This window comes from Phyllobacterium sp. SB3, assembly GCF_040009165.1.
Classification (GTDB): Bacteria; Pseudomonadota; Alphaproteobacteria; order Rhizobiales; family Rhizobiaceae; genus Phyllobacterium.
Map to the genome: position 1 here is coordinate 115344 of NZ_JBDYKI010000006.1, position 57490 is coordinate 172833.

A 57490-nucleotide genomic window follows, 5' to 3' on the forward strand; every position below is an offset into this window, starting at 1 on the left:
TTTACGATGCCCTATAGCACGTTCCAGCTCGTGGTCCTTGCCCCCAAGGATAGCACCCTCGGCAAACTGGAAGATCTGTCTGGAAAGAAGATCGGTGTTTCGCGAGGCACTCCCCAGGAGGCAGCTCTAGATCGGCTTGCTCCCAAAGATGCTGCAATCACCCGTTTTGAGGATGATGCCACGACCATGCAGTCGCTGATTTCTCAGCAGGTCGATGCTATCGCCATTCCTGATACGGTTTATGGAGAGCTGAAGAAGGCTCGCCCGGATGTGCCATTCGAGCCGAAATTCACCCTCTTTAACCAGTTCATGTCAATTGCAGTGCGCAAAGACGCTTTCGAACTGAAGCAATGGCTTAACACCACTTTGTCTTTCATCAAGCAAAGCGGCGAACTTGACGATATATCTACCAAATGGACCGGAAAGAAGCTTCCTGCCATGCCTGTCTTCTAAAGAACAAGCGAGCAGCACGGGCCGCTCGCTTTTCCTCGCCTGGGAGGGCCAATCATTGTTTGATCTGCAATTCGCACCCGTTATCGCCAGCTTGCCGGCGCTTCTCCAGGGTCTTTGGCTTACTGTCAAGCTGTCCTTCATAGCCATTGTTTGCGGCGCTTCCCTTGGCCTTATAGTCGCGATGCTCCGCAGCATGGCGCCACCGAAATTGCGCTGGCCAGCCAATATCTATGTCGAACTGATCCGCAACACACCGTTTCTCGTGCAGCTCTACATCATATTCTTCGGGTTGCCCTCTTTCGGCGTAAAAGTCACCGCCGTGGAAGCTGGCCTTCTTGCGATGACAATCAATCTTGGAGCATATTCGACCGAGATTTTCCGTGCCGGCATCGATTCCATCCATCGCTCACAGATCGAGGCAGCGCAGGCACTTGCTTTGACCCCGCTGCAAATCTTCCGGCATATTGTTCTGAAACCCGCCGTGCAAAAAGTCTGGCCATCGCTGGTCAGTCAATTTGTTCTGATCATGCTCACCTCCAGCGTATGCTCTTTTATTTCGGTTGAAGAGTTGAGCGGCGCGGCCAATACCATTCAGTCGGCCACCTTCCGCAGTTTCGAGACCTATATCATTGCCGGTCTCATGTACCTCGCACTCGCTATCGTATTGAAAGTGGGACTTTTTGCAGCTGGCTCTTACATTTTCGGGCGAAGAACCCGAAAGCCGCTATTGCCTGCCAGCGCCATGACAAGTCCAATTCTGAAGGACGCACAATCATGATACGTGATTTCGGATTGCAGGAGTTCTGGTTCCTGATAACCGCGACCCGTTGGACTTTGGTGCTGACAATAGCTGCCAGCATCCTCGGCGGCATCCTCGGCTTGATCGTTGCTCTGGCAAGAGTTTCGGTGTTTCCATGGCTGCGAGCGACTGCCGCAGCCTATATCACTGTGGTGCAGGGGATCCCCGCGCTCATCCTGTTGTTCCTGTCATATTATGGGCTTTCAAAGGCCGGATATGATCTGAGCCCTATCGTGGCGGCGTCGATTTCGCTTTCGATCTATGCAAGCGGTTATCTCGGCGATATCTGGCGCGGCGCGATCCAATCGGTTCCTCTGCAGCAATGGGAGGCCTCGACGTCGCTTGCTCTAACGCGGGGTCAACAATATCGCCATATTATCCTGCCGCAATCCATCCGAATTGCTCTGCCGCCCACCGTGGGATTTCTGGTCCAGCTGGTGAAGAATACCTCGGTTGTGTCGATCGTCGGCGTTGTCGAACTCGCTCGGTCAGGCCAGCTTATCAACAATGCAACATTCCAGCCGTTTCGTGTCTTCATCGTCGTTGCGACGATTTATTTTGCCATTTGTTATCCGCTCTCGGTTGCAAGCAAACATTTTGAGGTCAAGTTCAATGCCTATCGTGCAAGTTGAAGATTTAAGAAAGAGTTTTGGCCCACTTGAGGTTTTGAAGGGTGTCTCTCTGACGGTTGAGCGCGGTCAGGTCGTCGCGCTACTTGGTCGAAGCGGCTCAGGCAAAAGCACGCTTTTGCGGTGCCTGAACGGCTTGGAGCAGATCAAAAGCGGACGAATAGAGATTGCCGGACACAAGATGAGTTACAGCGCCGCTGCCCTGCGCGATCTGCGCAAGGATGTCGGTATTGTATTTCAAAGTTTCAATCTGTTTCCGCACATGTCGGTTCTTCAGAATGTTGCGCTCGCGCCCAGACTATCGAAGGGACTACAAAAATCCGAAGCTGAAGGCATTGCCTTGGAAATGCTTAGCAAGGTTGGACTGCTGGAAAAGCAGGGCGCTTATCCCGATCAGCTTTCGGGCGGACAACAACAGCGTGTAGCCATTGCCCGCTCATTGGCAATGCAGCCCAAGGTCATGCTCTTCGACGAGGTCACGTCATCGCTTGATCCTGAATTGACCCAGGAAGTGCTTGTCGTCATGGAAAGACTTGCAGCTGATGGCATGACAATGCTGCTCGTAACCCATGAAATGGAATTTGCCCGTAAGGTGGCCACAACGACTGTCTTCATGCATCAGGGACTTGTCCATGAAGCGGGTTCGTCGAATGCTATTTTCGCCGAACCTCAAACCAAGGAATTCCGCCAGTTCCTGGGCAACGCTGCCTAGCTAGTCCATGCTCTGGTTCAAACTGGTTGGCGCACTGCGCTAGCCAAGCAAACTTCGAGAGAACTGAATGCATTGCCGTGGATCGGCAACGCAGCCGTTGGATAATGCGCAAAATTGCCCCGCTCTCGGAACGAATAAACGATACGCAGACAGCTTGGTCCCGCAAGTTTTTATCAAATGGATGGCACTTTTTCTCTTTATTCTTGACAGGTAATTCGATAAATGTAATCCATTACATATTGAAGCGGCAAAGTTGACAATTGACGCACAACTAGGAAGGGGACGGCGATGGAACGCAGAGATTTTATGAAAGCGATGGCTTGCCTGGGCCTGGCGCCCTTGGCCGGCACGTTGGGTTCGGTGCCAGCGTCGGCGGCCGAAACGAAGATGTGGTTCAACACATTGTTTCACGGTGGCGATGCCGATGCGATGGAAACGATCGTAAAGAACATCCATGCCAGTAACCCGGACCTGAACATCGATCTTACCCAAGGCGCATGGACGGAATATTACGCACAGCTCTATAATTCTGTCGTTGCAGAGTCCGCGCCGCAGATCGGTATTGTTGATGACTTTCGCTACGAGTCCGTTGCGGAGGTCCTATACGATGTTCAAGACACTCCTGCCGGAAATATTCTCGAGTTGATGGGTGCCAAAACCGACGATTTTGCACAGTGGGATATCTCATTGGTCGGTGGCAAGGCACTTGGCATTCCGCTCGATCAGAACGGTTTCGGTATTTATTACAACAAGGATATCTTCCGGAAGGCCGGCCTCGATCCTGAAAAATTCCCGCAGACGCGCGAAGAGTTTGAAAGCGCCTGCGAGGCAATCAAGAAAATTGGCAAGCTTCCCTATCATCCGGCCTTGAGCGGAGAACCTCGCTATATTCGCCGGGCTTGGCTCGCTCTGCTTTGGAGCTTGAACGAGGATTATATCAAGGGCGACAAGGCGGCGTTTAATACTGACAAGGGCCGCCAGAGTCTGCAATATCTTGTCGATATGGTCCAGAAGCAGGGCTGGAACAGGCCAGGGACAAATGGCACCAACCAGTTTCTATCGGGCGAACTGGGCATGCTGCAAAACGGCACATGGTTCTATCTGACCGTCGAGAAGGCAAAGCTGGATTATGGTTGTTCTATGCCTCCAAAGTTCTTTGATCGTCAGGTATCCTGGGGTGGTTATCATCTGATCGTCCTGCCCAAGCAGCCGGATAGCGATGAAACAGTGGCCAAATTGCAGGCCACGGCTAAATTCCTCAAGGCTTTCCTGCCGTACTATTCCCTATGGGGCGAAATGGGCGGCGCAGTACCTCTCTTCAAGGCTGCGATCAACGATCCCAAGCTCAAAGAAACTCAAACCTGGAAGAAGACCCTGGGCATGTTCTCCCAAGCAGCCGCCAGTGGTCTTATGCAGGCAGAGCCGCGGCATCCGAAGATTACGGATGTCGATCTGGCGGTCGAGCCGCATGTGCAGGAGGCCTATAACGGGACAATCACGGTCGCGGAAGCTTTGAACAGGGCAGAGGCGGATGTGAACAAGGTTCTGGCCGGCGCTTAAGTCGCAATCCACAGCGTAACAGGGGTCGGAGATCGACGGTGAACAGGCATGACATCAAAAAATGAAAACACCAAAGCCGACACAATAATCGGCTTGTTATTCCTGCTACCGTATTTGATATTGTGGCTCCTGTTTGCCATCGCTCCTGTAGGCTACGGCTTTTATATCAGCCTGCATAAATGGAATCCTATCGGGCAATCTCCGTTCGTAGGCTTTGATAATTATACGCAGCTTTTCAGCAATGACCGGTTCTGGAACGCTCTGGAAAACACCTTTATCTACGCGGCCTGGGCGATCCCGCTTATTCTTGCCCTGGGACTTGCTTTTGCCCTTCTTTTGAAAAGTGCGAAGATGAGCACAGTCGCCATTATCGAAGGAGCGCTGTTCTTTCCGTATCTCCTGAACGTGTCGGTCGTTGGTATTCTCTGGGCGTTTCTGCTCGATCCCAATGTCGGTATTCTACCCTACTATATCAGGGCGATAGGGTTTTCGCCGCCCGATTTCCTCAATAGCCCCGCCTACGTTCTGCCGACGATTGCCTTTGTTTCGGCGTGGTGGCTGTGCGGTTATCGCATGATCGTGTTTCGTGCCGGCCTCAATGCAATTCCCGACGAGCTTTATGAAAGCTCTGCCTTGGATGGCGCCGGACCCATTAGGCAGTTTTTCTCGATAACCTTGCCCTTGATGAAGCCCTCAATCCTCTTTGCCGCCATCCTCACTTTGGTTGCGGGACTCTGCACGCTCGGCCAGGTTCTGATCATGACCAATGGTGGCCCCGGCACGTCATCGGAGGTTCTGGCACTGTTCATGTACCGTACAGCCTTTGAATCTTTCAACTTCGGCCAAGCCGCCGCAATCGGGTTCATGCTTTTCGCAATTGTGTTTGTCATCAGTATTGCGCTGGTGAAATTCCTCGGTCTCAAGTCGGAGTTGGGTTGATGAGTACGGCGTCTGGACCGATCAAGAGTATCCTTAAATACACGTTCTACTACGGGCTGGCTCTGATCTGGATCATCCCCATTATCTGGATGGCGATCACAGCCGTAAAGCCAACGCCTGAGGTCATGAGCTTCACGCCAAATTGGTTGCCATCGGCGATCACGTTCGAGCATTTCAGAGATCTGCTGGACAAGCGCCCGTTCTTTCTCTGGCTTGCCAATTCGTTTCAGGTCTCGCTGCTGGCAACGGTAATCACCATTGTTGTGACGACGTTCGCAGCCTATTCGCTGGCCCGCATGAAATGGCGGGGACGTAATGTTGTCTTCGCGATCCTGCTATCAGCGATGTTCATTCCCTGGGAGATCAATTCCATCCCGTTGTTCTTCATTGTAAAGGATCTGGGATTGCTGAATACCTTCTGGGCAGTTGCTTTGCCGCTTTCAGCCTTGCCGGTCAGCCTGTTTCTGTTGCGCCAGTTCTTCATCAACATCCCAACGGAACTGGAAGACGCGGCGCGAATCGATGGCTGCGGACATCTTCGCATACTCTGGCACATCATCATTCCCGTCTCGCTTCCGGCATACGGTGCGCTGGCGATCTTTATCTTTGTCTTCTCGTGGAATGAATTCTTCTGGTCTCTCGTCGCACTTCAACGTTCCGGCGTGCGCACGATGCCGATCGGATTGAAGACCTTGGTGGCTGCATCGGACATTCAATACGATCTCATGATGGCTGGATCGTTCATGGCCACGCTTCCGGCACTCATCATCTTCCTAGTTCTCAGACGTCACGTCATCAGCGGCATTTCGATGGCCGGTGTCCAGCGTTGATACAATTGAAAGGACCTCATCATGGTTGAAACTTCTCGCTTCGTTGCCCGCGGCGTCATGCCTGCGTGCCTCACGCCCTTCAATGAAGATCTCTCGATCAATGAAGCTTCGTTCCGCAGTCATCTCACGGATATTGCATCGGTTGCCGGGGTCAGCGCGATCTGCGCGAACGGTCACGCCGGCGAAGTAGCCTCGTTGACCTTCGATGAACAGCGCCGGGTTGCTGCCGTCGCCAAGGAGACACTTGGAACGACCGTCCCGCTCATCGTCGGTGTGTTTACGAATTCGAGCATGGAAGCGGCCCGGCTCGCCCGCGTGGCGCAGGATGAAGGTGCCGACGCGCTACTTGTCTTTCCGCCGGATATTCTCGCGCTTGAAGGTCACATGCGTCCGGAAAGCATTGTCGAGCACTTCCGTTGGATCACCGAAGCATGCAGCTTGCCGATCATTGTTTTCCAGTTTCCGGCTACCTCACGACTGGCCTATCCGCTTGAGACGCTTCTGGATCTTTGCCATCGCTATCCGCAAATCCGCGCGATCAAGGACCAATATGGTGATGGCAAGATCCATGAGCGGCATATTCGCGAACTTGGCGCTCTCGATAATCCTGTGAGCGTTCTGACGACGCACAGCACGTGGCTGATGGGTTCGCTGGCAATGGGGTGCCAGGGGGTTTTGTCGGGTGCCGGCAGCGTTATCGCCAACCTTCAGGTCGCTCTCTTCACTGCGATAAAGTCCGGGGACTTGGCAAAGGCAAGCGTGATCAATGACAGGATCTATCCAACTGTTCGGGCCTTTTATGACTCGCCCATGCTCGATCAATTTACGCGCATGAAAAATGCGCTTGTCATGCTTGGCCGAATGGAACGTGCGGTGGTTCGCCCACCTCTGGCAAAGCTCGATGCGGAAGAAATTGCGAGGATCAGCCAATTCCTGAAAGAGGCGCGCCTCACGCCGGAAACCGCTTACGCCAAAGTTGCCTAACAGGAGAATTTCATACCGTGGCTACCGATTTTTACGTCCAACTTGGTGATTCTGCTGAATTCAGCAAGACGATTGGCGAATCCGACATCTATCTCTATGCGGGTCTGACCGGGGATTTTTCCCCGAACCATATGAACGAAGCCGAAATGCGGAAAACTGTCTATGGCCGCCGAATGGCCCATGGCTCAATGCTTATAGGGTTCATGTCCACAACCTCGACCATGGTTGCAGAACGCGCTGGCCGCGACGACGCTCCCGAAACGCCGGTCTCTCTCGGATACGACAGAATACGATTTATCGCGCCGGTCTTTATCGGGGATACCATAACCGTCACCTACAAGATTGCCGTGATCGATCTGGAAAAACGCCGTGCTGTTGCCGACGTGACCGTGGTCAATGATGACGGAAAGACAATGGCTGTAGGCCAGCACATTTTGAAATGGGTTCCCAGAAGTTAACCCAGGACGCAAGTTTTCCGTGCCCAGCACGGTTTGAGATAATGAAAAGCCGGGATCAGGTTTCATCGGGGCAAGAGCGCTCCATGGAGAAGTTGGCTGCCGCGGTTTGGTGACAAGCAGTTCAGGGAGAGCGTCAGATGGCGAGTGTCAGTATCAGGAATATCGTTAAATCCTACGGGTCCATGGATGTAATCCATGATGTCGACATTGAAATCCTGGACGGCGAATTCGTGACCTTGGTAGGCCCCTCGGGTTGTGGCAAGTCGACCTTGCTCCGCATGATTGCCGGCCTTGAAAGCATTACCTCCGGCGAGGTAAGAATTGGCGATACCGTCGTCAATGATGCTCCGCCCAAGGGCCGCGACATTGCGATGGTGTTCCAGAACTATGCGCTCTATCCGCATATGACGGTTGCCAACAACATGGCATTCTCGCTCAAGCTGAAGCGATCGTCGAAAGCCGATATTGCTGCACGGGTTGCCAAGGCCGCTGGTATCCTTGGGCTGCAGGATTATCTTGATCGATACCCGCGCCAGCTATCGGGTGGGCAGCGGCAGCGCGTCGCCATGGGTCGTGCTATCGTTCGTGACCCAAGGGTATTTCTGTTCGACGAGCCGCTATCAAACCTCGATGCCAAGCTGCGGGTGGCAATGCGCGCGGAAATCAAGGATTTGCACCAGCGCCTCAAGACAACCATGATCTATGTTACGCATGACCAGATCGAAGCGATGACGATGGCCGACAAGATCGTTGTGCTGAATGGCGGAAATGTCGAACAGATCGGGGCGCCGCTGGATCTCTACGACAATCCCGCAAATCTCTTTGTTGCCGGTTTCATCGGTTCACCGGCAATGAACTTCTTGAAAGGCATTGTGGTCGAAGGTGAAAACCCGCACTTCAAGTCTGAAGATGGAACGAAAATGCCCTTGCCAAAAGCTTTCCATGGTGCAGCGGGAAGGTCTGCGGTTTACGGGTTCCGTCCAGAACACCTCCGGCCTGATGAGAACGGTACCGAAGCACGGATTCAGGTTATTGAGCCTACCGGTTCGGAGACGCAGATCATGATGAAATTTGCCGAGGCCGATATAGTGGCAGTGCTTCGCGACCGTATCTCTGCCAAGGCCGGTGATATCATCAGGGTCTCACCTGATGTCGAAAAAGTGCACCTCTTTGATGGGGAGACCGGTAAGCGTTTGGAGAAGCACTGAGAGCTTCAACTATATGTTTGCGGTTCAAAACTATGGTTGTTTTTTCGCGGGACTGGAGTACAGCGACTAGTATAGTGAGTTTTCAAAAATAAGGCGGACAACGGATGGGCGATCAACAGGTTGAAAGACGACGTCGGTCAACCAAGACAAACCCCGCCCAGAACAACGCAACAGTCAACGATGTGGCGAAGCTTGCCGGGGTTTCTACAGCCACCGTTTCACGAACATTGAACAGCCCCGATGTGGTACGCCCGGAGGTCCGGGAGCGCGTGACCATGGCGATCCAGAAGCTGGGCTACATACCCAACGATTCCGCCCGAGCATTGCGTCAAAATCAAACTCGCCTTATCGGTGTTGTTGTTCCCACGTTAAGCTACGCGCTTTATGCGGATTTTTTTGCATCGCTACAAAAGACCTTGGCGGAGAAGGGATTCTTCGCCCTTCTGACCACCAGCGAGTATGATCTGCAGTCTGAGGCTGAGCAGGCTGCGAAGCTGATCCGTCAGGGCGCGCAAGGCCTGGTTTTGGTCGGGCGTTTGCGTGATAAGCAACTCAGCAGGCTGCTTGCGACGTCCGGTGTTCCTTATGTCACCGCCTATGTCTTCGATCCAACAGACACCATTGGTTCCATAGGCTTCGACAATGCCCGCGCGGTCAGTGAGGTTGTCAATTATCTGGTGTCTCTCGGTCATAGGAAGATCGCGATGCTTACCGGACTGACTACCAACCGTAATGATCGTGCGCTCGCCCGGGTTCAGGGCTATGTCACGGCGATGAATGCGCACCAACTGCCCTCGGACGAATGGATTGCACAGGCACCATATACCATTATCGGCGGCCGAACTGCCCTGCAGGAGATTTTTGACAAATCGCTCCAACCGACGGCCATCGTTTGTGGCAGCGATATGCTGGCAATCGGCGCGCTACAGGAATGCAAAGCGAGAAATATACAGGTGCCGCAGGATATCTCGATTGTCGGTTTCGATGATCTTGAGATCGCTGCGCATATAGAACCCCCGCTCACTACAGTCAGCGTACCTTCCGTGTCGATGGGTAAGGCGGTAGGCGAGCGTATCGTCGAGATTTGTTTGGGACTGACGATCCCATCCACGCCCGCATTTGAAACGAGTTTGATCGTTCGCAAGACGACGGCTGCTCCGCGCGACTGAGACCTGCCAGTTAATAACAAATGCTTTCGTAATTTTCCAATTCCAGTGCTGCCAATCATTGACAACTCTTTGAGCTCAATTTATGTAATGGATTACATTATGCTAGGATTCAAAGTGGATTATTTCAAAGACAAGCTGGCTGTGGTTACAGGTGCCGCGTCTGGAATCGGAAAAGCGGTAGCAATCAGACTGGCCGAGCGGGGCTGCAGGCTGGTGGTGGTCGATCGCGATGCTTCAGGACTGGATATATTGGCGGGCGAATTGGCGAGCCCTCCAATTATGAGTCTGATTGTCGATATAGCGAGCGAGAAAGCCGTTAAGGATGCGGTGAGACGCGTTGCTGCAAGCGGCGCGATCGATTTTCTGGTGAACTCTGCCGGGATTGATCATTTGGACCGTATAACGGAATGCAGCTATGCCGATTGGCGCCGGATTCTTTCGGTCAATTTGGACGGCACATTTCTGATGTGCCGTAGTGTCGGCCAGCACATGATTGGGCAACGCTCGGGTAGCATCGTGAACGTGGCGTCCTGGCTGGCGAAGGCGGGCATGGCCGGCCACGGTCCCTATGCGGCATCCAAGTTCGGCATGATTGGACTTACGCAGAGTTTCGCGAAGGAAGTCGCAGAGTTCGGTATTCGGGTGAACGCGGTATGTCCCGGTGCGATCGACCACACACAGATGCGCGCGGAGGCCGACAGGCAGTCGGTCGAACGTGGCCTGGCGCCCGCCAGGGAACGCGTGAAATTTATTCCCTTGGGGCGAATGGGAGAACCAGACGATGTGGCCGGCGTCATCACATTCCTCCTGTCGAACGAGGCAAGATATATGACCGGGCAGGCGATCAACGTCACCGGCGGTTTATGGATGAACTAGGATTGGGTGACGGAATGCGCATGCTGGAAGGTGTTAAAGTAATTAGTTTCAATCATTTTCTGATGGGCCCGCTCGGCGCGCAAATCCTTGGAGATCTTGGAGCTGATGTTATCGCAATTGAAGCACTGGGTGGTGCGTTTCAGCGGAACTGGAGCCCTAATGATACCTATGTTGGCGATGAGTCTCTCTTGTTCGCCTGCGCGAACCGCAACAAGAGAAGCCTGGCGCTTGATCTTCGTTCCGAAGAAGGCAAGCAGATCGCCAGGAAATTGATTGCCGAGGCCGACGTCGTCTCAGAAAACTTTCGTCCCGGTGTGATGGAACGGCTTGGCCTCGGCTATGAGCAGGCCAGGGAAATCAACAAGCACATCGTGTATGCATCAGCCAGCGGATATGGCCCCGACGGCCCCTATCGGGAAAAGCCGGGGCAGGATCTGCTGGTGCAAGCTTTGTCCGGCCTCGTCGCCGTCACCGGACGTCAGCCCGACGGCGCTCGTGCCGTTGGGGCGTCGGTTGTCGATCATCACGGCGCGGCTTTGCTTGCCGTCGGGATATTGGCCGCATTGCTCCGCGCCCGCCAGACCGGTGAAGGATGCCGGGTCGATGTTAGTCTTCTTGCAGCGGCGCTTGATCTGCAGACGGAAAGCCTGACCACCTATCTTAATGGAAAGCGGCCAATTGACATCCGCCAGCCCGGTAATGTCGCGGGATGGGGCATGCAGGGTCCGTATGGTGTTTATCCCGCCCGTGACGGAAGTATTGCAATATCGCTCTGTACCAATCAGGAGTTGGGTGAAGCTCTAGAGGAGCCCGAACTTTCCGCTATTTCGGACGAAGATAACTTCCCCCGCCGCGAAGAACTTTCAAGCTTGACGGAACGCGGCACCCGCAAGTTTACGATTGCCGAGTTAAAGGAACGCTTTACGGCAAAACACGTTTGGCACATGCCTGTGAACGACTATGAAGCTGTGGAAGAAGACCCGCAGGTCCAGCACAACAAGCACATTATCGGCGTGGGCTCGGCCGCCAGCGATGCGACGTTGAAACTTCTTTCACATCCCATCCGCTATGATGGTCGAAGCCCCGAGATACGTCTCGCGCCTCAACCGCTCGGCGCACAGTCGCGGGATATCCTTGCCGAGCTTGGCTATTCGCACGAGGAGGTCGAGCAGCATATCAAAAACGGCGTTATCGGCACAGCCGAAATTGCACCCACGCGCAAAAAGTATGAACTGAAGCGGTCATAATTTATGGCCTCCCGGTTGCGAAGGAGCTGAAACATATGGACGTATTACTCGCGGCAGGCAAGCTGAGGAATGCACTGAGGGTCGACAAATGAGCGCAGACTCCCCCACATCTCTTCGCAAACGGTTGACCGCGAACATTGCATTCCTCTTTCCTGATCTGCCGTTTCTGGACCGGATCGATGCTGCAAAGGCTGCGGGTTTCGACAAGGTGGAATGTCATTTTCCTTATCACTTTCCTGTGGAATTGCTGCAACAGCGGCTTTCGCGAGCTGGCGTCGAGATGACCGGGCTCAACACCGCTCCCGGCGATGTTGCCGCGGGAGAATGGGGAATGGCGGCAGCACCCGGCAGGGAGGCCGAGTTTGAACGGGATTTCGATCAGGCGCTGCATTATGCGCGCTCGCTGGAAGCCCGGGTTATTCACGTCATGGCCGCCGTCGTTGCCGATGGTGAGAGGGAACGCGCGCGCGCGACATATGTCAGGAATTTGCGGAAAGCCGCAGACAAGGCAGAGCCCCATGGCATCAAGCTGCTTTTGGAACCGCTCAATGTCCGGGACAAGCCAGGATACCTGGTCACCCGGTCCGATGACATTGCCGGAATCATTGAAGAGATCGGCGCTCCCAACGTGAAGCTGCTTTTCGATATCTACCACGTCCAGATCATGGAGGGCGATTTGACAACGCGGCTTCGACGCCATGCGCCGATTATCGGCCATGTCCAGCTGGCCGCCGTGCCAAGCCGCGCCGAACCAGATGAAGGCGAGGTCAATCCCGGCCACGTCTTTGAGGTTCTCCAAGAGATTGGATATGACGGATTGATCGGACTTGAATACAAGCCCCGGGGGGATACAAGCGCCGGGCTCGCATGGATTGATAAGTTCATCCGTTCTCGGTCTCATTAGACGATTTTTGCAGGAGTATAATATGCGCGTTGCTGTTTCAGGGGCTGCCGGTATGCTCGGCCGCAAGCTTGTCGATCGGCTGTCGAAATCGGGAACAGTAGCAGGTAAGCCGATATCTGGATTTGTCCTGCATGATATTGTGGCTCCAACTGCAGTGAACGGCCCGATTAAAACCGAAATGCTCGTTTCTGACTTTTCTGCAGCGGGAGCCGCCGAGGCAATCGTTGCTTCACAGCCGGATATCATCTTTCATCTGGCAGCCGTTGTTTCCGGTGAGGCGGAAGCTGATCTCGACAAGGGTTACCGGGTTAATCTCGATGGCACACGGGCACTTCTGGAAGCTGTTCGAAAGCTTGGGGGAGATTATCGGCCGCGCTTCGTATTTACCTCGTCGCTTGCCGTATTCGGTGCTCCGCTTCCGGATGTGATCCCTGATGATTTTATTCTGCGGCCTCTTTCGAGCTATGGCGCGCAGAAAGCCATGGGCGAACTCATGGTTGCCGATTATAGCCGGCGCGGGATCATCGATGGTATCAGCATCCGGTTGCCGACGATCTGCGTACGGCCAGGAAAGCCAAACAAGGCCGCATCCAGCTTCTATTCCGGCATTATCCGCGAACCGCTCAACGGCGTGCCATCGGTGCTGCCTGTATCAAAAGATATGCGGCATTGGTTTGCTTCGCCGCGCGCCGCCATCGGTTATCTGGTGCATGCCGCAGAGCTCGATACGGCGCCGCTTGGCGGTATTCGCAGCCTGACGCTGCCTGGTGTTTCAGCAACTGTTGCCGATGAGATCGAAGCGCTTCACCGTGTTGGCGGCGAGGAAGCTGTCGCCCTCATTCGTGAAGAACCGGATGCAACGATCCATGCCATTGTCAGCACCTGGCCCAAGGCATTTGACGCGAGGCTTGCGCTTGATCTCGGCTTTGTACCGGATAAGACCTTTGAGGAAATCGTGCGGATTTATTGTCATGACGAATTAATCCGGGCGTAACTGGCCCTGGACGAAATTTGCAAGGAGACTGATAATGTTGATTGGCGTGATTGCGGATGATTTTACCGGGGCCAGCGATATCGCCAATACATTGGCGAAGGGAAATGGGGGAACGCCGGGCCTTCTGACCACGCAATTCATGGGCATTCCCAAAGGTCAGGCGCCGGCAAAATGCGAGGCGGGAGTGGTTTCGCTGAAAAGCCGTTCAATACCGGCTGACGAGGCAGTCGCGCAATCGCTGGCGGCGCTGGCCTGGCTGAGAAAGCAGGGCTGCAGCCAGATCATCTTCAAATATTGTTCGACCTTCGACTCGACAGCGGCCGGCAATATCGGTCCGGTTGCCGAAGCCCTCGCCAATGCGCTGGGTGTCAAAGGCGTCGTTGTTTGCCCCGCATTCCCGGGGGCGGGAAGGACTATCTATCAAGGTAATCTTTTTGTTGGGGACGTTCCGCTCAATGAGTCGAGCTTGCGCAACCATCCGCTCAACCCGATGACCGACAGCGATATTCGACGCTGGTTGCGTCTGCAGAGCCGGGACCCTGTCGGGTTTGTCCCGTGGAGCGTTGTCGAACAGGGGGGCAGTGCGATTCATACGGCGCTGAACGATACGGCAAAGCGCGGCGAGACGCTTGTGGTTGTCGATGCTGTCCGCAATGAAGACCTGCTTGAGATAGGCAAGGCTGTGGCGGGCGCTCCGCTCATCACAGGCGGTTCGGGCATTGCGCTTGGACTGCCAAATAATTTTGCTGCCAGAAACAGTAGCGGCCAAACGCCTGCACGAATTGACGGTATCACTGGGCCGGACGCAATCCTCGCGGGGAGCTGTTCGCAGGCAACGCTGGCTCAGGTTGCCTGCCACAGCAAGTCGCATCCTGCCATGGCGATTTCGACCGATGAAGTTATGTCCGGCTCTCTGAATTCATCCCGGCTCGTAGCCTTCGTCGAGAAAAACTGGAATAAGTCGCCGCTTGTCTATTCGTCGAATAAGCCCGCAAATGTTGATGCGGCCCAGAAAAAGTATGGCAGGGAAGAAGTCGCTCACCGGCTTGATGGTCTTTTCGCCGAAACGGCGAAACAGCTTGTGGGGCGTGGGGTGCGCAGGCTGGTGGTCGCGGGCGGAGAGACGTCCGGCGCTGTCGTATCGGGACTGGGGCTTGAGGCCATGACCATTGGGCCGGAGATTGCGCCGGGCGTTCCGGTTCTTGTCAGTCCGCTGCCATTGGCGTTGGCTTTGAAGTCGGGTAATTTCGGGCAGGAGGATTTCTTCGAGCGCGCGCTTGCGATGATGGAGAACGGAAATTGACGAGGATGTCCGCATGAACGAGTCCGCGAAACGTGAAGAGCTGGTCGTACTGGCGAAATCGCTCTTCGAGCGCGGTTATTCGGTGGGTTCTGCCGGCAATATCAGTGTCGCGGTCGAGGACGGACTTCTCATCACGCCGACAAATTCCTGTCTCGGCTTTCTCGATCCGGCCCGTATCTCGAAACTCGACAGCAATGGTAACCATGTAAGCGGCGACAAGCCCTCCAAGGAAGTTTTTCTGCACCGCGCTTTCTATGAAACGCGCGAGGCAACAGGTGCGGTCGTGCATCTTCACTCGAGCTATGCCACGGCACTCTCATGTCTTTCGGATCTTGATCCGGAGGACTGTATCGCGCCGCTCACGCCCTATGTCGTCATGCGGGTCGGCCAGGTGAAGCTCTTGGCTTATGTGCGCCCCGGTGATCCGGCCATGGGCGATATGATCCGCGCGCTTGGTGGCCGTGCAGCCGCCGTTCTTCTCGCCAATCATGGCCCTGTCGTCTCCGGACCTGATCTGCACAGTGCCGTCTTTGCCGCCGAGGAACTGGAAGAAACAGCCAAGCTTCTTTTATTGGTTGGAAACCGGCCGCATCGGTTGCTCAATGCGACCCAGATCGATGAGCTCAATTATATTTTCAACCCGAAAAATAAAAGCGCATAAAGCGATCTGCTCGCATTCTCCTCTTATGAGGACTTGAGAAATCTCCCGAGAAAGTCGCGCATACCTTCCACAGCCCGCCAACTTTGTCGGCGGTACCTACACAATTACATCGTAGCTCCGATTGTCATGCGGCGAATCTGTAAAAGATCTTTTCCCGCTCGCGGCCATGGCTCCGAGCATGTAGCAACCGAACTTCATCATCGTGTCATAAGCGCCAAACACGGGAGCTAAAAGAGCGTCTGCCCCGTCTCCGGTGAAATCTCGGACGAGATATCTAATCTTTTCCTCGGTCCGACCGTGCAAGTAAAAACATTTCTTCGTGTGCCGGGAGCGGATTATATTCCGTGGCACCTGCAATCTGCAGGCCGCATATTCCTCCCGGCAAGCACTGATTACCTCCCACCGCCATGAATCGAGTATGTGGTCATGAAATTTCCTGAGCATTTCGCCCGGAAAGCATTTATCGAGTGCAGCCTTTATTTCTACATGTGGCACTCATGCGCAATCGTGTGTATTGCGAGATTTACATTTTCTTGCTCTTCGTCAGCAGGCATAGCTTCGACAGCACCATTATTGACGATGTGGCTCTTGATCGAACTATCGCGAAGAACGGCCGGTGTCATTGCCATGCCCGTGCCGAACCTGTTGATACCGCACGGTACGCAGATTTCCTGTCCGGGCGAGGCACAGGAAGCGGAGCTTGCCAATCGGGAGGCCGAGCAATACCGCCAGAGCCTCGACAGACCCCGGCCCATTTCGGCCGGGACAAACGGGCACGGGATCGAACCGGCTATCGGGAAATCTGCAGCTTGTAGCCCAGATGGCTTGCGTGGAAGCCGAGCCGCTCATAGAAGCGGTGCGCATCCGGACGGCCCTTGTCCGTCGTGAGCTGGACGAGTTCACAGCCTCTCCGGCGGCATTCGGCAAAGGCCCATTCGAAGACAAGCTGGCCAAGGCCCGCGCGGCGGCGATCCCCGGCAATGCGAACCGCCTCGATCTGCCCTCGCCACGCCCCCTTGCGCGAAAGCCCGGGAATGAATGTGAGCTGGAGCGTTCCAACGATCCGGCCCGCTTCGACAACGGCCACGAGGAACTGATTGGGATCGGCGTCGATGGCTTTGAAAGCGTCGTGATAGGTGAGCGGAAGCGGGGTTTCGGGTGCTTCCCGCTCCCGTCCTAATGGATCATTGGCCAGAAGTTCCACCAGGGCGGGCAGGTCTGCCGGCCGGGCGCGGCGGAATTCAATATCTCCGGTTTTTTCAAGCATGGCGTTGAACCCGTTGTGCTTCGTCAGGCCGGCGCATATCCGTTCCTGCACAATGCCTGCAATTGCTCCGGCGTCAGCTTTTCGAGGCCAAGGACCGGCAGGATGTCATTGTCGGCGATGAGATCGCGGCCATAGGCGGCCGAATAAAGCGCAATGCCCGATTCGTGCAGAACGGCCAGGTGGCCGGCAAGCCTGCCCAGCAGGGCGGTCGGCCAAAGGCCGAATGGCGCATCCTCCAGAATATAGCGGCTTTCGATCGTGGTCGGCCCGAACCCGCCCCGCCCCTGGCGGTGCATTTCCCGGTTCATGTCGCAGACCGAGCCCATCGGCACGTGAAAGGAAAGGGAGAAATGCTCACGCACGGTGCGCACCGAGAGCCCGAAACTGGCGGCGATCGCCAGGCGTTCCTCGTCGAGCGCTTCGATCAGGCGCCCCACGGCCGGCGTGACATTCTCGCCCTGGCCCCAGCGCTCGCCTTTTTCCATGCGGGTGAGATTGAGCAGGGCAATGCCGAGATGGTTCTGCGGATTGAGATTGCTCAATGCGATCGCCATCAATCCATCCCGCCTGACGAAGCGGTCACCGAACAGCGCCGTGCACAGCGCATGGCCCTCATTGATCGCGCTTGCGGGAATTGTGGCCACATCGACCTTCTGGCGGACCGTCGCGACATTGACGCTGGTGGGATCCTGCTGGCGTCCCGTCACAAGGGTCGTGCCCCAGACGATGATGGGCAGCTCGACGCCCCTGGCGGCAAGAAGCCGGGAAAGATAAAGCCCGCCGAAGGATGTGTGAGAACTGATGATCACCGGTTGGCCGGGGCGAAGGTGAGGGGCGGCCGCGTCCATGACGGCCTTGTGCCCATAGGCCGGAAGAGCGATGAGGACGACGTCCGCCTTGTCCAACGCCGCAGCGCAGTTCTGCGCGACCGCGATGGTGAAGGCGCCTTCTACCGCATTCGTGGCAACCAGTTTTTCGCCTTCGGCCAATTGCCTGGTGCGATTGCCGGAAGGGGACCAGAGCACCGGCGAATGACCCGCATCGGCAAGATAGGCAGCACAGCCATAGGCGATTGCACCAGCGCCAAGAATACCCACCCGCATCGCCATACCCCTATACCTGTCTGATTCCACCCATTGCCGTCACACCGTTATCGTCCGGCTGGGCGGTCAATTGTCAATCCACAAATTTACATTTGTATTTTTGAGCGGAGTTGTGTTCAATCCTGCCAATGCAGTCTTTGTGACAGGTTTTCGACAGATACAGATGGTTGCATTACAATAAGCCGATGAGACCGGGGAAGCTGGAGAAAAAGATGAACGAGATCAAGACAAGTCGCCGATCGACGCTGAAATTGCTTGGCGGTGCAGGCTTGCTTGCCACGCCGATGCTGATACGCCCGCGCCCCTCGTGGGCCCAGGAAAAAGTCCTGAACATCACGACTTACGACAAATTCATCCCGCAGGACTTTATCGATGCCTTCCAGAAGGAAACGGGTATCGAGATAAGGATCAGGCTCACGGACGACCAGGGCAAGCAATACAATCTGCTGACGGCGGAAGGCGCCAATCCCTCCACCGACATCGTCACCGTGACCGGGCATCGCCTGACCCAGTTCACCAAATCCAATCTGCTCGCCGCTCTCGACACGTCCCGGTTGAAAAACTGGAAGAATCTTGCAAGTGCCTACAAGGATGCTCCACAACTTACGATAGACGGAAAAGTGTGGGGCCTTCCTCTCCTTGCCGGATTCGAGGGGCTGGCCCGCAACACCGACTACACCAAGACCTCGGACAGCTGGGAGATCATGTTCGACCCGGAATACAAGTCCTACACCTCCTATATCATCAGCGACTTCCTCTCCGTCACCATGCGCTTCCTCGGCACGGATGGCGACTATGTCTCTTATGAAGGCAAGCAGGAGGAAGCGCAGAAAGCCACCGACCAGGCAAGGGACTTCCTGATCAAGCACAAGGACATGGTCCGCAAATATTACGACGCCGGTTCGGAAATGCAGCAGATGTTCGTCAACGAGGATATCTACCTCGCCCAGACCTGGTCGGGGCCCACGTCCAAGCTGATCATGGACGGCCATCCGATCGAACTGTCGATTCCGAAGGAGGGAACATATGGGTTCCTCTATTCCTTCAACGTCGTCAACAATGCGCCGAACGCCGAAAGCGCCTACAAATTCCTCGATGCCATTCTCGCCTCCCCGGAAATCGGCGCGGCGATGACCCGGCAGTCAGGCTTTACCTCGACGATCGCCGGCGTCGACAAGGTGCTCGACGATCGCGAGCGCGCGGCCTCGACCCTGCCCGAGGACCAGATCGCGCGGATCGAGTTTTTCAGTTCGGTCAACCGCTACATGAAGAACGACATGATCGACCGGGCCGTTGCCGAGATAAAGGCAGCCTGACCGTTTTGACGATTGCCGGGGCGCATACAGATGATTGACAAAGCCGATTCGATTCCGGGTCGCCAGGCCGGCAGCGGGCCATGGCGATATAGCGGCTGGATCGGCCGGCTGGTCAATTCCTCTGTCTATCGCTTCACCATCGGTGCCTTGGCGCAAAGCAGGATCGGCCAGCTGGTCCTGCTTCTGGCGGTTCCTCTCCTGTGGATCGTCTTCTTTCACATCGGGCCGATTTTCCAATTGGCGAGAATAAGCTTTCTGGAACAATTTCCTATACCTGCGGGAAAGACCGGATCTTATACCTTATCCAATTACATGGTTTTCTTCCGCGACAGCCTTTACTTCGTTCCCTTCATACGAAGCCTGGTCTTTTCGGCCTGCGTGACTGCCGTGGCTCTGGTCGTGGTCTATCCGGTGGCCTATTATGTCGCCAAGGTCATCGCCCCGGGCCACCGCACCAAGGCGCTCCTCCTCCTCCTCGTGCCCTTCTGGGCAGGGGAACTGATCCGCACCTTTTCGGTGATCATGCTTCTGGCAAATCGCGGCGCGGTGAATGTATTGCTGCGGGAAATCGGACTGATCGAGCGGCCGGTCCCGCTTCTCTACAATTACTTTTCCCTGAGCTTCGGTGTGATCTATCTGATCGCACTGTTCATGCTGCTGCCGCTCTATGCCGCCATCGAGAAGATTCCGTCCCACCTGATCGATGCCGCCGCCGATCTCGGTGCCGGTCCGTTGACGCGCTTCAGGCGGATCATTTTGCCGCTTTCCAAGGATGGCATCGTGTCCGGCTGCAGCCTCGTGTTCCTGACCTGTGTCGGCGTCTTTGCCTCGCCGCTTCTGCTCGGCGGGCCGGGCACGGTGATATTCCCGGAGATCATTTCCGCATTCTTTCACGGTGCGAGCGACAAATGGCCGGTCGGCGCGGCCTTTTCCATGCTCATGCTCGTGGTGGCGCTGGCGATCGCCGGCGTCTTCATGCGCATCGTCGGCGGCGCCCGCACCACGAGGTTCATGTGATGTCAGGATCTACCCTGTTCGCAGACGCATCCCGCACGGCATTGTCGGCAACCTACTGGATATTCGTGGTCTATCTCATCGGCCCGCTGCTGCTGATGATGGCCATGAGCTTCAAGGATGCCACATTCATCGCTTTTCCCGTCGGCAACTGGACGCTGGACTGGTATGTCAAGGTCATGGGCGACCAGCAGTTCCTTTCCGCATGCCTCTATTCACTGTTCATTGCCTTCGTCACCACGGTTGCCGCAACGATCATCGGCGTGTGGATCGCCATGCTGATTTCAGCGGAAGGCATCTGGGGAAAAACCCTCATTTTCGCGCTCGCCTGCCTTCCGGCCGTCGTGCCGGGGATGATATCGGCCATTTCACTGCGTATTTTCGTCAGCGTGCTCAACATGCAGACCGGCACGGCAGCCATTATCATGGGGCACACCTTCCATGCGGTTCCCTTCGTCGTGATCATGGTGCTGACCCGGTTGCGCACCATGCCGAACAGTCTCGTCGATGCGGCCCGCGATCTCGGCGCGGACAATTTCGTCGCCTTTTGCCGGGTGACACTGCCATTCCTCGCCCCCGCTCTCATCGGCGGGATGATCTTCTGCGCATTGACCAGCATCGATGATTTCGTGCGAACCTTCTTTCTGGGCGGCTATCGCCCCACGCTTCCCATGCTGATCTTCGCAAAGGTTCAAAGCGGAATGTCACCGGAAATCAATGCCATGGCTACGATTGTCGTCGTCGTTACGGCGGCTGTCGGACTCTATGCCGAACGCCTGACGCGCCGCTCAAGGACCCGCTGATGCCGCCTATCGTCCATTTCGACAAAGTTACCAAAAACTATGGCGGGGTGCCCGCCGTCGACCGCCTCAATCTGAAGGTCGAGCCGGGCAGGTTCATCACCCTGCTCGGCCCGTCGGGTTGCGGCAAGTCGACCACGCTGCGCATGCTCGGCGGGTTCGAGATGCCCGATGCCGGAACCATCTATCTCGGTGGAGCGGATGTGACCCGCCTGCCGCCCAACCGCCGCAACGTCAATATCGTGTTTCAGGATTATGCGCTGTTTCCGCATATGAGCGTGGCGAAGAACATCGCCTTCGGTCTCGAGTTGAAGGGATTGGCGTCGGCCCGCATCCATGAACGGGTCATGGAATTGCTCGGCCTCGTTCAGCTCGAGGATTTTGCCGGCCGCATGCCGGCGCAGCTTTCGGGCGGCCAGCGGCAGCGCGTCGCCCTGATGCGGGCATTGGCCCCGGACCCCGACGTGCTGTTGCTGGACGAGCCGTTGAGCGCGCTCGATGCCAAGCTTCGCCAGCAGATGCAGATCGAGCTCAAGTCGATCCAGGAAAAGACCGGCAAGACGTTCATTTTCGTCACCCATGATCAGGAGGAGGCGCTGACCATGTCGGATGTGATCGTGATCATGAACAAGGGGCGCATCGAGCAGATGGGCGATCCGCATTCGCTTTATTCCCGTCCGAACAACAGGTTTGTCGCCAATTTCATCGGCGAGACCAATTTTCTCCAGGGCCGGGTGACGGCGCTCGAAGACAGGATCGCCGTTCTCCAATGGGGCGGCACCGAGGTGCGTGCAACGGTCGGCTCCCATCGGGTTGAGATCGGCGAGATCGCCAATGTGGCGGTTCGGCCCGAAGCAATCCTGTGTTCGGCGAGGAAGTCCACAAAGGGAAACGCCATCGAGGGAACCGTCACGCACAGGATTTTCAAGGGCAATCACACCTCGCTGACGATTGCCCTGCCGGACAATCGATCCATCCACGCCATGGCCGACCCGCAGGCACTCGGCCAGCTTTCGAACGACCGGGTCTGGATAAGCTGGAGCAAAGACCGTGCCGTTGTCCTTGCAGACTGACCGCAGAGCGAAGGGATAGACATTGATGGCGCAAGGGAGCGAAAGCCGGTTGGACGCACTCGATGCGCGGGTGCGGCAGGATCTCGCCTTTCTCAACTACCCACCCGCAAACTGGGTGCCGGAAACCCGGGACACATCCGGCCGCGCCGTATCGGACGTGGTTGTCATCGGGGGTGGCATGTGCGGGCTGGTGGCCGCCTTTGCGCTGTACAATGCCGGCATTTCCAATCTGAGGATTGTCGACCGGAGCCCGGACGGGTTCGAGGGACCCTGGATGACCTATGGCCGGATGGAAACATTGCGGTCGCCCAAGCAATTGGTCGGGCCTGCCTACGGCATGGCTTCATTGACCTTCCGGGCCTGGTTCACGGCCCGCTTCGGCGAGCGCGAATGGGACCGGCTCTTTCGCATTCCGCGGCCGATGTGGATGGAGTATCTGAGGTGGTACCGCAAGGTGCTGGCCCTGCCTGTCGAAAACGGTGTCGACGTAAGCCGGGTGAAACCCTTGGCCAGCGGCCTGTTCGAGCTGGAGATGGCCGGCGGAACGCAGGCACCGGTGCTGACGCGCAAGGTCGTCCTTGCCATGGGCCGCGAGGGCCTCGGCCGTCCGACGATCCCCGGCTTCGTGCTGACGCTCCCGCAGGAGCGCTGGTCGCATTCGTCGGACATGATTGATTTTGCCGCATTGCGGCAAAAGCGCGTCACCGTCATCGGAGTCGGGGCTTCGGCCGTCGACAATGCCGCCGAGGCCCTCGAACGGGGCGCCGCCGAGGTTCGATTGCTTGCCCGGCGCAAATCCATGCCGACGGTCAACAAGCTGATGGGCATAGGCTCCTATGGCGTCACCGCCGGTTTTGCCGAAATCAGCGCCGAATGGCGCTGGCGCATCATGGATTATTCCATGAAGCATCAGACGCCCGCGCCCCACAATTCCACCCTGCGCGTCAGTCGCCACGGCAACGCCTTCTTCCACTTCGACTGTGCTGTCCAATCCGTCGAGGTCGATGGCGGCGAGCTGGTGATCCGCACGGAAAACGGCCGGGTGTTCAGAACGGATCACATCATTCTCGGTACCGGGTTCACGGTCGATACGTTCAGCCGTCCGGAACTCGAGCCCTATGCGAATGAAATCTCCGTCTGGGCCGATCACTACACGCCTTCGCCGGGCGAGGAGAATATCGACCTTGCCCGCTTCCCCTGGCTGAGCAGCGACTTTTCCTTCACCGAGAAGCAGGAGGGACGGGCTCCCTGGCTGAAGCACATTCATTGTTTCAACTATGCGGCAACGCTCAGCATCGGCAAGGTGAGCGGCGACATTCCTGCGATAAGCGAGGGTGCGCAATGGCTTGCGCGGGGACTGGCGGCAAGGTTCTTCATCGAAGACGTCGACAGGCACTGGGAGGAACTTCTCGCCTATGAGAAGCCGGAACTGGACGGTTCGGAATGGACGGATGCCGATGCCTCGCCAGCGCCGCTTTCCCAAAGGGTTCAAACCTCATGACGCGAGAGGGCGAATGATGACGATCGACGTGGTGGACCATATTCTGGGATTAACCGGCTCCCCGGACCTGGCGGCCCTGCGCGGCCAGCGGGCGGATATCAGACGTCTGACCGAGTCGAGCTACGAAGCGGCGCTGCATCCAGGGGAGCCTCGTAACTTTTCCTATGCAGAACGGGCGGCCCTTGCCGGGCGCATGGCGCGCCTGTGGAAATCGCATGAACTTGCCGCGCATTATGATGGCGTGTTGCACAAGCAAGACGGCGACGCGGCCAGCCTGCGCATCAGCGACCCGGAGAACCCTCTTGACGGCGCCACGGACAGGCTGAAGGCGATCATCCGGCATGTGGATCTTGTCACCCTGACGCCCAGACAGGCCGAGAAATCCGATATCGGCCTTCTCTACGCTGCCGGGCTTGACGACCGCGATATCGTCACGCTGGCCGGTCTGATCGCTTTCGTGAACTATCAGATTCTCGTCATGGCGGGTCTGCGCATGCTGAGGGACAACTGAATGGCCAGAGAGATCGTCCGCAGCTTCACCCTTGATGCGCTCGAATGGGACCCCTATGTGACCCCGGTCGATCTTGCCGAGGCAACGCCGGAGCAGTTGAACGCGCTGAAGGTCACGCCATCCAATACCAAGGTTTCGGCCTATGTCCGGGTGCTCGCCCATGAGCCGGAGACGCTGACAGAGCGGACGCCGCTGTTCAACGACATCATGTATGCCAAGGGCGGGCTTTCCCGCGGCGAGAGAGAACTTGGAGCGCTTGCAGCCTCGCTGGTCAATCATTGCATCTATTGCGCCGCGGTCCATGCAAACCGCTTCATTGCACTCGAAAAGCAACCGGAGATCATAGAGGAAATCTATGCGCGCGGCATCAAGGCCGACCTGCCGGAAAAATATCAGGCGATCTTCGATTTCGGCATCGAGCTGACGGCCCATCCGGACCGGGTGGGGGTCTATCAATTCTACCATCTGAGGGAGATCGGACTGACCGATCTCGAAATCCTCGATCTCATTCATGCGGTTGCGATATTCGGTTGGGCGAACCGGCTGATGCACACGCTCGGCGAGCCGGTCAGGGAGGCTTGAATGCTTTCCCTCCTGCACAACAAGACCTATCGCCATCTGTTCGGGGCGCAGATCATCGCCCTCGTCGGCACGGGGCTCGCCACGGTCGCTCTCGGCCTGCTCGCCTATGATCTGGCGGGGGAGGATGCGGGCGCGGTTCTCGGCACGGCCCTTGCCATCAAGATGATCGCCTATGTGGGCGTCGCACCGGTTGCGGCGGCCTTTGCCGAACGTCTGCCGCGCCGCGCCATGCTGGTCACGCTCGACCTCATCCGCGCGCTCGTGGCGCTGGCCCTGCCGTTCGTGACGGAAATCTGGCAGGTCTACGGGTTGATTTTCGTGCTGCAATCGGCTTCCGCTGCCTTTACCCCGACCTTCCAGGCAACGATCCCGGACGTCCTGCCCGACGAGAAGGATTACATACGCGCCCTTTCGCTCTCGCGGCTGGCCTATGACCTGGAAAGCCTGGTCAGCCCCGTTCTTGCCGCCGCACTTCTGACGGTCGTCAGCTTCCACAGCCTGTTTGCCGGAACGGTCGTCGGTTTCCTGGCTTCGGCGGCGCTCGTCGTCTCGGTTGCGCTTCCGGCTTCGAAGCCCGGGGAACGCCGCGGGTTCTCCGACCGGACCACCCGTGGCCTGCGCATTTACTGCGCCACGCCGAGACTGCGCGGCCTGCTTGCGGTCAACATGGCGGTTGCCGCCGCGGGCGCCATGGTGATCGTCAATACGGTCGTGATCGTTCAATCGCATTGCGGCCTGGCGCAACGCTGGACCGCTCTTGCGCTGGCCGCTTTCGGTGCCGGGTCGATGCTGGCCGCTCTCCTGCTGCCGCGTCTGCTCGAGACGGTGAAGGATCGCACGGCAATGCTGGCGGGAACCATCCTGCTCGTCGCCGGTCTGATCGCCGGGGAGGTGGTGCACTCCTATTTTGCGCTTCTGGCGCTCTGGTTCATCCTTGGCATGGGCTATTCGGCGGCACAGACGCCCTCGGGCCGGCTTTTAAAGAAATCCGCCCATCCGGAAGACAGGCCCGCCCTGTTTGCGGCGCAATTCGCGCTTTCCCATGCCTGCTGGCTCATTGCCTATCTCCTGGCCGGATGGCTGGGTGCATCCGGAGGCATGTCGCTGACCTTCATCGTCCTCGGCCTGATCGCGGGGCTTTCCACGGCAATGGCACTGCTGGCATGGCCCGCAGCCGATCCCGATGTGATCGAGCATGGCCATGAGGGGCTTGCGCCTGATCATCCCCATTGGAGGGAGGGCACGAAAACCTCCGGGACCAGACATGCCCATTCCTTCGTCATCGATCGGCATCACACCATTTGGCCGCAACAGGGCTGTCGTGGACGCAACGGGTGAACGCGCAAATCTTCCAATTTGGCCGGCTGATTCATTCTTTCCACACAAGGTGACCGAGAACAGTTGACAATCGGCTTTTCGGTCATGATCCTTCGTCGCAAAAACATAAGAGGTATGAAATGACTATCATGAAAAGATTCGGGCCTTTGGCGGCCGTGGTGGCCGGAGTGGTCTTTGTCGGAGCGACCCTGGCAGTTGCACAGACGCCGGCCTTCTTTCGCATAGGCACAGGCGGAACGGCCGGGACCTACTATCCTATCGGCGGCCTTATCGCCAATGCGATATCGGGGGCGGGAGACAAGGGGGTTGCCGGGCTCGTGGCAACGGCCGTTTCCTCCAACGGTTCGGTGGCAAACATCAACGCGATTGAAAGCGGCGGGATGGAATCGGGCCTGACCCAGTCGGATGTGGCCTATTGGGCGCACAGTGGAACCGGCCTCTATGAGGGGAAGGGCAAGGTCGAGAATCTCCGGTTGATTGCGACGCTTTATCCGGAAACGATCCATCTCGTTGCCCGCAAGGGCGCCGACATCAAATCGGTCGCGGACCTCAAGGGCAAGCGCGTGTCGCTGGACGAGCCCGGCTCCGGCACCATCGTCGATGCCCGGATCGTGCTCGGCGCCTACGGCATCACCGAGAAGGACATCAAGGCCGAATACCTCAAGCCCGGCCCGGCCGGCGACCGGCTACGCGACGGCGCGCTGGATGCCTATTTCTTCGTCGGCGGCTATCCGACTGGCGCCATATCGGAACTTGCGACATCGAGCGGCATTTCGCTCGTACCGATTGCGGGGCCGGAAGCGGAGAAGCTCCTTTCCCAAAACAGCTTCTTTGCAAAGGATACCGTTCCGGCGGGAACCTATACGGATGTGGGGGAGACGCCCACGATCTCCGTTGCCGCGCAGTGGGTGACGAGTGCCAGGCAACCGGATGACCTGGTCTACAACATTACCAAGACCATGTGGAACGACGCCACGCGGGCAGCGCTGGATGCCGGTCACGCAAAAGGAAAACTGATCACCTTGCAGAATGCGACGACGGGCCTCGCTATTCCGCTCCATCCGGGCGCGGAACGCTTCTACAAGGAAGCCGGCGTGCTGAAATAAGCAAGCAAGGTGGAAGCCAACCAGAACAGCAGAAGGGAGGCGGTTCGTCCGCTTCCCTTATGCTGAACCATTCAACACCAATGTGATGGAGCTCTGATGCCGATGTCGTCAGACGAGCAATCCCCTATAGCGCCAATGGAGCTTGATGAGGCCAGGACACGCGAGCTGGAGGAAAAGTTCGATTCCGAGATCCGGTTTCGCCCGCTCTCGCCGGCAACAGGCTGGATTGTCGGGGCCCTGCTGGTTGTGCTGTCGATCTTCCACTACTACACCGCCGGTTTCGGCCTTCTGCCCGAAATGATCCACCGCGGCATACATCTGTCCTTCGTGCTGGGGCTGGTGTTCCTCGTCTTCCCGTTTTCGCGCAAGGGCTATGACCAGCCGGCCGTATCCTCCTTTCTGCGACCGCTCGGCATTTCCCTGTTCGACTGGCTGCTTGCCTTTGCGGCCGTTGCTGCGGTTCTGCATGTTCCCCTGATCCCGCTCGACGAACTCGCATTCCGCGTGGGAAATCCCACGCCGACGGATGTGGTCCTCGGCGGCCTGCTCATCCTGGCTCTGCTGGAAGCAACCCGGCGCTCCGTGGGCTGGCCTTTGCCGATCATTGCGCTCCTGTTTATGGGCTATGCCATTTACGGCCGGTCCATGCCGGGCATACTGGTTCATCCGGGCGCGACCGTTTCGCAGCTCGTGGACCACCTCTATCTGACGACGCAGGGGATTTATGGCATCGCGCTCAGCGTCGTCGCCACCTATGTTTTCCATTTCGTCCTGTTCGGTGTGTTCGCCACGCGCATCGGCCTGGGCCAGCTTTTCCTCGATTGCGCCGCCTGGGTGGCGGGGCGCTATGCCGGCGGTCCGGCCAAGGTCTCCATCTTCGGTTCCGCGCTTTTCGGCATGATCTCTGGCTCGTCCGTTGCCAATACAGTCACGGTCGGGTCGCTGACGATTCCGGCCATGATCCGTCTCGGCTACAAGCGCCACTTTGCCGCCGCGGTCGAGTCCGCATCCTCCACCGGCGGGCAGATCACGCCCCCGATCATGGGCGCAGCCGCCTTCCTCATGATCGAATTTCTCGATCTTCCCTATACGACCATCATTCTTGCGGCTATCGTGCCGGCCTTCATGCATTTTTTCGGGGTATTGGTGCAGGTCCATTTCGAGGCCAAGCGCACCGGGCTGCGCGGCTTGCGTCCCGACGAGATGCCGGACCTGAAGGAAGCGTTCCGGCGCGACTGGCCGACGGTCATACCGCTGATTGCCCTGATCGGCATCCTGATTGCCGGCTATACGCCCTACCTTGCGGCCTTCTGGGGGATTACACTGTGCATTCTCGTCGGCCTGATCAATCCGCGCCGGCGCATGTCCATCATGGATATCCTGGAAGGGCTGCGCGACGGCGCGAAATACGCCTTGGCCGTCGGGGCTGCCGCCGCAACAGTCGGGATCGTCGTCGGCGTCGTCACGCTGACGGGGGTCGGCTTCAAGATCTCCTTCATCGTCACCTCGACGGCGGTGGAGATGGCAACCTGGTTCGGCACCATATTGCCGACGATGATGTTTGCGCCGCAATCGCTGACCCTGCTGTTCACCCTGATCATGACGGGCGTCGTGTGCATCCTCATGGGATGCGGAATTCCAACGACAGCAAATTATATCATCATGGCGACGATTGCGGCGCCGACGCTCGGCATGCTCGGCGTCGAGCCCATCGTCGCGCATTTTTTCGTGTTCTATTACGGCGTGCTTGCGGACATCACGCCGCCGGTCGCCCTTGCCGCCTATGCGGCCGCGGGCATGGCGGGTGCCGATCCGTTCAAGACGGGCAATACGGCGTTTCGACTCAGCCTCGGAAAGGTGCTCGTGCCTTTCGTCTTCGTTTTCTCGCCATCCCTGCTGCTGGTTACGGCCAATTTTTCCTGGGCCGATTTCTTCATTGCCTTCATCGGCTGCGTCGTGGGCATAACCTGTCTCGGCGCGGCGCTCTCGGGATTCATGCTGGTGCGAATGCGCATCTGGGAACAGGTCACCTTGGTCGCCGCCGCCGTTCTTCTGGTAGTGCCGGAGCTTTATTCATCGTTGCTGGGAGGTGGGATGATCGTGCCGGTGCTGATCCGTCAGCTCAAGGGCCTGAAAGCGCCTTCCTTCGAAAACGAGGCCGTCGGACCCTGATGTTGGGTGCGGGTACCATGAACCGCCTTTGCAAATTTCCTTCAGGAGGTGGACGGTGGTAATTTGTTGGCGGCCGCAGGAAATGCCAGGACGGCATTGGCGACGCCGCCGATGCAGACTGCGGTTTGTTTGACTTAAAAAAGGGGAACAAAATGAAGATTCTGACTGCTTCTTTGCTTGCATGCTCACTTCTTGCCTCCCAGGTTGTGATCGCCGAGGCCCGCGACCTGACGGTCGTGTCCTGGGGCGGCAACTATCAGGATGCCCAGCGCAAGATCTATTTCGAACCTTTTGTGAAGGAAGCCGGCAAGCCACTCCTCGATGAAAGCTGGGATGGTGGCTATGGCGTTCTCCAGGCAAAGGTGAAGGCGGGCGTCCCGAACTGGGATGCCGTCCAGGTGGAAGCCGAGGAACTCGCCCTTGGCTGCGCGGACGGGATCTACGAGAAAATCGACTGGGACAAGATGGGCGGCAAGGACAAGTTCCTGCCGGAAGCTGTCGACGAATGCGGCGTGGGCGCGATCGTCTGGTCCACCGGTATTGCCTATGATGGCGACAAGATGAAACAGGCCCCGGCCTCCTGGACCGATTTCTGGGATACAAAAAAATTTCCCGGAAAGCGCGGTCTGCGCAAGGGGGCAAAATATGCGCTTGAGTTCGCCCTGATGGCCGATGGCGTGGCCATCGACCAGGTCTATCCCGTTCTTGCAACGCCCGAGGGTGTCGACCGCGCGTTCAAGAAGCTCGACGAGCTCAAGCCCGACATCGTCTGGTGGGAAGCGGGCGCCCAGCCGCTGCAGCTGCTCTCTTCGGGCGAGGTGGCGATGACGACCGTCTATAATGGCCGCATAAGCGGCGTGAACCGGTCGGAAGGCAAGCATTTCGGATTTATTTTTCCCGGCAGCATCTATGCGATCGACAGCTGGGTCATCCTTAAGGACAGCCCGAACAAGGACGCGGCAATGGACTTCATTGCCTTTACCAGCAAGGCGGAAAACCAGTCCATGCTGCCGGAATATATTGCCTACGGGCTTCCGAACATCGAGGCGGGAAAACTCGTTCCGGAAAAATTCCAGGCGGAATTGCCGACGGCGCCAGACAATCTGAAAGGAGCCATTCCCCTCGACATCGACTTCTGGACAGATAATTCCGAAGCGCTGACCCAGCGCTTCAATGCCTGGCTTGCCCAGTAGGTTCGGCCGCAGGAGCATGGTTCGCCATGCTCCTGCGCCATTTCTCATGTTCGACGAGGACGCGCTTGAATTTTCCGGCTGGGTCTTGTTGAGACTGTCCCCGTTTGTCAAGGTTATCGGACGATGGCTGATTCATTCATTCGGTTCAAAGACGTAAGCAAATCCTTCGGAGCGTTGACGGTTGTCGAGGGCCTGAACCTGGATATCGAGCAGGGAGAATTCATCAGCCTTCTTGGTCCTTCCGGTTCAGGCAAGACGACGATTCTGATGATGCTTGCAGGCTTCGAGAGCCCCACCACCGGCGCGGTATGGGCCAGGGGCAAGCGCATCGATCTCCTGCCACCGCATAAACGCAATATGGGCGTGGTGTTTCAGAACTATGCCCTGTTTCCGCATATGACCGTGTCGGAGAACGTCGCTTTTCCCTTGCGGATGCGCCGGCTCGGGCGCGCCGAGACGGCGGACCGCGTCACCCGGGCTCTCGACATGGTGCAACTCGGCTCCTTTGCCGATCGCCGCCCGTCGCAGCTTTCGGGAGGGCAGCAGCAGCGCGTTGCCCTGGCACGGGCCCTGATCTTCGAGCCGGAGGTTGTGCTGATGGACGAGCCGCTCGGCGCCTTGGACAAGCAGCTGCGCGAACAGATGCAACTGGACATTCGCGCGCTGCACCGGCGCCTGGGACTGACCGTCGTTTTCGTGACGCATGATCAGACGGAGGCGCTGACCATGTCGGACCGCATCGCCGTCTTCAATCACGGAAAGGTCGAGCAGACCGGTTCGCCCGCGGAGATCTACGACCATCCCTCGACGCGCTTTGTCGCAGAATTCATTGGCGAGACAAATCTCGTCCGCGGCTCCGTCGAAACCGTCGAGGGAACCACCGGCAGAATCCGGCTGGAGAATGGCGGAACCCTGTCCGTCGAAGCCAGTGGCCGGCTGCATGCGGGAAAGGATGTCTGCCTCTCGATCAGGCCCGAACGCGTCACGCTGGGCACAGGGCCGGACAATAGTTTCAGCGCCCGGATTTCCGACGTGGTCTATCATGGCGATCATTTGCGGCTGCTCGTCCAGGGGAACGAACAGTCCTTCATCATCAAGACCGATCGCAGCCGCCGGCCTCCTTCGGTGGGCGACAACATCATGATTTCGTTCTTGCCGACCGATTGCTGGGTGATTGACGCATGAACCGGGGCCGGTTCCGCACCCAGGTCACGTCCCTGGCGCTCGTCGCACCATTGTTGCTGTTCCTGATCGTTTTCTTCGCTTTGCCGCTGTTCACGATGATGAAGTCGGCCGTATCGGACCCGATCGCAGCCAATGTGCTTCCGGCGACGGCATCGGCGCTGTCGGGCTGGGATCGTGAAAGTCCGCCGAGCGCGGCCCTGCAAGCCGCTTTTGTCACCGACCTGAAGCAGATCGAAGACGATCAGCTGTTCGGCGACCTGGTCCGGCGGTTGAACAGCGCCAAGTCCGGCTTCAGGACGCTGATGCCCAAAACGCGCACCGCCGCGAAAGAGGCCGGGGAACCGCTCGATCTCGTTGCCCTCGACAAGCGCTGGGCAGACAATGGCTACTGGCAGGTCATAGGCGTTGCCGCATCGTCGACGATCACCGACCGCAATCTCCTTGCTGCGCTCGATCTTGGCCGGGACGCTTCGGGAGAGGTTGCAGCGCTGCCGACCGGCGCGTCGGCCAATCGGGCCATTCTGCTGCGGACTTTCTCGATGGCCCTGGCGGTTACGGTGGCGTGCGTTCTCATCGGATTGCCCTTTGCCATGATCGCGGCGTCCGTCGAGGGGTGGAAACGCCAATTGCTGTTGGGCGCGGTGCTGCTGCCGCTCTGGACGTCGCTGCTCGTGCGCACAGCAGCCTGGTTCATTCTGCTGCAGGACAATGGTCTGATCAATTCCACGCTGATGTTCCTCGGCCTGACCACGGAACCGCTGGCGCTGATCTTCAACCGCGTCGGCGTCATCATAGCCATGACCCACGTGCTTTTGCCCTTCATGGTCCTGCCTGTTTTCAGCGTGCTCGCGGGCATCCCGAAAAACCTGATGCCCGCTGCCGCGTCGCTCGGGGCCCATCCTGTTCAAGCCTTCCTGACCGTGCTCCTGCCGCTATCCCTGCGCGGGGTCATATCCGGCTCGCTTCTCGTCTTCATGAGTGCCCTCGGCTACTATATCACGCCCGCACTGATCGGAGGCGCGAAGGACCAGATGATCAGTTCGGTCATCGCCTATTACGCCACGGGCGCGGCAAATTGGGGTATGGCCGGGGCGCTGGGCCTCGTCCTTCTGACAGCGACGCTTCTCCTATACGTGGTTTACCTGCGGCTTTCGGCCGAGAGGGAACTGCGGCCATGAATGTGCTGCGCTGGTGCAAGATCGTCTTCGGGGCGGCCGCCGTCTTCTTTCTGCTCGCGCCGCTCGTTGCCATTCTGCCACTCGCCTTCACCGACAGCGTGTTTCTCAACTATCCCGTTCCCGGTTATTCGACGCGTTGGTTCGAAGAACTCCTGACAGCCGAAGTCTGGCGCAGGTCGATCGTCAACAGCCTGATCATTGGATGCGGGACGACGGTGCTGGCAACCGTTCTCGGGACCGTGGGGGCGCTCGGACTGCGCGGCACGCGGCTGTCGCCGGTCTTCGCTTTCATCAAGACCATCTTTCTCCTGCCCATGGTCGTGCCGGCGGTGGTGCTGGGCGTCGGCATGCAGCTGATGTTTGCGCGTTACGGGCTGGCAAACAGCTATCTCGGCGTGATCATAGCCCACACCGTCGTGGGTGTGCCCTTCGTCGTCGTCAACGTGCTGACGGTGCTGCAGGGGAGCGACCGGCGCCTCGAACAGGCGGCGGCAAGCCTGGGTGCGGCTCCCCATGTGGTCTTCCGCAAGATAACCCTGCCGCTTGCGCTTCCGGGAATCGTATCGGGCGCCGTCTTTGCCTTCGCCACCTCCCTCGACGAAGTGGTGCTGACGCTTTTCGTGGCAGGGCCCAACCAGCGGACCTTGGCAAGACAGATGTTTTCGACGATCCGGGAAAACATAAGCCCCGCGATAGCTGCCGCGGCCTTCGTTTTCATTGTCGGAACAATGCTGATCGCCATTGTCTTCAAGCTTTCCATGAAGGCGGCCCAACGCCGGCAGGAGCAGGCTTGATCCCGGCCCGTGGACAATTGCGGCTAGAGCATCGTGCGGCCGCCTTTCGTAGATGGTCTTTCAGTTTTGAAAAGGCCATTTCTGTCGGGTTCAGGTCGGGCGAATATTGCAGCAGGAAGAGCATCCATGCACCGCGTTGCCGTACAACTGCTTCGGCCTTGGCGCTCTTGTGAACTGAGAGATTATCAAGAATGACGACATCGCCGGGAGCAAACGTCGGAGCCAGTTGCGTTTCGATATAGATATTGAAGGCCTCCCGGTCCATTGCACCTGGACCCAAGGGCGGCCAGCGCATCATGGCGCAAGCCGGCAATGAATGTCCGGGTTCCTCACTTGCCGAACGCAGCACTGGCCTTGAGGCGCTTGCCGTTCTTCGCCCGTCCTCCTGGACGGCTCGTCCTGGTGTTGAGTTGATCCAGACCCTGCGCCGCCCGGCAACATCAGCGCGAAACCGAAAAACCGTGCTCTTCGGCCAGCTTCTCAGCCGCCAGCGTCGGCCCAAAGTCCGCGCAGCGTTCTCGCACCAATTGCAGCGCCAGATCACGTACTCCATCATTGATCCGGTTGTTGGACCGTCGGCCAACGATCCGCTTCAGCTTGGCATTCTCCTCCTCGAGCTGCCGTAGCCGCTTCATTTCAGATGGCATCAGGCCAGCATATTTCTTGCGCCAGTTGTAAAACGTGGCATCCGAAATACCTGCCTTGCGACAGACCTCTCCAATCGGCGTTCCATCCTCTGCCTGCTTCAAAACGAATGCGATCTGCGCTTCCGAAAACCTCGATGCTTTCAAAGAACTCTCCTTTTCCCGCATAAGGGCTAATAAGTGGAAAAGATCACCCGCGAGCAGCGGCCTTGACGACTATAATATTTGCTATTATTATAACTCTTAAATCAATATTTTGGGTTTAAATGCTATAATGGTCACATTTAACATGACTTCACCGAAGGAGATCATTGAAGATGTCTCAAAACGGATGAAGCGACGGCGGATCGATGCCAATTTTACCCAACGAGAGCTAGCTTCCAAGGCGGGAGTTTCCTACGGCTCCCTGAGAGTTTTTGAGGAGACCGGCAGGGCATCCTTTGAAGCTGTCGTAAAGCTCGCATTCGCTTTGGAGGCAGAAGCTGATTTTGAGCTCTTGTTTCCTTCAAGGCCTCCCAAGACACTTGAAGACGTCCTGGGACATCCGGCCAGGATGAGAGTTCGCAAGAAATGAAGTTCAGGCCAGTCAGAAAAATGAGGGTGATTCTCGATCTCGAGGGGTCTCAACGGGATTTGGGAACGCTTGCCTGGAGTACCGAGGAACGCCGGGCTTACTTTGAGTACGCAGCCGATTTCATAGCCACACCACTGCTAATTTCACCGTTCCATCTCGGTGTGAAGGCAGGTCTTCTTCCAGCTCAGCATGAACCGTTCAATGGGCTGCATGGGCTTTTTAACGACAGCCTTCCAGATGGATGGGGACGCCTATTGCTGGATCGTCGACTTCAAAAATCGGGGGTGGACTACCATACGCTTACGGCTTTGGACCGTCTTTCTGCGGTAGGAACTTCCGGAATGGGAGCATTGGCTTTCGTCCCTGAACTCACCGATGACAAGCATAGTGGAGGCGACTTGGACTGGTTCGTTGAGCAGGTTGAGCTTGTTCAGAAGGAAATGGACACGGCTGAGATCGACGCACTGCAAGGAGCGCAGGGCGGCTCCGCAGGCGCGCGTCCCAAGATCATGATCGGCTTGAACCCGGATCAGAATACCTTTGTAACCGATTACGGCCGTCAATTGAAGCTTGGTCTAGAACGCTGGATGGTTAAATCACGCAGCTCCGACGACCCAATAGATATCGGGGTCGAGGAGCACGCTTATGCGCTCATGGCCCGTGCAGCCGGGTTGGAGATGGCTGATACGCGGGTGCTGCAGACAAAAAAAGGAAATCGTCTTTTCGCGACCAAGAGATTTGACCGCACATCGCAGGGGCGACTGCATATGCATACTGCAAGCGGTCTTCTATATGCCGACCATCGACAAGCATCACTTGACTACGTCTCGCTTCACAAACTGACATACATGATGACAAGAGACAGCTCCGAGGTCCTGCGCATGTTCGGTCACATGGTTTTCAATGTGTATGCACGGAACCGAGACGACCATTCGAAGAACCATTCTTTCCTGATGGCATCGGATGGGCGGTGGAAACTCTCTCCGGCATACGACCTGACCTTCTCGGCAGGCCCGGGAGGACAGCATAGTACATCGATTGCAGGGGAAGGATTGAACCCCGGGCGGCAGCATTTGCTTGCCGTCGCTAATGGCGCTTCCATTTCCGAGCAGAAAGCGTTGAACGTGATTGAACTCACCCGATCTGCTATCGATCGCTGGCCTATGTTCGCGGACGAAGCAGGTCTATCCAGAGCACGAACCAGTGAGCTTGATTTGATCCTAAATGGACGCAGGCCTCAGCCTGAACAGGCGAAACATCACGACGCATCCCGCGACAACCTCGCTGTTTCCGAGCCCGCGCCAAGACGAAAGAAGAGCCGCCCAAGCGATGATGGGAACACTCCAATCGGTCGCCGCCGTTGATGTCCTAAAAGCCTAGCAGCTAGGACGCGCTCTTTTAGCTGTACTGGTAGTTTTTCTAACTAAGGTCAAAAAGAGCGTTAGCGTTCTGAAGCGCGCTTCGCGTCTCATAAAAAGGTCTCAGGGGAGCGATAGCCTTCAAAACAATCTAGAAGAAATTTCGACAGAATTCGCCTCATGGAATGGGGCTGCCGCGCAACACTTGTCAGCTACGTGGTCGGAATTCCGCGAAACCACCATTGAACCACGTTCCGGTCATAACGGTATCCGCAATGCGATCCGGCCATCCATATTCTTTAATCTCGATGACATGGGGTTTGGTGTCTCCGGCTGGCGCTCGGTAAATATATCCGCATCAATGGCGCTCGCAGATGAGGGGGATTTCCTATGAATCAGGGCTACATTGAGAGCAATTCTTCCGAAAGTGACAAGCCGTTAATCTTCAGGCTTGAGATGGGTCTCATCGCGTTTGATGAGGTAAGCCCTGTGATCGATGATCTTGAGAATTCCGAAATTGATTTGCGTGACCACGCTGCCGTGTTGGAGCGCTGTGAAGGATACGTGGATGATGCAGAAAATTTGATTGAAAAAATTGGTTTTGTCTCGGATGAATTAAAACCGCAAATTAGTCAGGACATAAGGAATTTTTTCAGCAAGCCTACGATTTGTCTTATCGTTATTTTTTGGCGAACCAGACAAGCCTTTCCGAAGAGTTTACTTTTCCTGCGGGATTGGGTTTGGCTCCGCCCAATCTAGACGCAGATAATTTCGAAACACAGCGGTTCATTGAAGCCTGGGGCAATTTCCATATAGCTACTAACTATCCCCATTTACTGGAACCTCCTTTTCGGAATGCCCCAGACCCAAGCAATCTCCTTAAGTTGTAAATACTTGCCTGCTCAGTCGTTGGACAAATTCAGGCCTTGGCAACTAGCAGATGTGTCGCAACGAGCGACGCACGAGTTTGTGGGTGATGCGATCAACTTTGCAACGCGTGGCGACTGAATAGCGACATCTGAGCTCAGTCTTGCAGGTGATCGACGGGGCAAAGCATCTAGCTGTTTGCTGGGGCGGTTGAAGCTGAATTCCAAGCAACTGTAACTATGTGGAAACGGGCGGCGGTACACTGTTAAGTCGATTGAGGCACACTATGGGGTAGATTCGACCTAACTATGTGTCGCTTGATAATGACGGTATGATTTCCCGTCAAATTTCCCATCAAAAGAGCTCAAAAAGAGTTGCACACCTCATTTGGCTGAACTAGTATATCAGCCGGAGGAGAATTCTCGTGGTGAAAATGACGCTGGAAGACGTCGCCCGAGAAGCCGGTGTCAGTCTCGCAACGGTTGATCGCGTGGTAAACGGGAGGATAGGTGTGCACGCGCGCACCATCCAGCGCGTCAATGCGGCTATTAAACAGCTTGGCTTTCTGCCGGACCCGCACGCCTCCCGTCTGGCGCGAGGGCGCGATTATGACTTCCGCATCATTCTACCGACCGGCGACAATGAATTCATGCAGGCTCTTGCCGCAGAGTTTCGTGCCACGCGCGAACGCCAGTTGCAGGAAAGGGTGCGGCTGAACATTCAATATGTCGATACGTTCGATGGCGAAGCACTCGCTGCCGCACTGGAAAAGCTCCCCGCGGGCATTGATGGTGTGGCAGTCGTCGCACTGGACCATCCTGCTGTTACCGAAGCTATCAACGCCCTGGCCGATAGTGGCGCCGTCGTTCTTACGCTTGTGTCCGATGTCCCCAATTCGCGGCGAGCCCATTATGTCGGGATTGATAATTTTGCGGCCGGCCGCACCGCTGCATCGCTGATCGGCCGCTTTGTAGGACCGCGCAAGGGCAAGGTCGGCATGATTGCCGGTTCACTCGCATTGCGCGACCACGTTGAGCGGCAGTTCGGGTTCGAGCAGGTTCTGTCACGCGAATACCCAAATCTGGAAGTTCTTCCCGTCCGCGAGGCACGGGACGAAAATGCCCGGGTGGAAGCCATCACAAAATCTTTGCTTCAGGATCATCCCGATACGGTCGCCATCTATAATGCCGGTGGCGGGCAGGCGGGCGTAATCGCTGCGCTGGAAACGGCCAATCGCGCATCTGACATGATTTTTGTGGCGCACGAACTGACCGCTTCAACGCGCCGTCACCTTGTGCGTGGCACGATCGACGCAATCATAAATCAGGACGTCGGGCACATGGCCCGCAGCGCGGCCCGCATCCTCACTGCTTTGAAGGAAGGCCGTCCGATTGTTTCGGGACAGGAGCACATCCGCATCGACATCTTTCTCAGGGACAACATGCCCTGACGGCTATAACCGGTATTTGGAGGAAGCATATGAAGACGATCAAGGGACCAGCCATTTTCCTCGCACAGTTTGCGGGTGATGCAGCTCCGTTCAACACATTGGATGCAATGTGCGGATGGGCAGCAGGGCTCGGCTATAAGGGCATTCAGATTCCGGCGTGGGATGGACGCCTCATTGATATCAAAAAGGCTTCCGACTCCAAAGACTATTGTGATGAGATCGCGGGGACAGCAGCAAAGCATGGGCTGACAATCACCGAGCTTGCCACTCATCTGCAAGGCCAGCTTGTTGCCGTTCACCCGGTCTATGATGAACTCATGGATGGTTTTGCCGCGCCCGAGGTCCATGGGAACCCGGCAGCACGGCAGGAATGGGCCGTCGATCAGCTAAAGCGTGCAGCCCGGGCATCAAAGCATCTTGGCCTCAAGACCGTTCCGACATTTTCCGGCGCTCTGGCATGGCCATTTCTCTATCCATTCCCGCAGCGTCCGGCAGGCCTGGTTGAAGCTGCTTTTGACGAGCTGGCAAGGCGCTGGACGCCAATCCTCAATTACTTTGACGAGCAGGGCGTTGACGCTGCCTATGAGATTCATCCTGGCGAAGATCTCCATGACGGCATCACCTACGAGATGTTTCTGGAGCGGGTCAACAATCACTCACGCGCCAATCTGCTTTACGATCCGTCTCATTTCGTACTGCAGCAGCTCGATTATCTCGACTACATCGATATCTATCATGAGCGCATCAAGGCATTTCATGTGAAGGATGCCGAATTCAATCCGACAGGACGGCAAGGTGTCTATGGTGGCTTCCAGTCATGGGTAAACCGCGTCGGTCGTTTCCGTTCCCTGGGTGACGGACAGGTTGATTTCGGGGCGATTTTCTCCAAACTGACCGCCTACGATTTTGATGGCTGGGCAGTTCTGGAATGGGAATGCGCGCTCAAGCATCCAGAGGACGGTGCCCGTGAAGGTGCCCAGTTCATCGACGCCCACCTGATCCGGGTTACAGAGCGGGCATTTGACGATTTCGCCGGGGCTGGCACTGACGACGCGGCCAATCGCCGTATTCTTGGCCTGAAGTAAGAGGACGAAGCAATGGCCATTGGAGCATCCAAAGAAAAGTCGGCGGGCAAGCGTATCCGCATCGGCATGGTCGGCGGCGGGCAGGGGGCATTTATCGGTGCGGTGCATCGCATTGCGCTGCGTATGGACGACCAGTTTGAACTGGTCGCAGGCGCGCTTTCATCCGACCCCGACCGTGCCAAGGCATCGGCGCGCGAGATCGGCATTGCCGATGACCGCGCCTATACGTCTTTTGAAGAAATGGCCAAGGCTGAGGCCAAGCGCCCGGACGGCATTGAGGCCGTCTCGATAGTCACGCCAAATCATATGCACGCACCGGCTGCAAAGGCGTTTCTGAAAGCGGGCATTCATGTGATCTGCGACAAGCCTTTGACGACCACTGTCAAGGAAGCGAAGGAACTTGTTTCCCTGGTCAACAAGACCGGAAAGCTCTTCGTGGTCACTCATAATTACACCGGCTATCCCATGATGCGGCAGGCGCGGGCAATGGTGGAAAAGGGTTTGCTTGGAACCATTCGCGTGGTGCAGGCGGAGTATCCGCAAGACTGGATGACGGAAAAAACCGAAAGTTCCGGCTCCAAGCAGGCTGAATGGCGTGTTGATCCCAAGCGCTCGGGTGCTGGTGGTGCCATCGGCGACATTGGCACACATGCCTATAATCTCGCCTGTTTCGTATCCGGCCTGAAACTCAAGCAGCTTTGCGCGGAGCTGACGAGCTTTGGCGAAGGTCGTGTTCTCGACGATGACGTACAGATTCTCATGCGTTTCGATGGCGGTGCCAAGGGCATGATCTGGGCAAGCCAGGTTGCACCGGGCAATGAGAACGGCCTCAAGCTTCGCATCTATGGCACAAAGGGCGGCCTTGAGTGGACGCAGGCTGATCCCAATTATCTCTGGTACACGCCATTCGGCAAACCAAAGCAATTGCTGACTCGAGGCGGTGTCGGTGCATCGCCAGAGTCAGCCCGCGTCACGCGCGTTCCCGGCGGACATCCCGAGGGCTATCTCGAAGGTTTCGCCAATATCTATACCGAGGCCGCGCAGGCAATTCTCGCTGCCCGCACTGGCAAGAAACTATCCAAGGATGTCATCTATCCAACTGTGCAGGATGGTCTGGCGGGTATGGAATTCATCGAGGCTGCGGTCAAGTCCTCAAAGGCTGGCGGCGTTTGGACGAAGGTGTGATGCAGACAAACCAACCCTTGAATGCCTCCAACGTGCCGGTGCTCGAAGCGCGCGGCATCGCCAAGGCATTTGGCCCGGTAGAAGTATTGACCGACATCAGCCTGACAATCATGCCGGGCGAGGTCCATGCGATTATCGGCGAAAACGGTGCCGGCAAGTCCACGCTGATGAAATTGCTCAGCGGCCATCTGAAGCCGACACGCGGTACAGTCGCTATCGACAATGAGCCTGTCAGCTTTGCAGGGCCAGTCGATGCGGAGCATCGCGGGCTGGTTCTGGTGCATCAGGAAATCCTGTTGGCGCCCGATCTGACAGTTGCCCAGAACATCTTCATGGGACGTGAACTGAAACGCGGCCTGATGGTCAACGACCGCGAAATGAACAGGCAATCGGTGGAGGCTGTCCGCAGCCTTGGCGCGGACATCGATCCCACCACGCAAATAGCCAGGCTCTCGATAGCCCGGCGGCAGCTCGTGCAGATTGCCCGTGCATTGCAGGTGCCGCATCGCGTTGTCATTTTCGACGAACCGACCGCCTCGCTCACACCCATTGAGACAGATGCACTGCTCAAGGTCATCCGCGACCTGCGCGACAAGGGTGTTGCCATTCTCTACATTTCGCATCGCTTGCCGGAAGTTGCCGCCATTGCGGACCGCATCACGGTCCTGCGTGATGGCAAGCTCATTGCAACCCGAAACGCGTCTGAATTGCAACCAGTCGATATGGCGCGACTGATGGTTGGGCGGGATATGTCAAAACTCTATCCCGAGCGTGAGGACACCGCCGCCCATCAGACGGTGCTTGATGTCAAGAATTTCGATGTGCCCGGCTATGCTCGCGATGCATCCTTTTCTTTGCGGAAGGGCGAGATCCTTGGCTTTGCCGGGTTGATCGGCGCTGGCCGTACAGAACTGCTTGAAGGTGTTGTCGGGCTTCGTACCGGTCATGGCCAGATTGCGTTCCATGGCAAGCCTGTCAAGTTCAACACGGTGCGCGACAGCATGGCCGCCGGGATTGTCTATCTCAGTGAGGACCGCAAAGGTAAGGGGCTCCTGCTGGCCCAGGATTTGCGTACCAACCTTACCTTGGCGACACTTGACAAATTCACCAAAGGTCCGCTGATCGAGCGTAAGCGCGAAGACAATAGCCTCGACAAAGCGATTACCGATTTCGACATTCGGGCGCGACGGCGCGATCTTCTGGCCGGGCAGCTTTCCGGCGGCAATCAGCAAAAGCTGCTACTCGCAAAGATGATGCTGCTGGAGCCGAGCATCGTCATCATCGATGAGCCGACACGCGGTATCGACATTGGCACCAAGGAACAGATTTACAAGTTCATTGCCGATCTCGCTAAGGCAGGAAAATCAGTCATCGTCATTTCATCGGAAATGCAGGAGCTGATCGGCATCTGTCACCGCATTCTTGTCATGCGCTCGTCCCGCATCGTCGGCGAAGTAACCGGCGACGCGATGACCGAAGAAGAAATCGTCGTCCACGCCACAGGCGTCAAAATCAATGAAGCAGAGCTTTACAGTGCGGGGAACGCATGAGCGATACAACGACAAATACTGACACGCGGGGTTTCGTCCGCAAACTGGCTGATCTCGACAAGACAGCTGTCGCGCCATTCCTTGCGCTCGCAGCGTTGTTCGTTCTTGGCGCGTTCATCAATCCGAACTTCCTGTCGATAGACAATCTGCTGAACGTTTTGACACGTTCCTCTTTCATTGCGATTATCGCTGTCGGTGCCACGTTCGTCATCTCGGCCGGTGGTCTGGACCTGTCAGTCGGTTCCATGGCGGCGCTGGTCGCGGGCGTCATGCTGCTATTCCTGAATTCAGCTGCGATTGACGGCGACATGGCGATGCTTTGCGTTGGCGTGGTTGTGGCGATCGGGGTTGGGGCGCTTGCCGGGTTGCTGAATGGCACAATCATAACGATTGGAAAAATTGAACCCTTTATCGTCACGCTGGGTACCATGGCGATCTTCCGGTCTGTTACCGTCTGGCTTGCCGACGGCGGTTCCATAGCCATGAAATCAACATCGATGCGCGCGCTGTTCAGGCCGGTTTATACGGGAACGTTTGTCGGGCTACCCATTCCTGTCTGGATCATCGCAGTTGTCGGGATTCTCGCAGCCTTCATTCTCTACAAAACTTCCTTTGGCAGGCATGTGATCGCAGTGGGCTCCAACGAAGATGTTGCGAAATATTCGGGCATCCATGTCAACCGCGTGCGCGCAATGACCTACGTGCTGCAAGGCATTTGCGTCGCGATTGCTGTCATTGTTTATATCCCGCGTCTTGGGGCAGCGACAACCACAACCGGTATGCTGTGGGAGTTGCAGGCCATCACTGCGGTGGTGATCGGCGGTACTGCGCTGCGTGGCGGTGTCGGGCGCATATGGGGCACGATCTGCGGTGCCTTCATGCTCGAGATCGTCGGCAACATCATGGTGCTGTCGAATATCGTAAGCGAATACCTGATTGGAGCTGTTCAGGGAACGATCATCATTATTGCAATGCTTGTCCAACGGACACTGCAAAAGAAGAAGTGACCGGAGGCGGTCACAAAAGGAATAGGGGCGGGAGGCTGCCCCTTGAGACGGGGCGGGGGAAAAGGGGCCACCCACCGAGCCGCAATCAAGGCCCGAACGAAAAATTGGGAGAGAACAAATGCGTAAATTCATGATGGGTCTGGTGGGAGCGGCTCTCGCTTCGACAATGACCTTCGCCTATGCTCAGGACAAACAGGTCAATATTGCCGTTTCAATTCCGGCAGCGGATCATGGCTGGACAGGCGGTGTTGTCTATCACGCTGAACGTGCTGCCAAGTTGCTGGAGAAGGCTCATCCGGGCCTGAAGATCACTGTAAAGACTTCACCCGATGGTGCCTCGCAGGCCAATGCACTGGAAGATTTGACCACGCAGGGCATGGATGCGCTTGTAACGCTGCCACACAATTCCGATGAGCTGACCGATCCGCTTCGTCAGGTCAAAGAAAAGGGCATTTTCGTCACGGTCGTGGATCGGGCACTGTCCGACCCGACCGTTCAGGACCTTTATGTTGCCGGTAACAATCCGGAACTCGGCCGCGTTGCAGGTACATATCTAAAGGATGCGCTGAAGACCGGCGACGTTGTGGTTATTCGCGGCCTGCCAATTGTCATTGATGAAGAGCGTCAAAAAGGCTTCGACGATGCGATTGCCGGCAGCGACATCAAGGTTCTGGACAAGCAGTTCGGCAACTGGTCGCGCGATGATGCATTCAAGGTCATGCAGGACTACCTGACCAAGTTCCCGAAGATCGATGCGGTATGGTGTCAGGATGACGATATGGCTGTTGGTGTTCTGGAAGCCATCAGCCAGGCAAAGCGTACCGATATCAAGCTGGTTATAGGCGGCGCAGGAATGAAGGACATGATCAAGCGCGTTGCAGACGGCGATGCAATGACACCGATCAATGTGCTCTATCCGCCATCAATGATCGCTACAGCCATGGAACTGACAGTAGCCAACTTCTACGATCAGGTTCCGGTACGTGGCAGCTATATCCTTGATGCAACACTTGTCACCAAGGACAATGCGGCTGAATTCTACTTCCCGGATTCGCCGTTCTGATCCAGTCTGAATCAGAAATTCGAAGGGCCCGCAAAGGGCCCTTCTTTTTTGGATCAGCTTCCGAACTGGATACCAGACTTTGTTATCGGATTAAGTTGTCGAATACACGCCTTGGTATCAACGCCAGCGCCGGCGCACTCGGTCGAATCGTTCACAAGAACGCGTGTAACCTTTGTGCAATCGAGTTCACCGAGATCAAAACGGCGCACCTTTGTCTTTCCCTGCGGCAGTTCTTTGAAGTCCAGCAAGGTAATCCGGTCGACAACCTGCGCCTGATTGAACAATGCAACCTCAAAGCCAACCTTGTCCAAGGCGGCACCAAGATTATTCGTCACAACGAAGGTCAGGCGGCATCCCTTTTCCGAAGGCTGCAATGCATTCAACTCCAGCGTCAGTGCCGGCGGAGAGGCAGCTTCCTGCGCGGGCGCAATGTCTACCGCGGCAAGAATCAGCAGTGCAGTTGCGGCGATCAAGCCAACGGAATGGCGTGCTATGAAGTTCATGAATTTACCCTCTGTTATTCCCACCATGGCACCCGTTTTCTTGATCACAGTTTTGTCAATTTTGAAACAGGAGTCATTGACTCTCCTTTCTTTTGAGTAATAAAGATGATACTTGTAGTCAAGTTTAAATGAGGGGGTACTGGAATATCCGATACCCTTTGAGAAAGGCACGAAAAGGCCATTGCCATGTCGCGACGCCAAATCATCGATCTGCAGGTTCGCCTTCCCAACGTGACACCAATCCGAGCAGACTATCGCCGACCCATACAGTCAGATATTCGAGTGTTTGGCAGTGATATTTTATTTGACGGATCAAGTGAGGTTGGCATTGAACATGCCGGGTCTCTCTACCGTTTGAAAATCACGCGCCAAGGCAAACTCATACTGAATAAATGATTTGATACAGAAGGTTTCTGAAGTGATGACTGTTAGAATAACACCTGAAGCGATCCGCCAGGCAAGACTGGACAATCCCAAAATGCGTGAGCGTGATCTCGCGCAACAACTGGAAATCTCCGAGGCTGATTTTGTCGCTGCATATTGCGGCATTAGCGCCACGCGCATCTCGCCGCGCATCGAGACTTTCCTGACTGAAATCGAAGCACTTGGCGAAGTCATGGCACTTACGCGCAATGAGAGCGCGGTTCACGAAAAGATCGGCGTTTATGACAAGCCCATCGTTGGCAAGCATGCCTCAATGATGCTCGGCGAGCAGATCGACCTCCGCTTGTTCCCCAACTCATGGAAACATGGTTTTGCCGTGGAAAAAGAAGATGGCGATGCCATCCGGCGCAGCTTGCAATTTTTCGATGCTGCGGGCGAAGCGATCCACAAAATTCACCTGCGTCCATCTTCCAATCTGGAAGCGTATGCGGCGCTGGTTTCAAAGCTGAAGCTGGACGACCAGTCCCAGTCAATCGAAACCACGGAGCTTCCAAAGCCCGAACAGAAGAAGCGTGAACTGGAGGAGCTTGATACATCGAGTCTCCGCGATCGCTGGACTCAGATGAAGGATGTCCATGAGTTTTTCGGCATCCTCAATTCTCTGGAAATGACCCGTCATCAGGCCGTTCAGGTCATCGGGCAGGACTATGCCTGGCAACTGGACAATGATGCGCTCGTTGCCATGATGCACCATGCTGCACAGGAACGACTTCCCATCATGTGCTTTGTCGGCAATCGCGGTTGTATCCAGATTCATTCCGGGCCGATCGAAAACATCAAGCCTATGGGCCCTTGGATCAATATCCTGGACGAGACCTTCCACATGCATCTTCGGACAGACCGCATTGCCGAACTCTGGGCAGTGCGCAAACCTACCAAGGACGGGCATGTGACTTCTCTTGAGGCTTACGGAACGGAAGGCGACATGATCATCCAGTTCTTTGGCAAGCGTCACGAAGGCAATCACGAGCGCGAAGACTGGCGAAATCTCGTAGAGAGCCTGCCCCGTTTGATGCGCGCGGCCGCATAAAATGATCAAGTCTTTCAAGCTTACAGCCTTGGCCGGAATTTTCGGAATTCTGGCTCTTTCCGGCCATGCAACCGCAGAGGAGGTTACCGGGCCTCTGCGCGATACCAGCCGGGTGGTATCCATTGGCGGTTCGATTACCGAGATTATCTTCGCACTCGGAGAACAAAGCCGCCTCGTGGGACGCGATACAACCAGCGTATATCCCAAGGAAGCCTTTGCGCTTCCTGACGTGGGGTATATGCGGGCTATTTCTCCTGAAGGTGTTCTGTCGATCAATCCGACAGCGATTATCGCCGTCGAGGGCAGTGGACCGGATCAAGCTATCGATCTTCTGAAAAAGGCCAGCGTGCCTTTCGTCTTTGTGCCTGAAAACTACACGGCCACAAGCGTTTCCGAGAAAATCAGGATCGTGGGTAAAGCCCTTAGCGTAGAGGACAAGGCCAAAAAGCTCGCGGACGATGTTGAAGCTGACCTTGCCGCCGCGCAAGCCGAAACCAAAGATATCAAAACCCGCAAGCGGGTCCTGTTCGTGCTCAGCATTCAAGGCGGAAAGATCCTGGCAGCGGGTGGCCAGTCGGCTGCAAACGGCATTATCAAACTTGCCGGTGCGGACAATGCTGTCGAAGGCTTCACCGGCTACAAGGCTTTGAGCGACGAAAGCATCCTACTGGCAAAACCCGATGTTATCCTGGTAATGGATCGTGGCGACAATCACGCGACGGTCGATAATGAACTCCTTGCCAACAAGGCGATTGCCGCAACACCGGCAGGTGAGAACAAGGCAATCATCCGTATGGGCGGGCAATATCTGCTTGGGTTCGGGCCAAGGACAGCAAGTGCGGTTCGCGATCTGTCCAAGCGGCTCTATGGCGATAAAGTAACCCAATAATGAGCGAGGCCATTCTCATGAAACCAACTGCCCCGTATGCGAAACGGGTCAGCGGAAAAGGTCGAGCCGATGGCGACCGGTCGTTTCTGGCCAAGATTGTAATTGCATTTCTCAGTCTGGCTTTCATTGCAACTTTCCTGTTCAGCCTCGCATCAGGTGCATCCGATGCATCGGTGATTTCGGTCATTGGTTCGCTCCTGCACAACGCGGCAAGTCCCGCCGATGCTTTGTCCGTACGTGACAGCATCATCATCTATGACATTCGCCTTCCGCGCGTCATTCTCGGTGCTTTGATAGGGGCTTCGCTCGCCGTGTCCGGTGCGGTCATGCAAGGGCTCTTCCGCAACCCTTTGGCTGATCCCGGCATCGTTGGTGTGTCTTCGGGCGCAGGGCTTGGAGCGTTGAGCGTGATCGTGCTCGGCAATACTCTGCTCGCTCCCGTGATCATGCGTTTGGGCGTCTATGCTTTACCCATGGCGGCTTTTCTCAGTGCGCTGGCCTTCACATTCATTCTTTACTCTGTCGCCACCCGGCGCGGACAAACCTCCATCGCCACCATGCTTCTGGCAGGTATCGCGCTTGGTGCCATGGCAACCGCTTACATGGGGGTTCTTACCTATATTGCGGACGACCGTCAGCTCCGCGATCTGACATTCTGGCTCCTGGGCTCATTGGCCGGTGCCAGCTGGATGAAGATCGTGGCAACAAGCCCGTTCATCGTGGTGGCACTGCTCGTTTCACCGTTTCTGGCACGCGGATTGAATGGGCTCGCCTTGGGTGAAGCCACCGCCAGCCATCTCGGTATTCCGGTGCAACGCTTCAAGATGATTGCAATCGTGGCTGTAGCGGCGGCGACAGGCGCTTCGGTCGCCGTCAGCGGCGTCATCGGCTTTGTCGGCGTGGTCGTTCCCCATTTGCTGCGGCTGGTCATCGGGCCGGATCATCGTTATCTGCTTCCCGCATCTGCACTGCTTGGGGCAAGCCTTCTGCTGCTTGCCGATGCGGTCAGTCGCACAATCGTTGCTCCCGCAGAACTGCCGATAGGCATTGTTACTGCTGCCGTCGGTGCCCCGGTGTTCCTGTGGATATTGCTACGCAAGCGCGGCATTCTGGACCTATGACAATGATCCATATCTCAGACCTCAACGTCCATCTGGGTAAGGCCCACATCGTGCACAAAGCCCGTTTCGATGCCTTGGCGGGAGAGATCACTGTTATCGTTGGGCCTAACGGTTCCGGCAAGACAACGCTCATGCGTGCTCTTTCCGGCGATTTGTCTTACACCGGGACAATTACCATCAATGGGCACTCGCTCAGTCATTTGAAGCTTTGGCAAATGGCTGCAATGCGTGCCATCCTGCCACAATCCACATCATTGGCATTTCCATTCACGGTGCGCGAAATCATTAAGCTCGGATTGACCAGTGGCCGGTCTCTCGGCTCGGCGAAGAATATGGACCATCTGCCGGATGAGGCTTTGGAACTGGTCGATCTTGCCGGCTTTGGTGGCCGTTTCTATCAGGAACTTTCCGGCGGCGAGCAGCAGCGGGTTCAGCTCGCCCGGGTTCTATGTCAGGTGTGGGAGCCTGTGCTGGACGATCAGCCACGCTTTCTTTTTCTGGATGAGCCGGTCTCAAGTCTCGATATCAAACACCAGTTGATTATCATGGAAATCGCGCAATCCTTTGCCAAACGGGGCGGCGGCGTTATTGCAATCCTTCATGATCTCAATCTGACTTCGATGTATGCAGATCGTGTGGTCGTCATGCATCAAGGGCGTGTTGACAGCGTGGGGAGCCCCCGTGAAGTTCTCACGGACGAGCGTATTTTACGTGTCTACGAATGTGCGCTCAAAGTCGGCGTCCTGCCTGCCGCACAGGTGCCATTCGTACTGCCGCAATCTGCAGTAATTTAATCCTCTTGGGGATCGCTCCAATCATGGTGAGGGGTATAAAATACCCCAATCCAACTGCGACACATCATGCCGCATGCGGAATTGATTTGTTGACATAAACATATCTTTATGTGATCCTGAGCCTCACCCAAATACTGGTTTTGAGGCGTATCGAGTTATGAATAATGCGGTTGACAGTCTTTTTGGTCCCATGGGCGCTCCTCGGGATGGAAAAGAAGTTTTTGCGGCCCTGACCAAGGCTGCAAAAGAACGCATATTGATTCTTGATGGCGCGATGGGCACCCAGATTCAGGGGCTCGGCCTCAATGAAGACGATTTCCGTGGCGACCGGTTTGGCGATTGCTCTTGTCACCTGCAGGGTAACAACGACCTGCTGATCCTGACACAGCCGCAGGCTATCGAAGATATCCACTATGCCTATGCGATGGCAGGGGCCGATATCCTCGAAACCAATACTTTCTCCTCAACGACGATTGCCCAGGCTGACTACAGCATGGAAGAGGTCGTCTATGAGTTGAACCGGGACGGTGCGCGGCTTGCCCGGCGCGCAGCTTTAAAGGCCGAGCAAAAGGACGGGCGCAGGCGCTTCGTCGCCGGGGCGCTTGGTCCGACAAACCGTACAGCCTCCATGTCGCCGGACGTCAACAATCCCGGCTATCGGGCTGTAACCTTTGACGACCTGCGCATTGCCTATGCTGATCAGGTCCGTGGCCTTATCGATGGCGGTGCGGATATCATCCTCATCGAAACAATCTTCGATACGCTCAATGCCAAGGCCGCGATCTTTGCCACCAACGAGGTCTTTGAAGAAAAGGGCATAGTCCTGCCGGTCATGATTTCCGGCACGATCACCGATCTGTCGGGACGTACGCTTTCCGGTCAGACGCCGACTGCTTTCTGGAACTCGGTGCGCCATGCCCAGCCGTTTACGATTGGCCTGAACTGCGCCCTCGGCGCAAATGCCATGCGCGCGCATCTGGCCGAAATCTCTAATGTCGCCGACACCTTCGTCTGCGCCTATCCGAATGCGGGTCTTCCCAACGAGTTCGGCCAGTATGATGAGAGCCCGGAAGCAATGGCGGCTCAGCTTGAAGGCTTTGCCAGCGAGGGTCTTCTCAATATTGTTGGCGGCTGTTGCGGCTCGACGCCCGAACACATCAGGGCCATTGCAGAGGCTGTGGGCAAGTATCCGCCGCGTGTGGTGCCGGATATCGCAGTCCACATGCGCCTGTCGGGTCTGGAACCCTTCACACTGACCAAAGACATTCCGTTTGTGAATGTCGGCGAACGCACAAACATCACCGGCTCGGCCAAGTTCCGCAAGCTCATCACTGCCGGTGATTACGCAACAGCGCTGGATGTTGCCCGTGATCAGGTGGCCAATGGTGCACAGATCATCGACATCAATATGGATGAAGGCTTGATCGATAGCGAAAAAGCGATGATCGAGTTCCTGAATCTCATCGCCGCCGAACCGGATATCGCTCGCGTCCCGGTGATGATCGATTCATCGAAGTGGGATGTCATCGAAGCAGGCCTGAAATGTGTTCAGGGCAAGCCGCTCGTCAATTCGATCTCCATGAAGGAAGGCGAAGAGGCATTCCTGTACTATGCCAAGAGAGTGCGTGCCTATGGTGCCGCTGTCGTGGTCATGGCGTTCGATATGGAAGGACAGGCCGATACGCTGGAGCGCAAGGTGGAAATCTGCACCCGCGCCTATGAGCTTCTGACGAAAGAAGCAGGATTCCCGCCTGAGGACATCGTTTTTGATCCCAACGTCTTTGCTGTTGCCACCGGCATCGAAGAACACAATGGCTATGGCGTTGCCTTCATCGAGGCGACAAAACAGATTACCGAAACCCTGCCGCATGTGCATATCTCGGGCGGTATTTCCAATCTTTCATTCTCGTTCCGCGGCAATGAACCCGTGCGCGAGGCCATGCATGCTGTCTTCCTCTATCACGCCATTCAGGTTGGCATGGATATGGGTATCGTCAATGCAGGCCAGCTGGCGGTCTATGAATCGATTGATCCCGAACTGCGTGAGGCTTGCGAAGACGTCGTGCTCAACCGGCGCGACGATGGAACGGAGCGCCTGCTTGATCTTGCCGAGCGCTACAAGGGCTCGGCAGGCAAGGAAGCCCGCGAGCGTGATCTTGCATGGCGCGAGTGGACTGTGGGCAAACGGATAGAACATGCCCTGGTCAACGGTATCACCGAGTTCATCGATGTCGACACCGAGGAAGCCCGCCTTGAGTCCGCGCGGCCTTTGCATGTCATTGAAGGCCCATTGATGGCAGGTATGAACGTTGTCGGCGATCTTTTCGGCGCCGGCAAAATGTTTTTGCCTCAGGTGGTGAAATCTGCGCGTGTGATGAAACAGGCCGTGGCCTTGCTCCTGCCTCACATGGAGGCGGAGAAGCTGGCCAATGGCGGCACCGGCGAGCGTGAAAGCGCCGGTAAGGTTCTGATGGCAACTGTAAAAGGCGACGTGCATGATATCGGCAAGAATATTGTCGGTGTCGTCCTTGCCTGCAACAATTACGAGATTATCGATCTGGGCGTCATGGTTCCGGCAACCAGGATTTTGCAGACCGCACGCGAACAGAATGTCGATATTATCGGCCTGTCCGGTCTCATCACGCCATCGCTTGACGAGATGGTGCATGTTGCTTCCGAGATGGAGCGCGAAGGCTTTGATATCCCGCTATTGATTGGTGGTGCAACGACAAGCCGTGTGCATACGGCTGTGAAGATCAATCCGCGCTATCATCAGGGGCAGACAATTTATGTGACCGATGCCAGCCGTGCTGTCGGTGTTGTCTCCAATCTTCTGTCGAAAGATATCAAACCGGGTTACATCGATACCATCCGTGCCGAATACGCCAGGGTTGCAGACGCTCACGCACGCAATGAAGCTGACAAACAGCGGCTGCCATTGGCGAAAGCCCGTGCCAATTCCCACAAGATCGATTGGTCGGCCTACACGCCGCCAAAGCCGACTTTCATCGGCACGCGGACTTTCGAGAACTATGATCTTCAGGAACTTGCCAACTATATTGACTGGACACCCTTCTTCCAGACATGGGAGCTGAAGGGGCGTTATCCGGCTATTCTTGAGGACGAAAAGCAGGGCGCGGCGGCGCGGCAATTGTTCGATGATGCGCAGGCAATGCTGAAAAAAATCATCGCCGAAAAATGGTTCAATCCGAAGGCGGTTATCGGCCTGTGGCCTGCCGGTGCGGAAGGCGACGACATTCGCGTCTTCACGGGCGAGGACCGGAATGAAGATCTCGCCACGTTCTACACACTGCGCCAGCAACTCTCGAAGCGCGACGGCCGTCCGAACGTCGCATTGAGCGATTTTGTGGCTCCGCTCGATAGCGGCAGGCAGGATTATATCGGTGCGTTTGTCGTTACCGCCGGTATCGAGGAAATCTCTATTGCCGAGCGTTTCGAGCGTGCCAATGATGACTATTCCTCAATTCTCGTCAAAGCACTGGCCGACCGTTTTGCCGAAGCCTTTGCCGAGTTGATGCATGAACGCGTTCGCAAGGAATATTGGGGGTATGCGCCGGACGAGCAGCTCGCACCTGAAGACCTTATTGGTGAACCATATAGAGGTATTCGTCCTGCTCCCGGCTATCCGGCCCAGCCGGACCATACGGAAAAGGAAACCCTGTTCCGTATTCTTGACGCCGAGGCAAAGATCAATGTCCGGCTGACGGAGAGCTATGCCATGTGGCCCGGCTCATCCGTGTCGGGTATCTATCTGGCGCATCCGGAATCCTATTATTTCGGTGTCGCCAAGGTAGAACGCGATCAGGTCGAGGATTATTCCGAGCGTAAATCCATGCCGGTAGAAGATGTGGAACGCTGGCTCGGTCCTATTCTCAACTACGTTCCCCAACCACGTAGTCTGGCAGCGGAGTAACCGATAACGCTTTGAGGGCGCATCCGAGCCATGCCTGGCTTCAAGTCTGAAGCCACAGCTAACGTCACACTCGGCGGTATCGAGCTGGTTCACATGATGCGCAAGCAGCAGGGACCGTTTGCTTCAACAAAGACCCTCACGCTCAGGCGGCAATTCGCGGAGCTCGCAGCATAATTGCCTCCAGAGTCAAGGCGCACTCCGCGCCGCCCGAATTCTTGCAACAAAACCCCGATTATCAAGGACTTCTCGTGCGAAGCTTTGCTCCTGGCGCTCCAGAGGACGATTTCAATCTCGTGCTCTGGAGATGGAATAAAACAGCTCGTTCCCGCCTTCGTCTGATTGACGACGAGAACCGGCTGTCAAGATAGTGGCTTCACCAAAAACAAAAGTCAGTCTTCCCCGGGGTTGCTGATTTTGTTGATTAACGGCCTTGCAATACACGAATGACTTTTGGTGTCACCTGGCCTCGCGCACCGGCGTTTAGATCAGAATGTGAGATTCTTCCCGATGCAACACCTTGGGTCATCCGCCTGCAGTAGACGCTTGGGACACTGCGTAGAGAAGTATTCATGACTTTTGCCAGTGCCTGTCTTGTGGTCACGGGCTTTCTGCTGATTGTTCCGACACAGTTGCTGACAAATTGCGATCTTACAGCGGGACTGCCTCGCAACATTTCTCTTCCGGAGTTGTAGGTGCCCTGGCTTACGCCGCAACCTGAAGCAGTGATTGATATCACGCTGATTGCAAGGAACTTCATCAGTTTCATCACAAAAGCCCTCCCTCATGTCTCGTAATAAACAATGCTGCTGATTGAAACGCAAGTTCTCGACGCACCGGGGCGATCCAGAACCGGTCTGATTCTCGGCCCGTCTATTATTGGAGACATCAGTGGTAATTGCCTGGGATCGAGCCGGATTCGATTGCGGGTAACTACCTGTTGGACGGGATGGGATACGTCGTTTCCGAGAAGGAAGGCCGTCTATTTACCCGGATAACTGGCCAGCCGGAGCTGGAAATCTTTCCGGAGGAAACCGATCGCTTCTTCTACAAGGCGGTTGCGGCTCAGATCACGTTCGTCCGTGGCGCAAAAGGTGCCGTCTCTGGACTTGTGCTGCATCAGAATGGATATGATCTTCCAGCCTCCCGTGTCGATGGAAGCGTCGTCAAGACCATTGAGGATGCAATGGCCGACCGGATCAAGCACAAAACGCCGCTGCCGGACAGCGAAGCTCTGCTCCGGCGCATTATCGCAGAGCACCAGCGGGGAGAGCCGGATTTCGAGCGAATGAAACCGCCTCTGGCAGCCCTTGCTCGTGAGCAGTCCGCGATGATCAAGGCCGATCTGGAGAAGATCGGCCTTTTGAAGAGTGTGTCCTTCAAAGGTGTGGGACCGGGTGGCGGGGATGTCCATGATGTGCGCTTCGAAAACGGCACCATGGAATGGGGATTTGCCTTGGCGGCGGATGGAAAATTCAGCGGTATCTATCTTCAGCGTTTCCCGTAGGCTCAGGTTCACTACGGCCGGAGAACGACTGGTGGATGCCAGCCACTGCAGAAGTTGCCGCATGAGGGCAAACTCAATCGTTCTCGTATTTCCGATACCAGACGGGACATCTGCACGGATGTCGTTCCGAAACCCATGCGTTGGTAGAACGACTGTGCGGCGACATTTTGAGCCGAGACGTTCAGGCAAACCATGTCAACGCCCCGTTGAGGCAACCATCCCAGCATGTGGTTCACAAGCGCCGTGCCATGGCTCTGTCGCCGCTTCGCTTCATCCACGCCAATGGCCATGATGAAGGCGAATTTGCGAAAGCGTGCGTCCTTTCGACCTGATACGTCAACAATCCTGACGGCATTCATACCGACGATCTGACCATCCTCCTCGATCAGAAAGGTCGTGCAGTCGCGAACAATCTGCAGCAATTCTTCATCGCCCATTTCTGCATCAGTGGTCGTAGCGACCACCGAGCCGATCTGTTTAAGCAGACGCACTATTGCGTGCGTGTCCTGCTCGTCTGCTATGCGAATTTGAAAAGAAGGCATCTGTCCTCTCTAACCCCGTCGATGCAGCTATTTGAAGCGGGCTGAACATTGATATAGTAGTCAAATAGTGTTCGATGGGGGCGAATGTGCCTTCTCCGGGAATGATAAACTCGGCATAAAATCCAGATCCATATCGTTCCCCTGATATGGAAAGCCGAAGTAAATGGATTTGTTCGAACGACGCCTTGAAGAATCTACAGTGTCGGCTGCCCTCTATCGCAGGCGTATCAGGAAAATAGCCTGGCAATTCAGTGAATTCACCATTTCGTTGCACAGTCCGTGATTTTCCCACTCAGCACCTTGAGCAGCATCAATAATTTAAGTGCTTTCTTCATAAGGATACCTCTTGTTTTCGCCTTCTGTGGCCCCGCTTATTGTGGGAGTCCCCAAGAAATATTCCAAGGAGCTGTCCAACTTGGCATATTATCTATTTCATTCGGTATGATCGGTCCGGCATTCGGCGACACATAAGTTAATTGGGCAACCTCCCACTGCTATCTTCATCTTTTGCTTCCTTGCTCAAGGTATCGCGAATCAATTCACGCGCTATAGCCAAAGTCGACAGTCAAATTTTTGCCAACCAGTTTAAAAATTGCAATTCCGGGTCGGTGAATTTGATGGCATCCGGATGAGCAGCCAGTATGTGTCGGATGGCTGCCACCTGTTCGACGCCCAATTCCCGATTTATTTCAACACATCTGCGCTACCTGTTACAGATGCATGTAAATATGATACCATTTGATTTTCGTGCTTTTGGTGGTCCGGTATTTCGTGTGCAACGCGAAGTGCACTCGCAAGCAGGGCAAGTAGAAAGATTGCTGTCAGTATTCCGGTCGCCGTTTATGCGCTCGTTCTGGCGTTGATGGCGGCGCAGGCGATTGCGCGAGCACAAACCCTTGCCACAAGTTCCTCACGGTCTGCCGCAACAGGCGCTATATTGTTCATGATCAGCGATACCATCCTTGCTTATGGCAAATTTCGATTTGATATTCCGTTAGAGGGCCTCTGGGTCTTGTCTTCTTATTTTGCTGCACAGTGGTTCATTGCGCGGTCATCAACCTGGAGATAGTCATGCGTGCGGCAGCAGTTGAAGCATTTGGCGCGAAAGTGGAACTCATCGAGCTACCCAAGCCAGAGGCCCGGAGCGACCAGATACTTGTCAAGATATCGGTAGCCGCAATCAATCCGTTTGACTGGAAAGTGGCCGATGGAATTCTCAAGGGAAAGGCACCGCATGTCTTCCCTCTGGTCCTAGGCAATGACGCCGCCGGAGTCGTGGAATATTGTGGCGAGGACGTCACCGGATTTTCGGCCGGAGACACCATATTTGGCCAGTTTCTGCATATGCCTCTCGGCGAAGGTCCCTATGCGGAATATGCACGCGTTCCCGCATCGAACCTTTTGAAGAAATTGCCTGAAGCGCTGGATATTTTTCAGGCCGCAGCTTTGCCCACAGCCGGAATGACAGCGCTTCAGATGGTTGAAAATCTGGATCTGCCGGAAGGAGCAACCATACTCGTTGTCGGCGCAACTGGTGGAGTGGGTTCCTTTGCCGTGCAGTTGGGCGCTGCAAAGGGCTTGAAAGTTGTGGCGACGGCGCGGGCCGGCAAGGCAGCACGCATGAGCGAGTTCGGGGCAGTTGCCACGATTGATCACACTGCTTCGCCGGTCTCCGAACAAATACGCCAGCTCTATCCGGAGGGCATCGATGGTTTGATCGACCTGATGAGCGGGGATGCCGAATTCTCTGCTCTGGCATCACAAGTCAAGAAGGGTGGAACGGCCTTCACCACCGCATTCGTGGCTGATGATGTACAGTTGAAGGAGCTATCACTCAAAGGCGGCAATTTTGAACTTTCCGCCGATCATGAACTTCTGGACCGCCTGATAGGTCACGTGGCTTCTGGCCATGTAACCATCCTTGTTGATCGCACCATCTCCCTTGATGACGTTCCCGAAGCCATTGAGGAAAGTCGCAAGGGCCGCTCTGCGGGAAAAACCCTCATCAAGTTCGACTGATTCCGGCTTCAATTAGTGGTGCCAAAGTAACCGCGTGGCGGGGTCCCCAGCATTCGCTTGAACATGGT

The 57490-nt window shown here is 56.3% G+C and carries 56 protein-coding genes and 4 pseudogenes (2 of these 60 only partly in view); 52 read left to right on the forward strand and 8 right to left on the reverse strand.

Annotated features, from left to right (window positions below; genetic code table 11):
- The 17 genes from ABKW30_RS21305 to otnC all read left to right on the forward strand — a co-directional run.
- On the forward strand, positions 1-453 hold the 3' portion of the coding sequence (locus ABKW30_RS21305) for a transporter substrate-binding domain-containing protein (protein ID WP_348600935.1). The gene continues 333 nt to the left of window position 1, outside the view; the window shows 453 of its 786 coding nt (coding positions 334-786); the start codon falls outside the window, past its left edge; it ends in the stop codon at positions 451-453.
- 55 nt (positions 454-508) lie between these two features.
- Positions 509-1231, forward strand: a complete 723-nt coding sequence (locus ABKW30_RS21310; protein WP_348600936.1) for an amino acid ABC transporter permease — start codon at positions 509-511, stop codon at positions 1229-1231.
- A complete protein-coding gene (locus ABKW30_RS21315; protein WP_348601106.1) occupies positions 1225-1884 on the forward strand; it encodes an amino acid ABC transporter permease in 660 nt (219 codons plus the stop codon). Before ABKW30_RS21310 ends, ABKW30_RS21315 begins: the two co-directional genes overlap by 7 nt.
- Positions 1865-2593 (forward strand): amino acid ABC transporter ATP-binding protein, encoded by a 729-nt coding sequence (locus ABKW30_RS21320; RefSeq protein WP_348600937.1) that lies wholly within the window; start codon positions 1865-1867, stop codon positions 2591-2593. The genes ABKW30_RS21315 and ABKW30_RS21320 overlap by 20 nt, the downstream gene beginning before the upstream one ends.
- Positions 2594-2881: 288 nt before the next feature.
- Positions 2882-4153, forward strand: coding sequence for an extracellular solute-binding protein (locus ABKW30_RS21325; protein WP_348600938.1), 1272 nt, complete (start codon positions 2882-2884; stop codon positions 4151-4153).
- 48 nt (positions 4154-4201) lie between these two features.
- Complete coding sequence (locus ABKW30_RS21330; protein ID WP_348600939.1) at positions 4202-5092, forward strand: sugar ABC transporter permease; 891 nt, start codon at positions 4202-4204, stop codon at positions 5090-5092.
- On the forward strand, positions 5092-5922 hold the full coding sequence (locus ABKW30_RS21335) for a carbohydrate ABC transporter permease (protein WP_348600940.1): 831 nt from the start codon (positions 5092-5094) through the stop codon (positions 5920-5922). The genes ABKW30_RS21330 and ABKW30_RS21335 overlap by 1 nt, the downstream gene beginning before the upstream one ends.
- Before the next feature lie 21 nt (positions 5923-5943).
- A complete protein-coding gene (locus ABKW30_RS21340) occupies positions 5944-6906 on the forward strand; it encodes a dihydrodipicolinate synthase family protein (protein WP_348600941.1) in 963 nt (320 codons plus the stop codon).
- A 17-nt stretch (positions 6907-6923) separates the two neighbouring features.
- Positions 6924-7364, forward strand: coding sequence for a MaoC/PaaZ C-terminal domain-containing protein (locus ABKW30_RS21345; RefSeq protein ID WP_348600942.1), 441 nt, complete (start codon positions 6924-6926; stop codon positions 7362-7364).
- 137 nt (positions 7365-7501) lie between these two features.
- Positions 7502-8572 (forward strand): sn-glycerol-3-phosphate ABC transporter ATP-binding protein UgpC, encoded by a 1071-nt coding sequence (gene ugpC, locus ABKW30_RS21350; RefSeq protein WP_348600943.1) that lies wholly within the window; start codon positions 7502-7504, stop codon positions 8570-8572.
- A 104-nt stretch (positions 8573-8676) separates the two neighbouring features.
- Positions 8677-9741 carry a LacI family DNA-binding transcriptional regulator gene (locus ABKW30_RS21355; RefSeq protein ID WP_348600944.1) on the forward strand — a complete coding sequence of 355 codons (1065 nt, stop codon included), beginning with the start codon at positions 8677-8679 and terminating at the stop codon, positions 9739-9741.
- Positions 9742-9840: 99 nt separating this feature from the next.
- A complete protein-coding gene (locus tag ABKW30_RS21360; RefSeq protein WP_348600945.1) occupies positions 9841-10617 on the forward strand; it encodes an SDR family NAD(P)-dependent oxidoreductase in 777 nt (258 codons plus the stop codon).
- Positions 10618-10619: 2 nt separating this feature from the next.
- On the forward strand, positions 10620-11864 hold the full coding sequence (locus ABKW30_RS21365) for a CaiB/BaiF CoA-transferase family protein (protein ID WP_348600947.1): 1245 nt from the start codon (positions 10620-10622) through the stop codon (positions 11862-11864).
- An 88-nt stretch (positions 11865-11952) separates the two neighbouring features.
- On the forward strand, positions 11953-12768 hold the full coding sequence (locus ABKW30_RS21370; protein ID WP_348600948.1) for a TIM barrel protein: 816 nt from the start codon (positions 11953-11955) through the stop codon (positions 12766-12768).
- A 22-nt stretch (positions 12769-12790) separates the two neighbouring features.
- Positions 12791-13762 carry a D-erythronate dehydrogenase gene (gene denD, locus ABKW30_RS21375; protein ID WP_348600949.1) on the forward strand — a complete coding sequence of 324 codons (972 nt, stop codon included), beginning with the start codon at positions 12791-12793 and terminating at the stop codon, positions 13760-13762.
- Positions 13763-13796: 34 nt separating this feature from the next.
- The gene (otnK, locus tag ABKW30_RS21380; RefSeq protein WP_348600950.1) at positions 13797-15065 is read left to right on the forward strand and encodes a 3-oxo-tetronate kinase; all 1269 of its coding nucleotides are present in this window, start codon (positions 13797-13799) and stop codon (positions 15063-15065) included.
- Between the two features lie 13 nt (positions 15066-15078).
- Complete coding sequence (gene otnC / locus ABKW30_RS21385; protein ID WP_348600951.1) at positions 15079-15726, forward strand: 3-oxo-tetronate 4-phosphate decarboxylase; 648 nt, start codon at positions 15079-15081, stop codon at positions 15724-15726.
- A gap of 482 nt (positions 15727-16208) precedes the next feature.
- Here the strand turns inward: otnC and ABKW30_RS21390 are convergent, their stop codons facing one another.
- The 3 genes from ABKW30_RS21390 to ABKW30_RS21400 form a co-directional block, all read right to left on the reverse strand.
- A complete protein-coding gene (locus tag ABKW30_RS21390) occupies positions 16209-16433 on the reverse strand; it encodes a hypothetical protein (RefSeq protein ID WP_348600952.1) in 225 nt (74 codons plus the stop codon).
- Between the two features lie 83 nt (positions 16434-16516).
- Entirely contained in the window at positions 16517-16993 is a 477-nt protein-coding gene (locus ABKW30_RS21395) for a GNAT family N-acetyltransferase (protein WP_348601107.1), read from the reverse strand.
- A gap of 23 nt (positions 16994-17016) precedes the next feature.
- Positions 17017-18096 carry an NAD/NADP octopine/nopaline dehydrogenase family protein gene (locus tag ABKW30_RS21400; protein ID WP_348600953.1) on the reverse strand — a complete coding sequence of 360 codons (1080 nt, stop codon included), beginning with the start codon at positions 18094-18096 and terminating at the stop codon, positions 17017-17019.
- Between the two features lie 212 nt (positions 18097-18308).
- On the opposite strand from ABKW30_RS21400, the gene ABKW30_RS21405 reads away from it, so the two are divergent.
- The 14 genes from ABKW30_RS21405 (at position 18309) to ABKW30_RS21470 (ending at position 33859) form a co-directional block, all read left to right on the forward strand.
- The gene (locus ABKW30_RS21405) at positions 18309-19412 is read left to right on the forward strand and encodes an extracellular solute-binding protein (protein ID WP_348600955.1); all 1104 of its coding nucleotides are present in this window, start codon (positions 18309-18311) and stop codon (positions 19410-19412) included.
- A 30-nt stretch (positions 19413-19442) separates the two neighbouring features.
- On the forward strand, positions 19443-20429 hold the full coding sequence (locus ABKW30_RS21410) for an ABC transporter permease (protein WP_348600956.1): 987 nt from the start codon (positions 19443-19445) through the stop codon (positions 20427-20429).
- The gene (locus tag ABKW30_RS21415) at positions 20429-21229 is read left to right on the forward strand and encodes an ABC transporter permease (RefSeq protein ID WP_348600957.1); all 801 of its coding nucleotides are present in this window, start codon (positions 20429-20431) and stop codon (positions 21227-21229) included. Before ABKW30_RS21410 ends, ABKW30_RS21415 begins: the two co-directional genes overlap by 1 nt.
- The gene (locus tag ABKW30_RS21420) at positions 21229-22299 is read left to right on the forward strand and encodes an ABC transporter ATP-binding protein (RefSeq protein ID WP_348600958.1); all 1071 of its coding nucleotides are present in this window, start codon (positions 21229-21231) and stop codon (positions 22297-22299) included. Before ABKW30_RS21415 ends, ABKW30_RS21420 begins: the two co-directional genes overlap by 1 nt.
- Positions 22300-22324: 25 nt before the next feature.
- The gene (locus ABKW30_RS21425) at positions 22325-23800 is read left to right on the forward strand and encodes an NAD(P)/FAD-dependent oxidoreductase (RefSeq protein ID WP_348600959.1); all 1476 of its coding nucleotides are present in this window, start codon (positions 22325-22327) and stop codon (positions 23798-23800) included.
- Positions 23801-23813: 13 nt separating this feature from the next.
- A complete protein-coding gene (locus ABKW30_RS21430) occupies positions 23814-24311 on the forward strand; it encodes a CMD domain protein (RefSeq protein WP_348600960.1) in 498 nt (165 codons plus the stop codon).
- The gene (locus ABKW30_RS21435; protein ID WP_348600961.1) at positions 24312-24893 is read left to right on the forward strand and encodes a peroxidase-related enzyme; all 582 of its coding nucleotides are present in this window, start codon (positions 24312-24314) and stop codon (positions 24891-24893) included. It begins immediately after the preceding gene.
- On the forward strand, positions 24894-26231 hold the full coding sequence (locus ABKW30_RS21440) for an MFS transporter (RefSeq protein WP_348600962.1): 1338 nt from the start codon (positions 24894-24896) through the stop codon (positions 26229-26231). It abuts the gene before it with no gap.
- A gap of 119 nt (positions 26232-26350) precedes the next feature.
- A complete protein-coding gene (locus tag ABKW30_RS21445; RefSeq protein ID WP_348600963.1) occupies positions 26351-27337 on the forward strand; it encodes a TAXI family TRAP transporter solute-binding subunit in 987 nt (328 codons plus the stop codon).
- Between the two features lie 102 nt (positions 27338-27439).
- Positions 27440-29509 (forward strand): TRAP transporter permease, encoded by a 2070-nt coding sequence (locus ABKW30_RS21450; RefSeq protein WP_348601108.1) that lies wholly within the window; start codon positions 27440-27442, stop codon positions 29507-29509.
- 152 nt (positions 29510-29661) lie between these two features.
- A complete protein-coding gene (locus ABKW30_RS21455) occupies positions 29662-30702 on the forward strand; it encodes an ABC transporter substrate-binding protein (protein ID WP_348600964.1) in 1041 nt (346 codons plus the stop codon).
- A gap of 123 nt (positions 30703-30825) precedes the next feature.
- A complete protein-coding gene (locus ABKW30_RS21460; protein WP_348600965.1) occupies positions 30826-31887 on the forward strand; it encodes an ABC transporter ATP-binding protein in 1062 nt (353 codons plus the stop codon).
- Positions 31888-31949: 62 nt separating this feature from the next.
- Complete coding sequence (locus ABKW30_RS21465; protein ID WP_348601109.1) at positions 31950-33065, forward strand: ABC transporter permease; 1116 nt, start codon at positions 31950-31952, stop codon at positions 33063-33065.
- The gene (locus ABKW30_RS21470) at positions 33062-33859 is read left to right on the forward strand and encodes an ABC transporter permease (protein ID WP_348600966.1); all 798 of its coding nucleotides are present in this window, start codon (positions 33062-33064) and stop codon (positions 33857-33859) included. Before ABKW30_RS21465 ends, ABKW30_RS21470 begins: the two co-directional genes overlap by 4 nt.
- Before the next feature lie 31 nt (positions 33860-33890).
- Here the strand turns inward: ABKW30_RS21470 and ABKW30_RS21475 are convergent.
- Positions 33891-34100, reverse strand: a pseudogene (locus tag ABKW30_RS21475) (transposase); the annotation flags it as partial.
- Between the two features lie 340 nt (positions 34101-34440).
- A pseudogene (locus ABKW30_RS21480) lies at positions 34441-34650 on the reverse strand (transposase); the annotation flags it as partial.
- Between the two features lie 142 nt (positions 34651-34792).
- On the opposite strand from ABKW30_RS21480, the gene ABKW30_RS21485 reads away from it, so the two are divergent.
- The 10 genes from ABKW30_RS21485 to ABKW30_RS21530 all read left to right on the forward strand — a co-directional run bounded on the left by ABKW30_RS21485 (position 34793) and on the right by ABKW30_RS21530 (position 44642).
- On the forward strand, positions 34793-35077 hold the full coding sequence (locus tag ABKW30_RS21485) for a helix-turn-helix transcriptional regulator (protein ID WP_348600967.1): 285 nt from the start codon (positions 34793-34795) through the stop codon (positions 35075-35077).
- 20 nt (positions 35078-35097) lie between these two features.
- Positions 35098-36441: a type II toxin-antitoxin system HipA family toxin gene (locus ABKW30_RS21490; protein WP_348600968.1), complete on the forward strand. Its 1344-nt coding sequence runs from the start codon at positions 35098-35100 to the stop codon at positions 36439-36441.
- Between the two features lie 199 nt (positions 36442-36640).
- Complete coding sequence (locus tag ABKW30_RS21495) at positions 36641-36829, forward strand: hypothetical protein (RefSeq protein WP_348600969.1); 189 nt, start codon at positions 36641-36643, stop codon at positions 36827-36829.
- Positions 36826-37194: a hypothetical protein gene (locus ABKW30_RS21500; protein WP_348600970.1), complete on the forward strand. Its 369-nt coding sequence runs from the start codon at positions 36826-36828 to the stop codon at positions 37192-37194. The genes ABKW30_RS21495 and ABKW30_RS21500 overlap by 4 nt, the downstream gene beginning before the upstream one ends.
- A 541-nt stretch (positions 37195-37735) precedes the next feature.
- Positions 37736-38752, forward strand: coding sequence for a LacI family DNA-binding transcriptional regulator (locus ABKW30_RS21505; RefSeq protein WP_348601110.1), 1017 nt, complete (start codon positions 37736-37738; stop codon positions 38750-38752).
- A 29-nt stretch (positions 38753-38781) separates the two neighbouring features.
- On the forward strand, positions 38782-39837 hold the full coding sequence (locus ABKW30_RS21510; protein ID WP_348600971.1) for a sugar phosphate isomerase/epimerase: 1056 nt from the start codon (positions 38782-38784) through the stop codon (positions 39835-39837).
- 12 nt (positions 39838-39849) lie between these two features.
- Positions 39850-41022 carry a Gfo/Idh/MocA family oxidoreductase gene (locus ABKW30_RS21515; RefSeq protein WP_348600972.1) on the forward strand — a complete coding sequence of 391 codons (1173 nt, stop codon included), beginning with the start codon at positions 39850-39852 and terminating at the stop codon, positions 41020-41022.
- Positions 41022-42572 (forward strand): sugar ABC transporter ATP-binding protein, encoded by a 1551-nt coding sequence (locus ABKW30_RS21520; protein WP_348601111.1) that lies wholly within the window; start codon positions 41022-41024, stop codon positions 42570-42572. Before ABKW30_RS21515 ends, ABKW30_RS21520 begins: the two co-directional genes overlap by 1 nt.
- On the forward strand, positions 42569-43579 hold the full coding sequence (locus ABKW30_RS21525; protein WP_348600973.1) for an ABC transporter permease: 1011 nt from the start codon (positions 42569-42571) through the stop codon (positions 43577-43579). The genes ABKW30_RS21520 and ABKW30_RS21525 overlap by 4 nt, the downstream gene beginning before the upstream one ends.
- Positions 43580-43697: 118 nt before the next feature.
- Positions 43698-44642 carry a substrate-binding domain-containing protein gene (locus tag ABKW30_RS21530; RefSeq protein WP_348600974.1) on the forward strand — a complete coding sequence of 315 codons (945 nt, stop codon included), beginning with the start codon at positions 43698-43700 and terminating at the stop codon, positions 44640-44642.
- A gap of 53 nt (positions 44643-44695) precedes the next feature.
- Here the strand turns inward: ABKW30_RS21530 and ABKW30_RS21535 are convergent, their stop codons facing one another.
- Positions 44696-45145 carry a hypothetical protein gene (locus tag ABKW30_RS21535; RefSeq protein ID WP_348600975.1) on the reverse strand — a complete coding sequence of 150 codons (450 nt, stop codon included), beginning with the start codon at positions 45143-45145 and terminating at the stop codon, positions 44696-44698.
- 186 nt (positions 45146-45331) lie between these two features.
- On the opposite strand from ABKW30_RS21535, the gene hemP reads away from it, so the two are divergent.
- The 10 genes and pseudogenes from hemP to ABKW30_RS21585 all read left to right on the forward strand — a co-directional run bounded on the left by hemP (position 45332) and on the right by ABKW30_RS21585 (position 54861).
- A complete protein-coding gene (hemP, locus tag ABKW30_RS21540; RefSeq protein ID WP_348600976.1) occupies positions 45332-45541 on the forward strand; it encodes a hemin uptake protein HemP in 210 nt (69 codons plus the stop codon).
- Between the two features lie 25 nt (positions 45542-45566).
- Positions 45567-46619 carry a ChuX/HutX family heme-like substrate-binding protein gene (locus ABKW30_RS21545; protein WP_348600977.1) on the forward strand — a complete coding sequence of 351 codons (1053 nt, stop codon included), beginning with the start codon at positions 45567-45569 and terminating at the stop codon, positions 46617-46619.
- Position 46620: 1 nt separating this feature from the next.
- Positions 46621-47508, forward strand: a complete 888-nt coding sequence (locus ABKW30_RS21550; RefSeq protein WP_348600978.1) for an ABC transporter substrate-binding protein — start codon at positions 46621-46623, stop codon at positions 47506-47508.
- 17 nt (positions 47509-47525) lie between these two features.
- Complete coding sequence (locus ABKW30_RS21555; protein WP_348600979.1) at positions 47526-48629, forward strand: iron ABC transporter permease; 1104 nt, start codon at positions 47526-47528, stop codon at positions 48627-48629.
- Positions 48630-48631: 2 nt separating this feature from the next.
- Positions 48632-49423 (forward strand): heme ABC transporter ATP-binding protein, encoded by a 792-nt coding sequence (locus tag ABKW30_RS21560; RefSeq protein ID WP_348600980.1) that lies wholly within the window; start codon positions 48632-48634, stop codon positions 49421-49423.
- A gap of 157 nt (positions 49424-49580) precedes the next feature.
- A complete protein-coding gene (gene metH, locus ABKW30_RS21565) occupies positions 49581-53357 on the forward strand; it encodes a methionine synthase (protein WP_348600981.1) in 3777 nt (1258 codons plus the stop codon).
- Positions 53358-53375: 18 nt separating this feature from the next.
- A pseudogene (locus ABKW30_RS21570) lies at positions 53376-53531 on the forward strand (IS6 family transposase); the annotation flags it as partial.
- Between the two features lie 59 nt (positions 53532-53590).
- A pseudogene (locus ABKW30_RS21575) lies at positions 53591-53725 on the forward strand (RES domain-containing protein); the annotation flags it as partial.
- Between the two features lie 201 nt (positions 53726-53926).
- Positions 53927-54049, forward strand: coding sequence for a hypothetical protein (locus ABKW30_RS21580; protein ID WP_348600982.1), 123 nt, complete (start codon positions 53927-53929; stop codon positions 54047-54049).
- A 203-nt stretch (positions 54050-54252) separates the two neighbouring features.
- The gene (locus ABKW30_RS21585) at positions 54253-54861 is read left to right on the forward strand and encodes a hypothetical protein (protein ID WP_348600983.1); all 609 of its coding nucleotides are present in this window, start codon (positions 54253-54255) and stop codon (positions 54859-54861) included.
- An 11-nt stretch (positions 54862-54872) separates the two neighbouring features.
- Here ABKW30_RS21585 and ABKW30_RS21590 read toward each other — a convergent pair whose 3' ends face one another.
- Complete coding sequence (locus tag ABKW30_RS21590; RefSeq protein WP_348600984.1) at positions 54873-55403, reverse strand: GNAT family N-acetyltransferase; 531 nt, start codon at positions 55401-55403, stop codon at positions 54873-54875.
- Between the two features lie 1071 nt (positions 55404-56474).
- On the opposite strand from ABKW30_RS21590, the gene ABKW30_RS21595 reads away from it, so the two are divergent.
- On the forward strand, positions 56475-57422 hold the full coding sequence (locus ABKW30_RS21595; RefSeq protein WP_348600985.1) for an NADP-dependent oxidoreductase: 948 nt from the start codon (positions 56475-56477) through the stop codon (positions 57420-57422).
- An 8-nt stretch (positions 57423-57430) separates the two neighbouring features.
- On the opposite strand, the gene ABKW30_RS21600 is transcribed toward ABKW30_RS21595, so the two are convergent.
- Positions 57431-57490, reverse strand: partial view of a helix-turn-helix transcriptional regulator gene (locus ABKW30_RS21600; protein WP_348600986.1) — the 3' portion only. 768 nt of this gene lie beyond the right edge of the window; only the last 60 of its 828 coding nucleotides appear in the window; its start codon lies off the right edge, out of view — the gene reads right to left on this strand; it ends in the stop codon at positions 57431-57433.

Excerpts from the sequence above, each read along its gene's own strand:
- ABKW30_RS21445 (WP_348600963.1), top strand. The coding sequence starts at position 26,351 with ATGACTATCATGAAAAGATTCGGGCCTTTGGCGGCCGTGGTGGCCGGA.
- ABKW30_RS21400 (WP_348600953.1), bottom strand. The coding sequence starts at position 18,096 with ATGCGGGTGGGTATTCTTGGCGCTGGTGCAATCGCCTATGGCTGTGCT.
- ABKW30_RS21555 (WP_348600979.1), top strand. The coding sequence starts at position 47,526 with ATGAAACCAACTGCCCCGTATGCGAAACGGGTCAGCGGAAAAGGTCGA.
- ABKW30_RS21430 (WP_348600960.1), top strand. The coding sequence starts at position 23,814 with ATGATGACGATCGACGTGGTGGACCATATTCTGGGATTAACCGGCTCC.
- ABKW30_RS21590 (WP_348600984.1), bottom strand. The coding sequence starts at position 55,403 with ATGCCTTCTTTTCAAATTCGCATAGCAGACGAGCAGGACACGCACGCA.
- ABKW30_RS21490 (WP_348600968.1), top strand. The coding sequence starts at position 35,098 with ATGAGGGTGATTCTCGATCTCGAGGGGTCTCAACGGGATTTGGGAACG.
- otnC (WP_348600951.1), top strand. The coding sequence starts at position 15,079 with ATGAACGAGTCCGCGAAACGTGAAGAGCTGGTCGTACTGGCGAAATCG.
- ABKW30_RS21420 (WP_348600958.1), top strand. The coding sequence starts at position 21,229 with ATGCCGCCTATCGTCCATTTCGACAAAGTTACCAAAAACTATGGCGGG.
- ABKW30_RS21545 (WP_348600977.1), top strand. The coding sequence starts at position 45,567 with ATGACTGTTAGAATAACACCTGAAGCGATCCGCCAGGCAAGACTGGAC.
- ABKW30_RS21515 (WP_348600972.1), top strand. The coding sequence starts at position 39,850 with ATGGCCATTGGAGCATCCAAAGAAAAGTCGGCGGGCAAGCGTATCCGC.
- ABKW30_RS21355 (WP_348600944.1), top strand. The coding sequence starts at position 8,677 with ATGGGCGATCAACAGGTTGAAAGACGACGTCGGTCAACCAAGACAAAC.
- ABKW30_RS21325 (WP_348600938.1), top strand. The coding sequence starts at position 2,882 with ATGGAACGCAGAGATTTTATGAAAGCGATGGCTTGCCTGGGCCTGGCG.
- ABKW30_RS21525 (WP_348600973.1), top strand. The coding sequence starts at position 42,569 with ATGAGCGATACAACGACAAATACTGACACGCGGGGTTTCGTCCGCAAA.
- ABKW30_RS21405 (WP_348600955.1), top strand. The coding sequence starts at position 18,309 with ATGAACGAGATCAAGACAAGTCGCCGATCGACGCTGAAATTGCTTGGC.
- ABKW30_RS21470 (WP_348600966.1), top strand. The coding sequence starts at position 33,062 with ATGAATGTGCTGCGCTGGTGCAAGATCGTCTTCGGGGCGGCCGCCGTC.
- ABKW30_RS21330 (WP_348600939.1), top strand. The coding sequence starts at position 4,202 with ATGACATCAAAAAATGAAAACACCAAAGCCGACACAATAATCGGCTTG.
- ABKW30_RS21500 (WP_348600970.1), top strand. The coding sequence starts at position 36,826 with ATGAATCAGGGCTACATTGAGAGCAATTCTTCCGAAAGTGACAAGCCG.
- ABKW30_RS21550 (WP_348600978.1), top strand. The coding sequence starts at position 46,621 with ATGATCAAGTCTTTCAAGCTTACAGCCTTGGCCGGAATTTTCGGAATT.
- ABKW30_RS21435 (WP_348600961.1), top strand. The coding sequence starts at position 24,312 with ATGGCCAGAGAGATCGTCCGCAGCTTCACCCTTGATGCGCTCGAATGG.
- ABKW30_RS21340 (WP_348600941.1), top strand. The coding sequence starts at position 5,944 with ATGGTTGAAACTTCTCGCTTCGTTGCCCGCGGCGTCATGCCTGCGTGC.
- ABKW30_RS21455 (WP_348600964.1), top strand. The coding sequence starts at position 29,662 with ATGAAGATTCTGACTGCTTCTTTGCTTGCATGCTCACTTCTTGCCTCC.
- ABKW30_RS21395 (WP_348601107.1), bottom strand. The coding sequence starts at position 16,993 with ATGCTTGAAAAAACCGGAGATATTGAATTCCGCCGCGCCCGGCCGGCA.
- ABKW30_RS21415 (WP_348600957.1), top strand. The coding sequence starts at position 20,429 with ATGTCAGGATCTACCCTGTTCGCAGACGCATCCCGCACGGCATTGTCG.
- hemP (WP_348600976.1), top strand. The coding sequence starts at position 45,332 with ATGTCGCGACGCCAAATCATCGATCTGCAGGTTCGCCTTCCCAACGTG.
- ABKW30_RS21360 (WP_348600945.1), top strand. The coding sequence starts at position 9,841 with ATGCTAGGATTCAAAGTGGATTATTTCAAAGACAAGCTGGCTGTGGTT.
- ABKW30_RS21425 (WP_348600959.1), top strand. The coding sequence starts at position 22,325 with ATGGCGCAAGGGAGCGAAAGCCGGTTGGACGCACTCGATGCGCGGGTG.
- ABKW30_RS21560 (WP_348600980.1), top strand. The coding sequence starts at position 48,632 with ATGATCCATATCTCAGACCTCAACGTCCATCTGGGTAAGGCCCACATC.
- ABKW30_RS21440 (WP_348600962.1), top strand. The coding sequence starts at position 24,894 with ATGCTTTCCCTCCTGCACAACAAGACCTATCGCCATCTGTTCGGGGCG.
- ABKW30_RS21485 (WP_348600967.1), top strand. The coding sequence starts at position 34,793 with ATGACTTCACCGAAGGAGATCATTGAAGATGTCTCAAAACGGATGAAG.
- ABKW30_RS21320 (WP_348600937.1), top strand. The coding sequence starts at position 1,865 with ATGCCTATCGTGCAAGTTGAAGATTTAAGAAAGAGTTTTGGCCCACTT.
- ABKW30_RS21505 (WP_348601110.1), top strand. The coding sequence starts at position 37,736 with ATGACGCTGGAAGACGTCGCCCGAGAAGCCGGTGTCAGTCTCGCAACG.
- ABKW30_RS21370 (WP_348600948.1), top strand. The coding sequence starts at position 11,953 with ATGAGCGCAGACTCCCCCACATCTCTTCGCAAACGGTTGACCGCGAAC.
- ABKW30_RS21460 (WP_348600965.1), top strand. The coding sequence starts at position 30,826 with ATGGCTGATTCATTCATTCGGTTCAAAGACGTAAGCAAATCCTTCGGA.
- ABKW30_RS21335 (WP_348600940.1), top strand. The coding sequence starts at position 5,092 with ATGAGTACGGCGTCTGGACCGATCAAGAGTATCCTTAAATACACGTTC.
- ABKW30_RS21595 (WP_348600985.1), top strand. The coding sequence starts at position 56,475 with ATGCGTGCGGCAGCAGTTGAAGCATTTGGCGCGAAAGTGGAACTCATC.
- ABKW30_RS21450 (WP_348601108.1), top strand. The coding sequence starts at position 27,440 with ATGTCGTCAGACGAGCAATCCCCTATAGCGCCAATGGAGCTTGATGAG.
- ABKW30_RS21530 (WP_348600974.1), top strand. The coding sequence starts at position 43,698 with ATGCGTAAATTCATGATGGGTCTGGTGGGAGCGGCTCTCGCTTCGACA.
- ABKW30_RS21510 (WP_348600971.1), top strand. The coding sequence starts at position 38,782 with ATGAAGACGATCAAGGGACCAGCCATTTTCCTCGCACAGTTTGCGGGT.
- ABKW30_RS21520 (WP_348601111.1), top strand. The coding sequence starts at position 41,022 with ATGCAGACAAACCAACCCTTGAATGCCTCCAACGTGCCGGTGCTCGAA.
- denD (WP_348600949.1), top strand. The coding sequence starts at position 12,791 with ATGCGCGTTGCTGTTTCAGGGGCTGCCGGTATGCTCGGCCGCAAGCTT.
- ABKW30_RS21535 (WP_348600975.1), bottom strand. The coding sequence starts at position 45,145 with ATGAACTTCATAGCACGCCATTCCGTTGGCTTGATCGCCGCAACTGCA.
- ugpC (WP_348600943.1), top strand. The coding sequence starts at position 7,502 with ATGGCGAGTGTCAGTATCAGGAATATCGTTAAATCCTACGGGTCCATG.
- ABKW30_RS21410 (WP_348600956.1), top strand. The coding sequence starts at position 19,443 with ATGATTGACAAAGCCGATTCGATTCCGGGTCGCCAGGCCGGCAGCGGG.
- ABKW30_RS21580 (WP_348600982.1), top strand. The coding sequence starts at position 53,927 with ATGACTTTTGCCAGTGCCTGTCTTGTGGTCACGGGCTTTCTGCTGATT.
- otnK (WP_348600950.1), top strand. The coding sequence starts at position 13,797 with ATGTTGATTGGCGTGATTGCGGATGATTTTACCGGGGCCAGCGATATC.
- metH (WP_348600981.1), top strand. The coding sequence starts at position 49,581 with ATGAATAATGCGGTTGACAGTCTTTTTGGTCCCATGGGCGCTCCTCGG.